Source organism: Streptomyces sp. NPDC044064 (genome assembly GCF_056434245.1).
Genome location: NZ_JBWKFN010000004.1, coordinates 54634 through 110518, shown reverse-complemented (window position 1 = coordinate 110518; position 55885 = coordinate 54634). Strand labels below are relative to the sequence as shown.

Below are 55885 nucleotides of genomic sequence, written 5' to 3'. Positions count from 1 at the left end.
GGATCGCACACACTAACGGCGTGGTCATCCATGCAGGGGCTGGTGGTGAGATATGCCACTCGCGTACAACCTTCTCCGGGGGTTGACGAAGTGCCGTTGTTTCTTTGGCGGTTCTCGTCGGTCTTCGCTTCCGGGAAGGTGCCGCCGGGTGATGTGTCCGAACGTCGCGCCGTCTTCGCTCAAGGTCCGCAGGATGTCCACATCGGGCGGGTCCGAGGCGGGTGAGAGGTGTCAGGGCTGGGACTGCTGCACGGCCGGCGGGCTCGGCGGTGCGTCCGTCGCCCGGGCCGGTCCCGCGTTCGCCGCTGTGATCAGTGCCGCGATCGCGAGCACGGCCGCCGCCACGCCCCGGGCGGCCGGGGTGCCCCGGCTCGGGCGGGGCCGGGAGAGGGGCAGTGCGGTGGGGTGCCCGTAGGGTGCGGATGTATGTCCGTGCACGGCGACCTCACAACAACAGCGGCCTGTTAAGCATGTTTAATTCGCCGTTTAACCTAGGGGTGCGGAACCCGAACGGCAAGAGGTACCAGGGGAGTTGGGGGGAGCAGGACATGCGGGAACGGGACGACCCCGAGGTCGTCGGCCGGCGCGTACAGCAACTGCGCACCGAACGTGGCCTGACCCAGCGTCAGCTGGCCGAACCGGCGTACACCCCCGCCTACATCTCCACCCTGGAGGCGGGCCGGGTCCGCGCCTCCGACGAGGCGCTCGGGCACATCGCGGACCGCCTCGGCGTCGCCTTCGAGGAGCTGGCCGTCGGCCGGCCCGCCCATCTCGCCACCGCCCTGCGGCTGCGGCTCACCGAGGCCCAGCGCACCCTCGCCGACGGCAAGGCGGAGGAGGCGGCCGGCCAGTACACCGCGCTGCTCGCCGAGGCGGACACGCACAGCCTGGTCGCCGAGCAGGCCACCGCACTCCTGGGGCTCGGCGAATGCGCCCTGGAGACGGGCGAACTGTCCCGGGCCCGCGACCACTTCGAGCGGGCCGAGCACCGCCTCGCGGAGGAGACCCTCCCCAGCCGCGTCCCGGCCGTCCGCGGCCGCGCGATCGCCCACTATCTCGCCGGTGAACTCCGCTACGCCGTCTACCTCCTGGAATCCACCCTCGACGAACTCAACCGCGGCGGCCTGCACGACCCCGAGGCCCTGCTGCTCCTGTACGCCAGCGCCATCGGCCCCTACATGGACATGGGCGCCCACGCCCGCGCCGCCCAGGCCGCCGAGTTCGCCCTGGCCCTGGCCCCGCAGGCCGCCGACCCCGCGCTGATCGCCCGGATGCACCGCTCGGTCGCCCGCACCCTGCTCGCCGAGGGCCGGGTCGCCGAGGCCGACGCCTCCCTCGCCAAGGCCGCCGAGCTGTACCGCCAGCTGCAGCTGCGCACCGAACTCGCCAACTGCCACTGGATGCGCGGCTACGTCTGCGCCCAGAACGGCGACCTGGACCGGGCCGAGGCCGAGCTGCGCCAGGCCCTCACCATGCTCGCCCAGACCCGGGCCGCCCTCTACCGCAGCCAGGCCGCCGTGGAACTCGCCGACGTCCTGCACCGGCGCGGCAAGTCGGCCGAGGCCGCCGACCTGCTCAACGACGTCCTCGGCGGCCTCTCCTCCGAACGCGGCGCCGTGCACGCCGCCGCCGCGCACCGCCTCCTCGGCATCATCGCCGAGGACGCCCGCGACACCGAGGCCGCCGAGGAGCACTACGTCCGCGCCCTCAGCCTCCTGGAGCGGGCCGGCGCGGCCGGCGACCTGGCCGACCTGTGCCGCCTGCTCGGCGACCTGCTGCGCCGTACCGGCCGCGTCGAGGCGGCCCTGGACGCCTACCGCACGGGCCTCGGCCACCGCACGGCGCCGGGCACCACGACCCTCGGCCCGGCGCCCGCGCAGCCGCCCCTGTGACCGCCTCCCTCACCCGCGCACAGGCGTCACCGCCTTGGACGTGAACACGTCCGACCGGACCCCGGTGACCAGGTCCCCGGCCGAGGACGGGAGGTGGGCCGGTCGCGCCCGGTGCCCCTTCGTCGCCGGATGCTCGGCGAACAGGGCGGTCGTGAGGGCGAGCCGGCCGGTGTACGCCGACTCCCACAGCGTCCGGGTGCCGGGTCCCGTGCCCGCACCGCCGGTGTACGTCACCGGCTCGCCCGGGACCGCGTACTTCGCCGCCGCCGCGGGCATGACCGAGCCCATGACCCGGTGCCGGTCCGGGTGGGCCGTGTACACGGTGTCGCCGCCCCGGGTGATCCGCTGCACCATGTACGGCGTCGCGTAGGTGCCGTCCGCCGCCGCGCTCGCGTACGCCGAGGCCACGGTCAGCGGTGTCGGTGCCGCAGTCCTCGTGAGCTTCGACAGCGGCGCGCCGAGCGGCAGGCCGCTGAACGGCCGCAGTGCCGTACCGGCCTCCACCGCGCCCGACAGGGCGTCGTTGAAGGGCTGGTGGGCGTAGTCCGTACCGCCGTACAGCACCCGGACCGCGCCGTCGCCGGGGACCGTGGCGATCACGGCCGCATGCAGCTTCGTGCCCTTCGGCAGCCCCGCGGACCGCTGGCGCACCCGCTCCGACACCGCGTACTGCGTGCTCAGGTCGAAGGTCGTACGGACCGTGTAGCCGCCGCGCGCCAGCTGGTCCTGCGTGATGCCGAGACGGCGGGCGGCCTCGGCGGCGGCCGCGTCGATCAGGTACTGGCGCTGGCCGTCCGTGTCGCCGGGCGGATAGAAGCGGAAGGCCGGGAAGGCGGCCGAGGAGCGCTGCGCGGCCGTGATGCTGCCCGAGGAGCGCATCGCGTCCAGCACCCAGCGCCAGCGCTTCTGCAGCGTCGTGGTGACCTTCGCGTCCGAGCCCGTCCGTTCGTAGAACGTCGGCCGGTTGATGATGGCCGCGAGCGCCGCGCCCTGCGACACCGTGAGGTCCTCGGCGTCCACGCCGAAGTAGTTCCGCGCCGCCGACTCGATGCCCGCAGCGCCCCGCCCGAAGTACACGGTGTTGAGGTAGCCCTCGAGGATCGAGTCCTTGGAGCGGGTGCGGTCCAGCTTGACGGAGATCAGCGCCTCACGGGCCTTGCGGGTCAGCGACTGCTCGGGGCTCAGCAGGGCGTTCTTCACGTACTGCTGGGTGATCGTCGAACCGCCCTGGCGCTCCCCGCCGGACAGCGTGGCCACGGCCGCGCGCACGATCGCGCTGGGCGAGACGCCCGAGTCCGTGCGGAAGGAGCGGTTCTCGGCGGCGATCACCGCGTCCTGGACGTGCCGCGGCACCTGCGCCAGGGACACGTCCTGCCGGTCCACCGGTCCGCGCCGGCCCAGGTACTCCCCCTCCGCGTCCAGGAAGACCGTGCTCTGGCTGACCGTCTCCGGGTGCGGTTCGGGGACGGACGTGAGCACGTACGCCACCCACACCGTGCCGACCAGCGCGAGGCACAGCGCGAGCAGCGTCCCGAGGATGCGCCGGGCCCAGCGGCCCCGGCGGCGGCGCAGATGCTTGAGGAGACGTTTCACCGGCCCACCCCGCCCCGCGCCAGGACCTTGCCTGCGGCGTCGTAGACCGTGACCCGGGTCCGCAGCAGCTCCTGCTTGTCGGCCGGGAGCCGGGGCGTGGCGTACCAGACGTCCCAGCCCGGATTCCCCGCGAGGGTGAGCACGGTCGCGGTGGTCCTGCCCGAGGGCATCCGCACCTCGACGCGGGCGGCCGGTCCGCCGCCGCGGTGCACGCCGGACAGCAGCAGCCCGCTCCGGCCGGTCACCTCCAGCCGGAGGGTGACGGTCGGGGGCGCCGCGGAGAGCCCCGAGACCGGCAGGGATTCACCCCCGCCCTGCGGCGACGACCAGCGCGCGCCGTCCTTCGTCAGCCACAACTCCTGGCCGGACAGCGGCCGTACGTGCTCACCGGCGGCCACCACGCGCACGGTTCCGGCGGCCACCGACCGTCCGGGAGCGGTCGGCTCGCCCCCGGAGACGCCCGTCAGCCGCCGGCCGGCGTAGCCGAGCGGGACCAGCACCAGCAGACAGCAGGCCAGCAGCACGGTGATCCGGCGCCTTCGGCGCCGCGCCCGGCCCTCCCGCTCGATGGCGGCGAGCGGGACGGGCGTGCGGGGCGCCGCGTCGCGGGCGGCGGCGAAGGCCTCGCCCAACTCGGCTTCCAGGGGCTGTTTTTGCCTGTGCCTCATACCGCCCCCAGGGCCTTCAGCCCCCGTCGTTCGTACGACTTCACCGCGCCCACCGACCAGCCGAGCATCTCGGCGATCTCCAGCCGTCCCAGGTCCTCGCCGAGCCGCAGGACCAGTACCACCCGCTGGCGCGCGGGCAGGGCGGCGAGGGCGCGGGTGAGCGGGCCCCGCGGCGCGGGTCCCGTGCGGTGCGGCCGGCGGCCGGGACGGCGGCCGAGGTGACGGCCGAGGTGACGGCCGAGATTGCGGCCGAGATGGTGGCGCACCAGCAGCCGTCGTACGTAGAAGTCGGTGTCGTTGCCCGGGATGCGCCGCCAGTGGGCGTACGCGTCGGACAGGGCGGTGCGTGTCAGGGCGTCGGCCTCGGCCGCGTCGCCGGTCAGCAGATGGGCCGTGCGCAGCAGACGCGGCCAGGCCACGGCGGCATAGCCGCCGAACTCGGTCCGGCGGCCGGAGCGACCGGCGCGATGACGGGTTCGGCGGTCGGCTCTGGTCGTCATCGGGTTCCCCCTGCGATGTGTTTCGATGTGCGGCGTACGGGACCTGTACGCACCGCGAAGCGGTCCGGGTTGCACGGCGGTACGGGGAAGTTGGGGCACGAGTGGCAGGGGAGGCATGACCGAGGACGAGTTCGACGCGTTCTACGCCGCCGCGTTCCCCCGGCTGACCGGCCAGCTCTACGCGTTCACCGGGGATCACGGCGAGGCGCAGGACGTCGTGCAGGAGGCGTTCGTACGGGCCTGGGACCGGCGGCGCGACTTCCTCGCGGACGGGGCGCCCGAGGCGTGGGTCAGGACCGTCGCGATGCGGCTCGCCGTCAGCCGGTGGCGGCGCGCCCGGCGCTGGCTCGAGCTGGTGCGGCGCACCCCGCCGCCGGAGTCCGTGCCCGGGCCCGACCCCGAGCGCGCCGCGCTCGTCTCCGCGCTGCGCACCCTGCCCGAGGCCCAGCGGATGGCCGTCGTCCTGCACCATCTGTGCGACCTGAGCGTGGAGCAAGTAGCCTCGGAAACCGGCGCCCCGGTGGGGACGGTCAAGGCCCGTCTGTCCCGTGGCCGCGCGGCACTGGCCCGGGTGCTGGCCCCGGGCGAGGGGGAGAGGGAGGGCGACCGTGTCCGATGACCGCGACCACGACACCGGCCGCCGACCCGAACTCTCCGGCGCGCTGCGTACGTTGGCCGAGGAGAACCAGTCCCCGCCGCCCGTCGCCGGTGCCGAGGTCCGCCGCCTGGCCGTACGGCGCGGCCGTCGCCGGCGCACGGCCGTCGTGGCCGGCGGAGTGGCCGCCGCGGCGGCCCTCGCCGTCACGGTGACCGTCGGCCTCGGACCCGGCCACGACTCCGGCTCCGGCCACGACTCCGGCCGCCGTACCGTTCCGGCCGCCAGTCCCCGGCTGCGGACCAGCCCGGTACCCACCCCGACTCCGGCCGTCGCCGCCGACGCCGTCGTCGACCTCACCGGGATGACGATGACGGTCGACGGGCGGATCATGCCCATCTCCTCCGGAGTTTCCGAACTGCCCACGCCCACCGGCAGGTTCACCGTCTTCGCCAAGTCCCTGAAACGGCCGATGGAAACGGGCAGCGGCGGTGGCAGCGGCAGCGGCACCTCGGTGCCGAGCGTGCCGTGGGTGATCGAACTGCGCTCCGTGGACCGGAAGACGACCACCGCCATCGCCCTCACCTACGACCTGAAGGCCCCCGGCACCTACGCGTCCACCGGCGGCTGGATCGGCCTGCCCGAGGCCGACGCGAAGTGGGTGTACACACGGCTGGACAAGGGTGCGGTGGTGCAGGTGACGGGGCGGACGCCGTCGCTGCGGCCCTCCGTGTCCACGCCGTCCTAGCGCGAGTGCGTGGGTCAGACCTGGGCCCGGCCCTGCTTGCGTACGTCCGCCAGACGGAGTGCGCCGATCTGCACGGCCAGCTGTGTCGCGTCGTTCCCCACGTTGCCCAGGCCGGCGTTGGTCAGGGCGAAGGCGTCCTCGCCGACGCGGACGGCGGCCACGTCCATCGTCAGGAAGACGTCCTGGTCCTCGGAGGTCGTGGTGGCGACGGTGACGCGCAGCCCCTGGCGTACGTCCCCGACCTCCGGCAGCGGGGCGTCCTGGACCTGGACGTCCTCGACCAGGCCGTTCTCCGTGGTGGCCGTGAAACGGGCGCACTGGACCGGCATCGTCTGCAGCCACCTCAGCGCGGTGTCGACGTCCGACGGGCGGCGGGCGGCGATCTGGTAGCGGAGCTGGGCCTGGGTGTCGTCGTCGTCGAGACCCACGGCGACCCGGGCGGGGGCGCCGAGGAGTTCGTCGGAGTAGAGCGCGTCGAGCAGGCGCTGGCACTCACCGGCCGTCGTGGCCGCCTTCAGCAGCCCGTCCCGCCAGGTGGCCGCCCCGCGCGTCGCGGACCAGGGGGCACCGAGATCGGTCTCCGTGATGAGCGCGGCCCGGGCCTGGCCGTCGGTGAGCGTGGATCCGTCGGCCCGGGCCGAGGGCTTCGCCGAGGGAGAGGGCTTGTCCACGGTGGGCAGGGGCTGGTGCGCGGACGGCGGGCGCTCCAGGCCCAGGGCCGCGCAGCCGGTGAGGGCGAGGAGGCCGGTGGCGAGGGCGGCGAGAGGGAGGGCGTGGGGGCGTATGGCGGCGGTCATCTGGGGTGCCTCCCTGGCGGGGCAGGTGGGGGTGGAGGTGCCTCCTCTCACGGCACCATCGCCGCGACCCGCTCACCAGCGCTCCGGGCCGTCCGGGTGAGGGCGGGAAAACCCGTCCGGGTGAGCGGCCGGGAAAGCCCGGGGAAAACCGGTGGCCCTGCGACCGGGACCGCCGTTACGGTCGCTCCATGAAGCGCGCCCAGCCGTGTCCGCAGAGCACGACGACGCCGGAGACCGTCCCGGCGCGCTGACACCTGACTCAGTCCGAAGCCCCGGGGCCAACGCCCCGGGGCTTCGGCATGCACCGGGGTGTTCGCCTCCCGCACCGAGGAGACCCCGATGACCGACCCGACCGGCGACCGCGTCCCCGACCACCGCCGCCTCGGCCGTGAACTCGGCCTGTTCGACACCGACCCGCTGATGGGCGCGGGCCTGCCCTACTGGCTCCCGGACGGGGCCGTCGTACGGCACACCCTGGAGGAGTACATCCGGGAGGCGGAACGCGCCGCCGGCTACCGGCACGTGTACTCGCCCGCGCTCGGCAAGCGCGAGCTGTACGAGACCTCCGGGCACTGGGACCACTACAGCGACGACATGTACCCGCCGATGGACCTGGGAGCGGAGGAGGTCGTCCTGCGCCCCAGCCTCTGCCCCCACCACGCCCTGGTCTACCGCTCCCGCTCGCACAGCTACCGCGAACTGCCCCTGCGCATCGCCGAGCTGGGCACCATGTACCGCGCCGAACGGTCCGGCGTCCTCGGCGGCCTGACCCGGGTGCGCGCCATCCAGCTCAACGACGCCCACATCTTCTGCACCCTGGAGCAGGCCGTCGACGAGGCCCGCGCCGCGCTGGAGCTGATCGCCCGCGCCTACGCCGATCTCGGCATCGAGGCCGTACGCCACCGGCTCTCGCTGCCCGGCGAGGGCGGCAAGTACGTCGCCGACCCGGAGCTGTGGCAGCGGGCCACCGCGCTGCTGAAGGAGGTGCTGGACGGGTCCGGCGTGGCGTACGAGGAGGCGGAGGGCGAGGCCGCCTTCTACGGCCCCAAGATCGACGTGCAGATCGCGGACCCGGCCGGCCGCGAGTCCACCCTGTCCACCGTCCAGATCGACTTCCACCAGCCGGCCCGCTTCGACCTGCACTACATCGGCGCCGACGGCGCGAAGCACCGGCCGGTGATGGTGCACCGCAGCGTCATCGGCAGCGTGGAGCGGGCCGTCGCCCACCTCATCGAGGCGCACGAAGGGGCGTTCCCGGCCTGGCTCGCGCCCGTACAGCTGGCCGTGCTGCCGGTCGCGCAGGAGCAGGTGGAGCGGGCGGCCGCGGCGGTCCGGGAGGCGGCCGCGCTGGGCCTGCGCGCGGAACTCGCCGACCCCGCACAAGGCACCCTCGGCGCCCGCATCCGCGCGGCCCGCCTGGTCCCGTACCAGGCGGTGATCGGCGACCGCGAGGCCGGCGCGGGCCTCGCGGCCCTCCGCCTGCGCGACGGCCGCCGCCCCGGCGCCCTCCCCGTGCCCGAGATCCTGCGCCGCGTCGCCGACCGCGTGGCGGCGAAGGGCACCGCACTCTGGTCTTGACCTAGTGTCGCTATGACGGAAGGAGTCCGACGTGACCGGTCAGCCCATTCCCGTGATCATCGACTGTGACACCGGCGTCGACGACGCCCTGGCCCTGCTGTTCGCCGTACGCCACCCGGGCCTGGATCTCAGGGCGGTGACCTGCGTGGCCGGGAACACCGACGTCGACGGGGTGGTCCACAACACCCTGACCGTGCTGGAGGAGGCGGGCGCCCCCGACATCCCGGTCGCGCGCGGTGCCGAGCGCCCGCTGATCGAGCCGGCCCGCTCGGCCCGGCATGTGCACGGTGTGGACGGCATGGGCGACCTCGGCCTGCCCGCGCCCAGACGAGGCCGCGCCGCCGTGGACGCCGTGACCCTCCTGTACCGCGAGATCCTGGGCTCCCCGACGCCGGTCACCCTGATCCCGACCGCACCGCTCACCAACATCGCGCTCCTGCTGCGCACCCATCCGGAGGTGACCCGGAACATCGAGCGGATCGTGTTCATGGGCGGCGCGGTCGCCACCGGGAACGCCACGCCGGTCGCCGAGTTCAACGTCTGGCACGACCCGGAGGCGGCGGCGGTCCTGCTCACCGCGGGGGTGCCGATCACCATGTACGGACTCGACGTGTTCACCCAGGTCGTCGTACCGGGCACGGACGTACGGCGGCTGCGGGAGAGCAGGGAGCCGGGCACCCGGCTGGCCGGTGAGCTGCTGGCCCACCGCCCGTCCGCACCCGACCCCGACGGCGACGACCCGGCCGGCGGGCTCGGTGACGCGGGCGCGGTGTGCGCGGTCGCGGACCCGGCCGGCATCACCACCCGGCTGCTGCCCGTCGAGGTCAGCCTGGCCCCCGGCCCGACCCGCGGTCAGACGATCGTCGACCGCCGCGCCCGTCCCGGCGAGTCCGAGATCCACGGCGGTGCACGCGAACAGGCGCTGGTGGACGTGGCGTTGGCGGTGGACGTGGAGCGGTACGTGAAGCTGTACCTGGAGACGGTGGCGCGCCGCTAGGGCAGGTCCGGCGGGGCGGACACCGGCCGGGCCGGCGGGACGTCCGGCCTCAGTCGGAGGCCGCCGGCACCCGGGCCGCCCACCGTTCCTCCACCCGCGCGTACCGCCAGTACGCCAGCGCCGCCGCCCACACCACCACGAACAGGCCCACGATGAGGTAGCCGACGCTGTCCAGGTCGATCCCGGCGATCCAGCCGGTGACGGCGTCGGTCAGGGCGAACTTGTCGTGCACGACGCCGACCAGCTCGATCGTGCCGATGAAGAGGGCGACGGCGATGGACAGGCCGGTGATGGTGAGGTTGTAGAAGACCTTGCGGACGGGGTTGGAGAACGCCCACTGGTAGGCGAAGTTCATGAACGTGCCGTCGAGGGTGTCGAACAGGCTCATCCCGGCGGCGAAGAGGAGGGGGAGGCAGAGGACCGCGTACCAGGGCAGGCCCGCCGCGGCTCCCGAGCCCGCCATGACCATCAGTGTGACCTCGGTGGCCGTGTCGAAGCCGAGCCCGAAGAGGAAGCCCAGCGGGTACATCTGCCCGGGGCGGCTGATCGACCTGGTGAGGCGGCCGAGGATGCGGTTCATGAAGCCCCGGGAATCCAGGTGCTGTTCGAGCTCCTTCTCGTCGTACGTCCCCGCCCGCATGGCCCTGAAGACCCTCAGGATGCCGGCCAGGGCGACCAGGTTGAGGGCGGCGATGAGGTAGAGGAAGGTGCCCGAGACGGTCGTGCCGAGGAAGCCGAGCACCTGGTGGGTGCGCGAGTGCTCGTTCATGACCTTGCCCGCGAGCCGGGTGCCGCCGGCGATCAGCGCGGCCAGCACCACCACGACGCTGGAGTGGCCCAGCGCGAACCAGAAGCCCACCGACACCGGCCGCCTGCCGTCGGCCATCAGCTTGCGGGTGGTGTTGTCGATCGCGGCGATGTGGTCGGCGTCGAAGGCATGCCGCATGCCGAGGGTGTAGGCGGTGATGCCGAGGCCGACGCCGAAGACGTCCCGGCCGACCTTGTAGTGCCCGGGAGCGACGAGCAGGAAGAGCACGCCGAACGCGACGACGTGCAGGGCGGCGACGACCGCCAGCAGCCCCGCCGTCCTGATCGTGTCCTCGCGTCGCCAGCGGAAAGCGGCATCGGGCATCCCGGCCATCGGGTTCACGCTCCAGCACCTCGTGGATCACTTCGTGAGATGCCGTGGCCGGTCTCCTGGCTTAGGGTCATGCGTTCGCCGTTCCTGCCTTCCCGGTCCTGCGACCAGTGGCCCGGCGGCTGCCGGACGGAACGGGAACTCCCCGATCACAGTGGCGAGGGCCGCGTCGACCTTGCATCGACTTCCCGAGCACCACGGCCCGTTCACCGTAGGCGGCGATCCTTTTGCCTGCAAAGCCGCACAGCTGTCCTGGTATTGAAGATCACACGGCCGGGCGGACGAACAGCCGAGGTTCCGTTTCCGGGCAATGTGGACAGAGTCCGTGTATGCCAGACCTCTCCTCCAGGAATCCCGACTGGTGGCGCCAGGCCGTCATCTACCAGGTCTATCCGCGCAGCTTCGCCGACGCCGACGGCGACGGCCTCGGTGACCTCAGGGGCGTCACCGAGCGTCTGGACCACCTCGCCACGCTCGGCGTGGACGCCCTGTGGCTCAGCCCCTTCTACCCCTCCGAACTCGCCGACGGCGGCTACGACGTCGCCGATCACCGGGACGTCGACCCGCGCCTCGGCACCCTCGACGACTTCGACGCGCTGACCGCCGAGGCCCACCGGCTCGGTCTGAAGGTCGTCGTGGACATCGTCCCGAACCACACCTCGCACCTGCACCCCTGGTTCCAGGAGGCTCTGCGGGCCGGATCCGGATCCGCGGCCCGCGAACGCTACGTCTTCCGCCCCGGCCGCGGCGATACCGGTGAACTCCCGCCCACCGACTGGCAGTCGGTGTTCGGTGGCAGCGCCTGGCGACGTGTCCCCGACGGCGACTGGTACCTGCATCTGTTCGCGCCCGAACAGCCCGACCTGAACTGGGAGAACGAGGAGGTCCGCGCCGACTTCCGCACCACCCTGCGCTTCTGGTCCGACCGGGGCGTCGACGGCTTCCGCGTCGACGTCGCCCACGGCCTGGCCAAGGACCTGACCGACCCGCTTCGGGACCTGGGCGGTCTGGGCGCCGCGGGCGAGGAGGCCCTGCAGCGGATGGAACCCGGCACCCACCCCTACTGGGACCGTGACGAGGTCCATGAGATCTACCGCGACTGGCGCAAGATCCTCGACACCTACAGCCCGCCGCGCACCGCGGTCGCCGAGGCCTGGGTCCCGGACGCGCGCCGCGCGCTGTACGCCCGCCCGGACGAACTCGGCCAGGCCTTCAACTTCGAGTATCTGCAGGCAGGGTGGGACGCGGACGAACTCCGTCAGGTCATCACCGGCTCACTGGCGACGGCCCGGGCCGCCGGTGCCTCCGCCACCTGGGTGCTCTCCAACCACGACGTCGTCCGCCACGCCTCGCGCCTCGTGCTCCCGCCGGGCACCGACGAGAACGCCTGGCTGCTGTCCGGCGGCGCGGCGCCGCCGGCCGAACGGGCGGCGGGCCTGCGCCGGGCCCGGGCCGCGACCCTGCTGATGCTGGCGCTGCCCGGATCGTCGTACGTCTACCAGGGCGAGGAACTAGGCCTGCCCGAGGTCGCCGAGCTGCCCGCCGAGGCGTTGCAGGACCCGGTCTGGGAGCAGACGGGCCATGCCCGCAAGGGCCGCGACGGCTGCCGGGTGCCGCTGCCGTGGACGACGACCGGACCCTCGTACGGCTTCGGGTCCGGGGTCGCCTGGCTGCCGCAGCCGGCGTCCTTCGCGGCATACGCCGTCGAGGCCCAGTCCGGTGCCGAGGGCTCCACCCTGGAGCTGTACCGCGCCGCACTCAGGCTGCGCCGCAAGCTGCTGGAGGGCGAGACGCTGACCTGGACGCCCGGTGCCCCTGCCGGGGTGCTGGACTTCGCCCGCACCGAGACCTGGCGCTGTGTCACCAACCTCACCGCGGAGCCGGTACGACTGCCCCCGGGCGAGGTGCTGCTCGTCAGCACCCCGCTCCCGGAGCCGGGCGTTCTCCCGCCGGACACCACGGCGTGGCTGGCCTAGCCCACGGTCGGGCTGGGGGCGGGTGAAGCCCCTCCGGAGCCGCCGCCGTTGCCGCCGGTGAGGCCGTCGATGTTCACCGGGGTGGAGGTGGCGTTCGGCGGCGGCGTGAGGACGACCTCCGGCTGGCCCGCCGGCGGGGGCGGCGGGGTCAGGTCCGTGCTGGGCAGCTTCGGCGGGGTGGTCTGCTGGAAGAGGGTCTGGTCGAAGTCGACCAGACCGGTCTTCTCCATCACCGTGATGTGGTCGAGCACGGTGTTGTTGGCCTGGTCGGCGAGGGCGCGCACCAGCGAGTTCTTGGTGGTGGACCGGATCTTCGCGATGGTGTTGAAGATCGAACCATGTGTCATCCGCAGGATGTTGGCGAAGTCGGTGTCGAACTTCTTGCCGCTGTCCGACTTCAGCGTGTTGACGAAGCCCTCCTGCTGGGGGCTCGCCACGTTGGGCAGCGTGATGTTCAGCATCGGCGCGATCTTGCGGCAGGAGGTGTCCAGCGCGGAGTGCCCGTCGATCAGGTGCTTGCTGGCCTCGAGGACGCCCTTGGTGGTGCCCTTCTGCAGCCCGATCTGCCCCACCGGGTACTCCCACAGACCGGCCGCGCGCACCTTCACCACGAAGTCCCGGTCGGACTCGGTGAGCGGACCCCACTGGGTGTTGGCGATGACACGGTCCGGAGAGCTCGAGACCGTGCTGACACCCAGCATGCTCGGGTAGGCGAGCGCACCGAGGGTCAGGGCCATTGCTCCGCCCACGAAGAGAGTTCCCGTCGCGTTCCGCGAGATGCGCACCGTGCCTCCTGCCTGGCCGTGGATCCGCCTGCAGGCGGTTCGGACGCACAGCAGTACGGATGCGGAGGTCATTTGTGTCGGTGGTTTCGGGTAAAGATTCGTCCCGGTCGTGCCTGAGGGGCCGAAGACCGCGGTTGGTGAAAGGTTGACCTTCCCGCCGGAGAGTTGACTCTTCCTCGGGAGAAGCCAGGGGAAACGCGGTCCTAGATTCGCCGCATGCCCCCACAGCCACCCCCGAGAACGCCCGCCGCACTGCCCGTGCTGCCCTACCGCAAGCCCACCAAGGGCCGCGACTACTGGGTCCTGGACGACGTCCTGCCGGACGTCGACGCGGTGCGCGAGCGGTGTCTGGCGAAGGACGACTGGGTCAAGGGCTACCCGTACACCTCGGAGACCTGGCCCGGACTGCGTGCGATGCCCGGCCTGGAGCCCGGTGAACTCGGCCGCATCGAGCGGCTGGTGAAGCAGGCGACCGGGGCCAGGGAGCTGTGGGTGCAGCAGGCGCCCGGCGGCGGCACCCTCAACCACAACTGCGTGCAGGTGGTCGGCGAGGGCGAGAGCGAACCGCGCCCGCACACCGACTCGCGTGCGCTGTGCCGGTACGCGGCCGTGCTGTACCTCAACCCGCAGGTGCCCAAGGACTGCGGCACCAGTTTCTTCCGCCAGTCCCTCTCCGGCGGCCGGCTCGGCGGCAACGTCGTCCAGGCCCCGCACAACAACCTCGTCGAGGCCCTCGGCACCCGGTTCGTCACCCCGGACGCCTTCGAGGAGGACGTCCGCGTCCCGCACCGGTACAACCGCCTCCTCCTCTACAACGCCAACCTGGTGCACAGCGCGACCGGTTACTTCGGCAAGGAGCTGGCACAGAAGCGGATGACGGCCGTCTTCTTCTGGATGGCCTGAGCCGTTCCGCCCCGGCCCGCCGGCTCACCCGTACGGAGCAACCCCCGTGGTCTCCGGGCCGGGTGGGCCGGATCGTCGTACCTACGACCGACTCGGGACGACGGCGGAGGTACGGCCATGACGCAGCACACTCGTCCGGCCCGGGCGGGGAGGACCGACTGGGCCGAGGGAGGGCTCGTCTTCGCGGGAGTGCTGCTCCTGGTGGAGGGCGTCCTCGCCGTCCTCCAGGGCATCTCCGCGATCGCGGCCGACGACGTGTACAGCCGCATCGGCGCGTACGTGTACAAGATCAATCTCACCGGCTGGGGCTGGATCCTCCTCGTCCTGGGTGTCGTGGCCGTCGTCACCGGCGCGGGCGTCCTCAGGCGCGCCGACTGGGCCCGGGCCGTCGGCATCGGCCTCGCCTCCCTGAGCGTGATCGCCCAGTTCCTGTTCCTGCCGTACGCGCCGATCTGGGCGCTCGTCATGATCGCCATCGACTTCTTCGTGATCTGGTCGCTCGCCGTCTACCAGCCGGGCCATCCGACCGACTGACCTTTGCTTGTGATGCGAGTCACAAGCAGGGACTGTCACGCGTGGCGGGGCTCGCCAGTCCCATGGTCGTCACCGGCACCGGACGAAGACGACGTGCCCGGTGACCCGACCCCGGGAGTGGACATGTCGAAGCAGCCGAAGACCGGACGACGGGCACAGGACGGCCACCGGGTCGTGGTGCTGGGCGCCGGCTACACCGGCATGCTGGCCGCGATCCGGCTGGCCCACCGCACGCGCCGCACCGGCGTCCGGGTGACCCTGGTCGACGCCTCGGCCCGCTTCACCGAGCGCCTGCGCATGCACCAGGCGGCGACCGGCCAGGAACTCGCCGAGCACCGCGTCCCCGACCTGCTGGCGGGCACGGGCATCACCTTCGTCCAGGGGTACGCGACGGCCCTGGACCCCGAGGCACGCACCGTGACGGTGGACGCCGGCGGCGAGGGTGACGCGGCCCCGGCCGCGGCCGTACTGCCGTACGACACCTTGGTCTACGCCCTCGGAAGCCGGGCCGACACCGGCGCGGTGCCCGGAGCCGCGGAGCACGCCTGCACCCTGGACGGGCACGGTCCGGCGGGCCGTCTGGCGGCGCGGCTGGCCGAGACGGCGCGGACGGCGGGCACGGTGACGGTGTGCGGCGGCGGGCTGACCGGGGTGGAGGCCGCGGCGGAGATCGCGGAGTCGTACCCGGACCTGTCGGTGACCCTGCTCTGCACACAGGAGCCGGGCGCGATGATGGGCGGGAAGGCACGGTCGTACCTGCGTGCCGCCCTGACCCGCCTGGGCGTCACGGTCCGCACCGGCGCACGGGTGGCCGAGGTGCGGCCGGACGCGGTGGCGCTGGCGTCGGGCGAGGTGCTCGAGTCGACGGTGTGCGTGTGGACGGCGGGCGTACGGGTCTCGCCGCTGGCGGCACGGGCGGGCGTGGCGGTGGACGAGCGGGGTCTGCTGCTCGTGGACGAGACCCTGCGCTCGGTCTCCCACCACGAGATCCACGCGATCGGTGACGCGGCGGCGATCCGGATGCCCTGGGGCCGGCTGCACGGCACCTGCCAGAGCGGGATGCCGACGGCGGCGTACACGGCGGACACGATCGCTCTCCTGCTGCGCGGCCGCCCGGCCCGCCCCTTCCGCTTCGGCTACGTCCACCAGCCGGTGAGCCTCGGCCGCAGGGACGCGGTCATCCAGTTCACGCACCCGGACGACACCCCGCGGCGGGCGTATCTGAGGGGCCGGGCGGCGGTCCGGTACAAGGAGCTGGTGAGCGGGAGCCCGCTGACCTTCTACCGGCTGAGCAGGCGCATGAACGTGACCGCGGCGGTGTCGAAGGCGGGCCGGGCGAGGAGGCAGACCGCCGCCGACGACACGAGCGGGGCCGTTCTGGCAGGTTGATTCCCATGGAGATCACGCAGGCGCAGCGCGGCGGGAGCCCGGACCCGTACCTCGAGAACAGGCGGCTGCTGTTCGCGACGGCGTACCGGATGCTGGGCAGTGTGGCGGACGCCGAGGACGTCCTGCAGGACGCCTGGCTCAACTGGAACGCGGCGGACCGCTCGGCGGTCCGCAATCCGCGCGCCTACCTGGTCCGCACGGTCACGAACCTCGCCCTGACCCGGCTGACCTCGGCCCGCGCGACCCGCGAGCAGTACGTGGGCCCCTGGCTCCCCGAGCCCCTGCTCACCTCTCCCGACGTCGCCGAGGAGACGGAGCTGGCCGACAGCGTGTCGACGGCCATGCTGGTGGTCCTGGAGACGCTGACCCCGGTGGAGCGGGCGGTGTTCGTCCTGCGCGAGGTCTTCGGCTACTCCCATGCGGAGATCGCCGGCATCCTGGACCGCCCGGAACCCACCGTCCGTCAGATCGCCCACCGCGCCCGCAACCACGTCCAGTCCCGCCGCCCGCGCCACGACACGGACCCGGACCGGCGGGCCCGGATCACCACCCGGTTCATCGAGGCGTGCGCGGGCGGCGACCTGAACGCGGTGATGGAACTCCTCGCCCCCGACGTCACCTGCTGGTCGGACGGCGGCGGCAAGGTCACCGCGGCCCGCCGCCCGCTGCACGGCCCCGACCACGTGGCGCGCTGGATCCTCGGCGTCCTGGCGAAGCCGCAGTCGGCTGGCGTCACCTTCCGACAGGCCCTCGTCAACGGCGAGTTGGGCATCCTGTTCACCGTGGGCGAGATGCCGGTGGCGGCCCTCACCTACGACCTGACCGAGGACCGCATCAGGAATCTGCGCCTGCAGGTGAACCCGGAGAAGCTGACGGGGCTGCGTCCACAGGGCGGGTGACTCCGGTGCCCTCGGCCCGGGAGGCGCCGGGCAGGCACTTGCCGACCGTGACGAAGAAGAGCACCAGGCCCGCCGTCAGCAGGACATGGCCGAGGCCCGCGATCCCGGCGATGGCGTCGGAGCCGGAGTGGCCGAGGACCGTCAGCGTGCCGTGCAGGGTCATCATGCCGACGGTCACCGCCAGGCCTGCGTTGTAGGTCCAGAAGAACCAGCCGAACAGCCGGTGGGAGGTCAGCGAGAACTGCTTCTCCAGCGCCAGGACGACGAGGAAGAACAGCATGCCGAGCGCCAGTACATGGGTGTGCACGACGGCGAGCTGGGTGTCCCCCTCGAAGTCCTTCGCCTTGGTCAGCTCGCGGTAGTACAGACCGCTGACCAGCCCGATGATCATGTAGATGTGGGCGGTGTTGAGGATCTTCCTCATGTGCGTCTTCCCCCGTGGATCCGCTTCGGTGTCGGCCCCCACCTTGCGCCGGGCCCGTTCGGGCATCAACGATGAACCTGATAACGAGTCATAGCCGTCGGCTAATGAGTCCGAAGGGGCACGAGTGGAGCTCCGCGACATCGAGATCTTCCTGACCCTCGCCGAGGAACTGCACTTCAGCCGCACGGCGCACCGCCTGCACGTCACCCAGGCCCGGGTCAGCCAGTCGATCAAGAAGCAGGAGCGGCAGATCGGCGGCCTCCTGTTCGAACGCACCAGCCGCGCGGTGCGGCTCACCCCGCTCGGCGAGCAGCTGCGGCGTGAACTCGGCGCCGGTTACCGGCAGATCATGGACGGTGTCGCCGCGGCCAAGGCCGCCGCCCGCGGGACGGACACCCTGACGGTCGGCACCGTCGGCCCCCACTCCTGGATGCTGTCCGCCGCCGTGGCCCACCTGCGGACCCGCTCCCCGGCGGTCCAGGTGCGCTTCCGCGAGATCCAGCCCCCCGCACCCCTGGACCTGCTCCGCTCCGGGGACGTCGACATAGCCGTACTCTGGCTGCCCGTCGAGGAACCGGACCTCACCGTGGGCCCGGTCATCCACACCTCACGGACCCTGCTCATGACGGGAGCCTCGCACCCGTACGCCCGGCGCGACGCCGTCCGCCTGGAGGACCTCGCCGACTGCGCGTTCGTGGCCAGCCGCGCCCTGCCGGCCTACATGGAAGAGGCCCTCAACCCCTTCCACACCCCCTCCGGTCGCCCCATCCCCCGTGGCCCGCAGGTCTCGACGTGGCAGGAGGCCCTCACCGCCGTGGCCAACGGCCAGGCCGTCGCCTCGGTGTCGGGCGACATCGCGGACTTCTACCCATGGCCCAACCTGGCCTTCATCCCCATCCTCGACGCCCCGCCGTCCCGATGGGCCCCGGTCTGGCGCACGGCCGCGGAGAGCCCGCTCATCCGCTCCTTCACGGCGGCGCTGTCCGACGCACCGCCGACGACCGGCGAGGACTGCCGGTGCGCGGTGCCGGTGCCGGACGCGGAGGCCTGAGGGGGTTTCTGCACGGGAAGTCCGACGACCCTTGCCGGCTCATGAGCGGAGGCGGACACCGTACCCATCGTGTTCGTCCGGCTGGTGCCGATCTGCGCTGTTTCATCCGCACGGGATGCGCGGGGGCGTGTCGGTGCGGGTCTCTCTGGGAGGCTGCGGGCAGCCGGTGGAAAGGGTGCCTCGATGGAGTGGAAGACCTATGGGGAGCGGCGGATCTACTCGAATCCGTGGGTGAATCTGTGCCTGGTGGACGTGCAGCAGCCTGACGGGCTGCGGTGGGAGTACCACGTCGTGCGGCTGCGGCACCTCGCGGTGGGGGCCGTCGTCAACGACCGGCGCGAGATCCTCATGATGTGGCGGCACCGGTTCATCACGGACTCGTGGGCCTGGGAACTCCCCATGGGGCTGATCGAGGAGGGGGAGACGCCGGAGCAGGCGGCGGCGCGTGAGGTGCTGGAGGAGACCGGCTGGCGTCCCGGGCCGCTGAAGCCGCTGATCTACGCCGAGCCGGCCAACGGGATCACCGACTCGCAGCATCATGTGTTCCGTGCGGACGGGGCCGCGTACGTCGGGCCGCCGACCGAGCAGAACGAGTCGGACCGGATCGAGTGGGTGCCGCTCGCCGAGGTGCGGGGGATGATCGACCGGCGCGAGATCGTCAGCAGCGGGTCGCTCGTGGGGCTGCTGTACGTACTCATGGACGAGGGCATTCGCTGATCGCCTCGTGCCTGGCGTGTCCCTGGCAGCTCTGCGTGGCCGTGCGTCAGGATGATGCGGTGAACGAACAGATAGTCGAGTCCGCCGCGCCCTCCCGCTCCCTCGGTCTGAGGCCCGTCGTGGTGTCCGGGCGGCTGACTGCCGGGGCCCTGCTGCTCGCGGGGCTCGCATGGGTCGTGCGGGCCGTGTGGGAGGTGCGGCTGGCCATGGCCGGGGAGCCTGCCGCGGGGCCGCCGGACCAGGGGGACGGGGTGCACCGGGCGCTCAACGGGCTGGAGGACTCGTACCACCTCGTCACCAGCATCGGGGGCGGCGCCGCCTTCCTCTGCGCGCTCCTCTTTCTCTCCTGGATGTGGCGGGTGCGGGACAACGCGCGCGTGCTCACGGGGCAGACGCCGAAGTACGCAGGCATCTGGGTCTACCTGGGGTGGCTCGTGCCCGTCGTCAGCCTGTGGTTCCCGCGCGGCATCGTCGCCGACGCCTTTCGGACCACCGCTCCGGGACGCAAGCTGCCCGTCTCCGTGAACGTGTGGTGGGCGCTCTGGGTGATCGGGATGCTCGGCGGGGTGGGCATCATGTACCGCGACTCCACCGACAAGCTCATCGCCCGCGCGTACACCGAGGTGTGGCCGCTGCTCGTGTCCGACGCCGCGGTCATCGGTGCCGCCGTGGCGGGCGCGTTCGCCGTGCGGGCCGTCACCGCCGTACAGGTGGAGCGGATTCGCCAGGGGCAGCCGGGTGTGGCGGCGGCGTCCGCCGCCGGCGCCGCCGAGGGCTGAGACCCGTCACCGTCCTGCCCGGGCGTGGGTGGTGGTGTGCCGTCGTACGGGCAAGGATCTACCCATGAGCACCATTGCCGTCGTCGGCGCCGGGCCCGGGCTGGGTGCCGCCGTCGCGCGCCGGTTCGGGCGGGAGGGGTACGACGTCGCCCTCGTCGCCAGGGACCGGGAGCGACTGCAGGTCCTGGTGGGCGAGCTTGCCGACGAGGGTGTCGCCGCGCGTGGGTTTCCCGCCGATGTGCGTCGGCCGGAGCAGCTGGTGGCGGCCCTGAAGGATGCCGCGGCCGTGCTCGGGACCGTCGAGGTGTTGCAGTACAGCCCGGTCCCGCACCGGGACTTCATGCGGCCCGTGCTGGAGACCCGGCACCGGGACCTGCTCGGGCCGATCGAGTTCTCGGTGTACGGGCCGGTGGCCGCCGTGCAGCAGGTGCTGCCCGGTATGCGGGCGCTGGGGCGGGGGACCATCCTGTTCGTGAACGGCGGGACGGCCGCCGTGCCGCATCCCGAGCGGGCGGGCACTTCGATCGCGTTCGCCGCGGAGAGCGCGTACGGGCATCTGCTGCACGACCGGCTCGCCCGTGAGGGGATCCATGTCGCCCAGCTGGTGATCCCCGGGGCCATCACGCCCGGGCATGTGCGCAAGGACCCGGCCGTGCTCGCGGAGACCCTGTGGGGCATGCACCGGGAGCGGCACGGCTTCCGGCACTACGCCGACGACCTCGACAGCTGACCCGGCGGCCCGGAGATCGCGTCGCCCTGCGTGAAGAGCGTTTGTGGGCCAAGATGGTCGTATCGGGCCGTATCGCTCTCTTCAAGGGGGCCTCAATGGCTGTCGAAATCCCCCCGCTCATCAAGCCCTCCCAGTTCAGGCGCCGGGGTGGCCTGCTGGGCGAGTGCATGGCGGAGTTCCTCGGGACCTTCGTCCTCATCTCCTTCGGCTGCGGCGTGGTCGCGATGGCGGTGGCCGGACTCCCCGGTTCCGGCCGTGCGGCGACGCCCACGACGATCTTCCTCGCGGCCGGTGACTGGCTGCTGATCGCGTTCGGCTGGGCGTTCGCCGTCTGCTTCGGTGTCTACGTCGCCGGTGGTGTCAGCGGTGCCCACCTGAATCCGGCGGTGACGCTGGCGATGGCCATCCGCCGCGGGTTCGCCTGGACCAAGGTCCTGCCGTTCATGTTGTCGCAGGTGGTCGGCGCATTCGCGGGCGCGGCGCTGGTCTACCTCGTGTACCACGACGCGATCAGCGCCTATGACCACGCCGCGACGGGGCCGAAGGTGAACGGGCGTACCAATGCCACGTTCTCCATCTTCGCGACCTTCCCGGCCGCGTACTTCCACGGCGGCATCTGGGGGCCGTTGATCGACCAGATCGTCGGTACGGCCTTCCTGCTCATGCTGATCGCCGCCCTCATCGACCTGCGCAACCAGGCCGTGAAGGCCAACCTCGGCCCGCTGCTGGTGGGCTTCGTGGTCGCCGCGATCGGCATGTCCTACGGCGCCAACGCGGGGTACGCCATCAACCCGGCCCGTGACTTCGGGCCGCGGCTGCTCACCTATGCGGCAGGGTGGCAGAGTTATGCCTTCCCGGGCAGCGTGTCCGGCGTGTACAGCGGCTACTGGTGGATCCCGATCGTCGGGCCGTTCGTCGGCGGGATCATCGGGATCCTGATCTACGACCTGTTCATCGGCGACGTCCTGCTCGTGCGCTCCGAACTGGGCGAGCTGCCCGAGCCGGGCCGGACCCGGGGGACGGAGGAGGTCGACGAGGAGTAGCTAGTCCTCTCCGGGCTCCGACCGGCCCCCCTCGGACCCCGCTGCCGCCCTGCGGGCCGCCGACGCGATCTCCTCCAGAGCCGTCAGGTGGCCCGTCAGTGCGCGCCGGCCGGTGAACGTGAGGGCAGCCCAGGTGCGCGGGCGCTTGCCCAGGTAGCCCTTGCGGATGCTGACGTAGCCCGTCTTCTCCAGGGCGGAGAGCGTCTTGCTCAGCGTCGAGTCGGACACCTGGCAGTAGTCCCGCAGGACGGCGAACTCCGCCTCCCCGCACGCGGAGAGGTAGGCGGCGAGGGCCAGCCGGGTGGGGTGGTGGAGTTCCCGGTCCAGGGCGGGGGGCTGAGGCGTTCCGGTCATGCCGTGCCCACCCCGGTGGCCCGCAGCAGGTGCTCCAGACCGCCCGCGAGACCGAAGGCCACCAGCCAGCCCGTCGTGCCGTACGGGATCGCGGCCAGCAGGCTCACGGCGATGGGGGCGAGGGGGAGCAGCCAGGTCCGCCAGGCGTACCGGCCGGGCTCGCGGCGCCGGTCGAACCAGTGGGTGACTCCGCCGTGGTGCGCGCCGATCCAGACCAGGGCGAAGAACGCGGCCAGGCTCAGCAGCCCGCCGGTCAGCAGCCACGCAGCCCACCCCGGCCGGCTGCCGGCGAGGCCCAGTGCGATGAAGCCGGCCGCGAAGGTCAGGGCCTGGCCGACGGCGTAACCGCGGGGCCTGGTCCGCCGGTCGCCGGCCGTGCGTGCCGCGGCCTGGGCGGCTCGTGCGGCGGTCAGCGCGTCCTGTGCCTGTCGTGCGTCGATGGGGTCCCCCGTGCTGGCCATGTGTGTACCTCCGGTGCGGGTGGGGCAGTTGGTCGGACCGCCCACTGATCACCTTCAGCATGGACAGTACTTTCCAATAATGCAAGTACTTTCCAGGAGCTGGTCAGTTGCCTCACCGGAGGCCTCACCAGCCCGTCAGCAGCAGGTGGTTGAGAAGCAGTGCGAGCACCGCCTGCGCGGTGAGCCAGGCCCGGGGGTGGGGCAGATACGCGCACGCCGGCAGCAGCCACATCGCGAACGGCAGCCAGATGCGCTCGGTCTCCGCCTTGCTCATCCCGGACAGGTCGGCGACGAGGAGGGCGAGGAGGGCGGTGCAGACGAGGACCGCCAGGCGGACGGCGGCGGGGTCGGTGCGGCGGGTGAGGGCCGTGGCCGTGCGGCGCAGGCCCGCCGCCGTCGCCAGACCCGTGATCAGCACCGTGCAGGCCAGGTTGGCCCACACCCAGTAGCCGTAGGGACGCTTGCCGCCGACGCCCTGGTAGTAGCGGGTCACCAACAGGTGGTACGCCGTCCACCAGTCGAAGCCCGCGAGCGTGAACGCCGGCGGTACGACGGCGAGTCCGGCGAGAAGGGCCAGAAGGAGCCCCGGGCGCTCGCGCACGCCGTCCCGGCCCAGCAGCAGGACCGCCGCCGCTACGAGGGCGAACAGCGTGAGGCCGTACGACAGGTAGCAGGTCAGGCCGAGGAGCAGGCCGGAGGCCGCCGCCCGGAGCAGGGAGCGGCGGGTGACCGCGAGGGCGAGCAGGGCCACGGACCAGGCGGCGACCGCGGCGAAGTACGCGTCGGCGGAGGTGCCCAGCCAGACCGCCGCCGGGGCCAGCACCAGGAAGGGGGCCGCCCGCCGGGCCAGGGTCTCGTCCGCCAGGGCGCGGACGGCGACCAGGACCGCCACGCAGGCCGTCGAGCCGAGGGTCACGCACCACATCCCGGCCCAGCCGCCGCCCCGCAGCCCGATCCGGTCGAGGAGGACGAAGGTGAGCGTCGCACCCGGCGGGTGACCGGCGACATGGGCAGGCCAGGGGGCCGGGGTGCCGCTGACGATGTGATGGGTGAAGTCCCGCAGGGCGGCCGGGATGTCGTGGAAGCGGCCGATGACCCGGAGGTACTCCTCACGGGTGGTGAGGCGGGCCGCGATGCCCCGGTGCCAGCCGTCGACGAGGGCGAGGGAGAGGATCCAGGCCATGGCCGACGCCCACGCCGTCACCAGCAGGGCACGCCACGGCAGCCGGGCGGCCAGGGACGGGCCGTAGGCCACGCCGGCCGCAGCGAGGAGGACGGCGGCCGGTGTGCCGGGGCCCACGTGCGGGTCCCACTCGGCCAGTACGGGCGGCCAGTGCACGAACAGGACGCGGTAGGTGTCCTGGAGGTGGCGGCCGACCAGGACGGCCACCGTCACGAGCAGGGCGGCGGCCCCGGCGGCGTACAGATCACGGCGGAGGGAGCGGGTCACGTCGGCACGTTAGGCCGCACGGCCCCGTACGGGTCGTCGTACAGGCCGGACGTCAGCGTTTCGTCATGGGTCGTGCCCTCTTTCCCGGGCGTTTCGCGGCTTACGGTCGGGGCATGCCCGACCTTCCCCGGCTTCCCACCTCCCCCGGTTTCTGGCGCAGCCCCCTACGCGGCCGCTGGTTCACCTCCATGCTCGGACTCGTGCTGCTCGCCGGCATCACCGTGCTGTTCGTGACCGGCCTGGTGTCGTACGCGGCCTACAACCCGAACCTGCACCCGGTGAACGACACGACCCCCGACAAGGGGATCCTCGGCTTCTACCTCTTTGCGTGGCCGACCGGACCGGTGTGGCTGTACCGGTTCACCCAGGGCCTCCACGTCACCCTCGGCATCACCCTGGTCCCGGTCCTGCTGGCCAAGCTGTGGTCGGTGGTGCCGAAGCTGTTCACGCTGCCGCCGGCCCGCTCCGTGGCGCACGCGCTGGAGCGGATCTCGCTGCTGCTGCTGGTCGGCGGCGGGCTGTTCGAGTTCACGACCGGTGTGCTCAACATCCAGCTGGACTACGTCTTCCCCGGCTCCTTCTATCCGCTGCACTTCTACGGGGCGTGGGTGTTCTTCGCCGCGTTCGTGGCGCACGCGGTGCTGAAGACGCCGGCCGCGGTGCGGACCGTACGGCGGCGGCTGCGCGAGGGGGACGAGAGCAGCGAGAGCAACGAGAGGGACGAGAGCGACGAGAAGGACGCGGACGATCTGGCCGCGCCGGACCCCGATCCGCCCACCGTGTCCCGGCGCGGGGCGCTGTGGCTGGTCGGCGGCGGCTCGCTGCTGCTGTTCCTGACCACGGTCGGGCAGAGCCTGGGCGGACCCTTCCGGCGTACGGCCCTGCTCGCGCCGCACGGCGGGGCCGACCCGGGCGGTGGTCCGAACGGCTTCCAGATCAACAAGACGGCCGCGTACGCGGGCATCGACGCGGCGGAGACCAGCGAGGAGGCGTGGCGGCTCGTCGTCACCGGCCGCACCGGGACCGTGCGCCTCAGCCGCGCCCAGCTGCTCCGACTGCCCCTGCACAGCTCGTCGCTGCCGATCGCCTGCGTGGAGGGCTGGTCCACCGCCGACCAGTGGTGGCGCGGGGTGCGGCTGCGGGACCTCGCGGCGCTCGTCGGCTACGAGGGCGACCCGCCGGACGTGTTCGTGGAGTCCCTGCAGCGGCACGGCGCCTTCCGCCGCGCGGCCCTGCGCGCCAACCAGGTGGCCGACCCGCGCTCCCTGCTCGCCCTGTACGTCAACGGCGAGGAACTGTCCCCCGACCACGGTCACCCGGCGCGCGTGATCGTGCCCGCCGCACCGGGCGTGCTCAACACCAAGTGGGTGGCCCGGCTGACCTTCGGAGACCTTTGATGCGCCGCCTGCCCGTGATCCGCCGCCTGCCCGTGGGCAGTCCGCTGCAGATCCTGCTGCTCTGCTGCTCGTTCGCGCTCGCCGTGTACGCCGGTGTACGGCTGCTCGCCGGTGACTGGTTCGGGGTGGCGCTGTGGGTCGTGGGGGCGGCCCTGCTGCACGACCTCGTTCTGCTGCCGCTGTACTCGGTGGCGGACCGGGCGGTCGTGCACGGTCTCGACGCGGTCGGACGGCGCGCATGGGTGATGTACGTGCGGGTGCCGGCCGCGTTGTCGGGGCTGCTGCTGCTCGTGTGGTTCCCGCTGATCTCCAACCGGGTGGCCGTGCGTTACCGCCTGGCCACCGGTCAGTCCGCGGACGTCTTCCTCGGCCGCTGGCTGCTGATCACCGCCCTGCTCTTCGGCGGCTCGGCGCTGCTGCTCGCGGTGCGGGTGCGCAGGGCGACGAAGCGGCGGTCGCCGGCCGTCCACTGAGCCTCCGCCCGCCACTCGGCGGCCCGGTCCGCGAGTCGCAGCAGGGCCGGGGTGCCGATCCGCGCCCACGGGAACGGGTCGCCCGTGCGGGCCCGCCCGTGGGCGACGTCGACGACCTGCACCCGGGTGCGCTCGTCCACGTCCAGCGGGACCGTCTCGGCGATCAACAGACCGCCGGGAGCGAGGAGTTGGCTCATCCGGTGCAGCAGGGCGCGCGGGTCGCCGCCGATGCCGACGTTGCCGTCCATGAGCAGGACGGTGCCCCAGCGGCCCTCGCCGGGCAGCGGGTCGAACACCGAGCGGCGCAGGGCCTGGCCGCCGACCGTGATGGTGCGGGTGACGGCCGCCTCGCTGACGTCGACGCCGAGGACGGTACGGCCCCGGGCGGCCAACTCGGCCACCAGCCGGCCCGGGCCGCAGCCGACGTCCAGGACGGCGCCCTCGCAGCGGTCCAGCACCGCCGAGTCCACCGCGTCCGCGTCGGCGCACCAGCGTTCCACCTCCAGCGGCAGCAGCCAGCCGTCGGTGCGGCGCAGGTACAGCGGGCCCCGGCCGGTGCGCAGGGCGGTGGCGTACGGGTCGGAGAGGGCCCAGGCGGGGCCCCGCGGGGCGTCGGCCGAAACCGCCTCGGCTTCGCCGTCGGCGATCGTGTTCCCACCCGCACCACCTGTGACGCTTTCGTCGCCGGGTGCGGGTGCGGGTGCGGGTGCGGGTGCGGCTGCGGCTCGGCTGCGTGGAGCCGTCGTCGGGCCGGATGCGGGGGTCATCGGGCACCGGCCGCCGTGCAGTCCGCCAGCCGGGCGGCGAAGGCGCCGTGCGGGGCGAGGGTGGCGACCGCGCGGGCGTCGGCGGCGGTGTCGACGTCCCGCAGCCGGGGCAGGTCCCGTACCCGCAGCCCGGCAGCGACCAGCCGCTCCCGCTGCACGACCCCGGTCTCCGGCGCGGACATCGGTACCCCCCGCAGCAGCGCGGGCTCCGGGCGGGCCAGGCCCAGCGCCCAGAACCCGCCGTCCTCGGCCGGTCCGAAGTACGCGTCGCAGTCCGCGAAGTCCACGGTGAGCAGCTGCGGGGTGACCTGCGGGGTGTCCATGCCGATCAGCAGGGCGGGGCCGGCGCAGCGGGCGAAGGCGTCGGCGAGGCGGGCGTCGAGTCCGCCGGCGCACTGGGGGACGACGTCGAAGCCGGGGGGCAGCCAGGGGCCCGGCCGGCCGTCGAGCACGAGGACTCTGCGGGTGGCCGGGGCCGCGGCCACGGCCCGCAGCGTGTCGGCGAGCGAGGCCTCGGCGAGGGCGGCGGCCTGCTCGGGGGAGAAGGGCGGGGTCAGGCGCGTCTTGACCCTGCCCGGGCAGGGCTCCTTGGCGATGACTAGGAGGGTGGTCATGTGGGCCTTCCTTGACTGGTGACCTGAGTGGGGGCTGGACAGGGTTGTTTCGCTCGCCCGCAGCCAGGCACGGACAACGAGCCGCTAGACACGGGCGACAGGCGGCTCGTGCAGGACCTTGCTCATGTCCTGGACCGCCTGCCACGTGCCCCGCCAGGTCCCCGTGACCTTCGAGGCGCCGCTGCGCGGGAGATACGGGACGTCGTGTTCGGTGATGTGCCAGCCCGCGTCGGCGGCACGGACCACCATCTGCAGCGGATAGCCGCTGCGGCGGTCGGTCAGACCCAGGTCGAGAAGCCGCTCGCGGCGGGCCGCGCGCAGGGGCCCGAGGTCGTGCAGGCGCAGGCCGGTGCGGCGGCGCAGGAGGTGGGAGAGGGCGAGGTTGCCGGCGCGGGCGTGGGCCGGCCAGGCGCCCCGGGCCTGCGGGCGGCGCCGGCCGAGCACCAGGTCGGCCGCGCCGGCCCGGACCTCGCGGACGAACGGGACCAGCTGCCCGGGATCGAGGGAGGCGTCGCAGTCGCAGAAGCACACCACGTCGGCGGTGGCGGCCAGCAGCCCGGCGTGGCAGGCGGCGCCGAAGCCGCGCCGCTCCTCGCGCACGACGGTCGCCCCGAGGCCACGGGCCAGGTCGGCGGAGCCGTCGGTGGAGCCGTTGTCGACGACGAGGGCGCGCCAGCCGGCCGGGACGCGCGCGAGGACCCAGGGCAGCGCTTCGGCCTCGTTCAGGCAGGGCAGCACGACGTCCACGTCGGAAGGGGGAGGGGAGGTGCTCGTCACGGCGTTCACCCTACGAAGCCGAACCGGGGCAAAGGGGGCATCAGCTCCTTACGAAACGCGGACGTCGGAGCCGCGGCCGAGCCTCCGGGGCGGCCGGGTGCCAGGGTGGAGACATGCAGCAGCCGTACGCATCACAGGACGCCGGACCGCGACCCGGTTCCCCGGGCCGGATCCTCGTCGTGGACGACGATCCGACCGTCGCCGAGGTCGTCGCGGGGTACCTGGACCGGGCCGGATACACCGTGGACCGTGCCGCCGACGGCCCGGCCGCCCTCGCCCGGGCCGCGGTGCACCAGCCGGACCTGGTGGTGCTCGATCTGATGCTGCCCGGGATGGACGGCCTGGAGGTGTGCCGGCGGCTGCGCGAGCACGGTCCGGTGCCGGTCGTCATGCTCACCGCGCGCGGTGACGAGGACGACCGCATCCTCGGCCTGGAGGTCGGCGCCGACGACTACGTGACCAAGCCGTTCAGCCCGCGGGAGCTGGTGCTGCGGGTGGAGTCGGTGCTGCGCCGTGCCCGGCCCGCCGTGCCGCGCGGCCCGCTGGGCGCGGCCGGTCTGACCGTGGACCCGGCCGGCCGCCGCGCCACCAAGAACGGCACCGATCTGGCCCTCACCCTCCGGGAGTTCGACCTGCTCGCGTTCTTCCTGCGGCATCCGGGACGGGCGTTCGGCCGGGAGGAGCTGATGCGGGAGGTGTGGGGCTGGGACTTCGGTGACCTGTCGACCGTCACGGTCCATGTCCGCCGCCTGCGCGGCAAGGTCGAGGACGACCCCGCCCGCCCCCGCCTCATCCGCACGGTGTGGGGCGTGGGGTACCGCTTCGACCCCACCGGAACCGGAACGGAGGGCGACTGACATGCGCGACACCCTGCTCATCGCCCTCTACGCCTTCCTCGGCGCCGCCGCCAGCGGCCTCGTCGGAGCGGCCGTGCTGCGGCTGATCCGACGGCGTTCCCTCACCACCTCCCTCGCCGTGGTGGCGGCCGTCGGCGTGGTCGCCATGCTCGCCGGGACGATGGCCGTGGCCCAGGCGATGTTCCTGTCCTCGCACGACCTGCGGGTCGTCACCACGGTCGTGGCCATGGCGGCCGCGGTCTCCCTGGTCACCGCGCTGCTGCTGGGCCGCTGGGTCGTCGCCCGCAGCCGTGAACTCGCCGACGCCGCACGGAACTTCGGTGACGGCGGCGCCTTCGCCGCGCCCGAGGCCCCCGCCACCGCCGAACTCGACGCGCTCAGCCGTGAGCTGGCCGCCACCAGCGCCCGGCTCGCCGCGTCCCGGGAACGCGAGCGGGCTCTGGAGACCTCCCGGCGGGAGCTCGTCGCGTGGATCTCGCACGATCTGCGTACCCCGCTCGCCGGGCTGCGTGCCATGTCGGAGGCCCTGGAGGACGGGGTCGCGGCCGACCCCGACCGCTACCTGAAGCAGATACGCACCGAGGTGGAACGCCTCAACGACATGGTGGGCGACCTCTTCGAACTCTCCCGTATCCACGCCGGCACGCTGCCCCTGAGCCCGGCCCGGATCTCGCTGTACGACCTGGTCGGCGACGCCCTCGCGGGGGTCGGACCGCTCGCCCGCGAGCACGGCGTACGGCTCGTGGGCGACCGGGTGGAACCGCTGCCGGTGGAGGTCGACGGCAAGGAGATGAGCCGGGTCCTCGCCAACCTGCTGGTGAACGCCATCCGCCGCACCCCCGCCGACGGCACGGTCGCCATCGCCGCCGAGCGCGTCCCCGACGGTGTGGTGCTGTCGGTGACGGACGGCTGCGGCGGCATCCCCGAGGAGGATCTGCCGCGCGTCTTCGACACCGGCTGGCGCGGCACGGACGCGCGCACGCCGCCGGCGGGAGCGGGGCTCGGCCTGGCGATCGTCCGGGGGATCGTCGAGGCCCACCGGGGCAGCACGACCGTCCGCAACATCCCGGGCGGCTGCCGTTTCGAGGTGACCCTGCCGGCGGCGAAGGCGTAGCCGTACTCCTAGCCCGCGAACTCGCCCCCGAAGTCCGTGTACTTACGGGCCGGCAGGCCCAGTGCGGTCGGGCCGAAGGTGGTGGACGCGGTCGTCGAGTAGAGCGTGGACGAGGCACCCGGCAGGAACCAGACCGCGCCCTCGGGGTCGTTCTCGCCGACGGCGGCGGCCGTCAGGTCGGCGTGGCCGTCGTGGTTCACGTCGGAGGCGAGGAGGGTGCGGCCGAAGTCGTCGCCCGCCTCCAGGGTGCCCGGCACACCGGGGCTGTCCTGGGTGAGGAACACCGGGCGGTTCGTGGAGAGGCCGGAGGCCGAGCCGCGGAGCAGGGTGATCGCGCCGGCGTGCGAGCGGTAGTCGGAGTCGTCCCCGAAGGTCTCGCCCGGCGCGCCGACCGCCAGGTCCCCGTAGCCGTCCTTGTCGAAGTCGCCGATCGCCAGCGCCTGGCCGAAGCGGTCGGTCTCCTCGGAGGAGTCCGGGACGCCCGGGGTGTTCTGGGTGATCGAGACCCGGTGGGTGGCGCTCGGGCCGGACGAGGTGCCGTAGATGACGTGGATCTTGCCGCCGGTGGAGGCCGAGGGCTCGTCGGCCGGGTCCTCGGGGTTGCCGAGGACGATGTCGCCGAAGCCGTCCTTGTTCAGGTCGCCGATGGCGGCCGTCCCGGCGGTGCGCAGGCTCGCCGCCTTGCTGATGCCGTCGGCGGTGCCCTTGTAGTAGACGGCCGTGGCGAGATGGTCGCCGTTCGGCTTCTGCCCGGTGACCACCAGGTCGGCCTTGGAGTCGCCGCTCACCCGGCCGGCGGTGAGGGCCGGCCTGTCGATGCCGGGGGAGTAGGAGGAGACCCGGCCGGTCGAGCCGGCCTTGGTGAACGGGCCCCGGATCAGGCGGACCCGCCAGCTGCCGGGGTTCTCCGTGTCGCTCTGCGCGGAGATCGCCAGGTCGGGCCTGCCGTCGCCGGTGAAGTCGGCCGCCGCGATGCTCATCCCGAAGTAACTGCCGTACAGCGTCTGCGGGTTCTTCACCGTCGTGGCGCCGGACAGGCCGCTCCTGGAGCCCCAGACGATGACGACCGTGCCCGCTTCCTGGGCGCTGCCCGCGTTCTCGTGCTGTGCTCCGACGACGAGATCGCTGTAGCCGTCGCGGTTGAGGTCGGCGGTGGCGAGCTGCTCGCCGAACTGGTCGCCCTTCTCCGCGTCGCCGGGAATGCCGGCGGTGTTCTGGCTGATCAGCTGGTGCTTGGCCGGGTTCAGCCCGCTCGCCGTGCCGTAGACGACGGCGACCTGGCCGGCGTCGGACTTGCCGCCGACCGTGGCGGACGAGGCGGCGACGGCCACGTCCCGGTAGCCGTCGCCGTTGAAGTCGCCCTGGAGCCCGGAAGGGGCGGCCGAGGCGGAGGTGGACAGGGCCACCGGGGTCAGCCCCGCGACGAGCAGGGCGGCGAGCGCGGTGCTGCCGCGCAGAGGGTGTCTCACGTCTGTGTCTCCGAGGAAGAGCGGGTCAGTCGGGCAGGCTCGCGCCGAACGAGGAACGGTTGCCGAGGCCCAGGGACTGAGGAGTGAACAGGGTCGAGCCGGTTCCGGTGGGGCCGGAAGCCGTGCCCGGCAGAAGGTGGAGGCGGCCGATCTCCCAGGCGGAGGCGACCAGTTCGGCCCGGCCGTCGCGGTTGAAGTCGCGCAGTAGGACCGAGGCGCCGAGCCAGCCGTCGTTCCCGTCGGCCGGGTCGCCCTCGACGCCCGGGGTACCGGTGTCGTACTGGCGGGCGTTCTTGCCGGTGAGGCCGCCCCTGCCGCCGCGCAGGACGGTGACCGCGCCGCCGCGGAACATGTTGTCGCCGATGACCTCGCCAGGCACGCCCACCGCGAGGTCCGGGTAGCCGTCGCCGTTCGTGTCCGCGGCCGACACGTCGTAACCGAAGTAGTCGACCGACTCGCGCGTGCCAGGGACACCGGCCGTGTCCTGTGTGAACGAGGTGCCCGTGGTGCTCGGGCCCTGGGAAGTGCCCTTGTACACCCGGACGGTACCGCCCTTGCCCATGCGGGCGAGACCGACGGCGAGGTCGCCGTAGCCGTCCTTGTCGAAGTCGGCGACCGTGGCGCTCGCGTCCACCAGACCGGAGTCGCCCAGCAGGCCGATCTTCCGCGTCGGCTTGGTGGGGCCGCCCGAGCCGCCGCGGTAGAACCAGGCGCGGTTGGTCCAGGTGTCCGAGTCGTAGCCGAGGACGGCGAAGTCGGCCGTGCCGTCCTTGGTGACCTTGCCGGAGACCACCAGGTCCGGCTTGATGTCCTCGCCGTCGATCGGGTCGAGGTTGGTCGCCGTGCCGCGCGAGCCGGACTTCGTGAACGGACCGCGCAGGACGTAGATGTAGTCGTCGGTGATCGCGACGACGTCCTGCTTGCCGTCGGCGGTGAAGTCGCCGACGGCGACGTCCTTGGCGAAGCCGCAGTCCTTGCAGCTCGGGCTCCTGAACGAAGTCCCCTCGGTCAGGCCGGACTTGGAGCCCCAGAGGATGGTGAAGCCGCCGTGGTAGGCGCCGTCGTCCTCGCCGGGGGCGGTGACGACGAGGTCGCCGTAGCCGTCCTTGTTCATGTCCGCCGGGGTGACCTTCGCACCGAAGAAGTCGTTCGTCTCCGCGGTGCCCGCGATGTAGGGGGTGTTCTGCGTGATCACCGAGCGCTTGGCGGGGTCGGGGCCGTGAGCGGTGCCCCAGACGACCACGACCGCGCCCGCCTCCTTCTTGCCGGCGACGGTGGCCGTGCGGTCGCCGAGGGCGAGGTCGCGGTATCCGTCGCCGTTGAAGTCGTCCGCGTACTTCGCCGTGGCCGCGGACGCCGGCGTGGCCGGCACCACCGGGGCCAGGCCGGCGGCGAGCAGCGCGGCGGTCAGCAGGACGGTGCGCTTGCGCAAGGTGTCTCCCACGGTCGGGGCGGATCCCGGGCGCCCGATGGCGCGATAGGGAGACAGTCGGAGAAAGGCAAGGGTTGTACGGGAGTTCGGTTAATTCCCGGGGTCTTGGGGGCGGGTGATGCACGTGCTGCCGACCGGGTGGTGACCCGGACCGACCGTGGCCCGATGTCCGCTCACCGGGCCCCGGCGAACTCCCGCATCCCCTCCTCGAAGGTCACCTCCGGCTTCCAGCCCAGGTCCGCCCGCAGGCGGGACGAGTCCGCCGTGATGTGCCGTACGTCGCCCAGCCGGTACTCGCCGGTGATCACCGGTCCGGGGCCGTGGCAGGCGGCGGACAGGGCGTGGGCGAGGTCGCCGACCGTGCGCGGGTCGCCGCTGCCGGTGTTGTACGCCGTGAGCGTTCCGGGGCGCGGCTCGGCCTCCAGTGCGGTGACGTTGGCGGTGGCCACGTCCCGGACGTGCACGAAGTCCCGGCGCTGGCGGCCGTCCTCGAACACGCGCGGGGGCTCACCGCGTTCCAGGGCCGAGCGGAAGAAGGAGGCGACCCCGGCGTACGGGGTGTTCCGCGGCATGCGGGGGCCGTAGACGTTGTGGTAGCGCAGGGAGACCGCAGTGCCGTCCGTGCAGCGGGCCCAGGCGGCGGACAGGTGCTCCTGGGCGAGCTTGGTGGCCGCGTACACGTTGCGCGGGTCGGCCGGGGCGTCCTCGGTGACCAGGCCGGGGGACAGCGCGGTGCCGCAGCGGGGGCAGCGCGGGTCGAAGCGGCCGGCGGCCAGGTCGGCGGCGGCCCGGGGGCCGGGACGTACGACACCGTGCACGGGGCAGTCGTGGCGGCCCTCCCCGTAGACCACCATCGACCCGGCCAGCACCAGCCGCCCGACGCCCGCCTCGGCCATCGCGGCGAGCAGCACGGCGGTGCCCAGGTCGTTGCGGGAGACGTACTCGGCGGCGTCCGCGACGCCGTTGCCGAGGCCCACCATGGCCGCCTGGTGGCAGACCGCGTCCACGCCGGACAGGGCCGCGGCGACGGCCGAGGGGTTGCGCACGTCGGCGCCGGGAGCGTCCCGGACGTCGTACACGACCGGCTCGTGCCCGCGCGCCCGCAGCGCGTCGACGACATGGGACCCGATGAACCCGGCACCGCCGGTGACCAGTACACGCATACGGCCACGCTAGGTCCGCGACCCGCCCGCGGCCGGTGCGACGGGCGGTACGTCACCCCTCCGTAAGGACTGCTCAGAGCGGCTTCGTGGGCCAGTCCAGCAGGCGGGCGCCGATCACCGCCGTCTGCAGCGGGTAGCGGTGGGCCGGGTCGGCCGGGTCGGCGCCGGTCAGCTTGTGGATGCGCTCCAGGCGGTAGGTCAGGGCGCGCACGCTGAGCGAGAGCCGGCGGGCGGCCTCGGCGGCCACACAGCCGGAGTCGAAGTACGCGGCGAGGGTGTCCAGCAGCGGCTGCGGCCCGCCGCGGGCGGCGGTGAGCGGGCCGAGGGCGTGCGAGACCAGGTCGGCCATCGCCTGCCGGTCGCGGGCGAGCACCGGGTACACGAGCAGGTCGGCGGCGCGCAGCAGCGGCTGGTCCAGGTCGAGCCGCCCGGCCATCTCCAGTGTGGTGAGGGCCTCTTCGTACGACTGCACGACCCCGCCGGGGCCGTGCTGCGCGCGGCCGACCGCGACCCGGCAGCCCTCGGCCGCCGCGTACACCTGCTTGGCGAAGTAGGTGAGGACGTCGTCCTCGTCCCCGGACGCGATGCACAGCAGCCGGCCGTTCTTGGTGGTGAGCAGGATGCTGCGGGCGTCGAAGCGGGCCAGGACGGCCCGCTCCACCTGCCGGGCCACCGGATCGCCCTCGACGTACGGCCCCGGGCCCTCGGCGACGGCGACCGCGTGCGCCCGGGACATCCGCAGGCCGAACCGCTCGGCGCGCTCGGCGAGGCGGCCCAGGTCGCTGCGGCCGTAGAGCAGGTCGTCGATGAACTCCCGGCGGGCGGCCTCCTCGCGGCGCACGGCGAGCCGCTGGGCGCGTTCGTAGCCCTCGGCGAAGGCGTCGACCGCCTGCTGCACGGCGGACAGCGTGCTGTCGGCCGAGCCGGGCGTGCCGGGCCAGGCGGCGCGGGCGGCGGCCAGGTGGGCGACGACCAGGGCGCGCAGTCCGTGGCCGGACTCGGCGGCCTCCTCGCCCAGGGTGCGGCGCGCGGCCAGCTCCTCCCGGGTCAGCCGGCGGCCGGTGGCCGCGACCTCGGCCAGCATGCCTGCGTAGCCGTCCAAGTAGTGCTCGGGTATTGCCTGTTCGGTCACGCCGTCCCCGTCCCCATCCCCGTGATCTTGATGCGTCGGTGACGGTTTCCTGGCGTCTCTCCGGCATCGAGACATTATGGAACGCTGCCGGAAACCGGCAATGCGCGGGCTCGCGCCCCTCGTGCACCATCACCCCACGGGGGAGCACTACGGATGGTTCAGGTGCCGGACATCGAACAGGTGTCCGGCACCGGAGCCGGGCTCTTCCGTCTTCATCGTCTGACGCACAAGGACGTATGCCATGGAAGCGCTCGGCGTGCTGGTCGCCGTCTGTCTCGTCGTCGTACTGCTCGCGCTGTTCTCCTTCTCCCGGCTGTACCGCAAGGTGGACCAGGGCCGGGCGCTGATCGTGTCCAGGACGCGCAAGGTGGACGTGACGTTCACCGGGCAGGTCGTGCTGCCGGTGCTGCACAAGGCCGAGATCATGGACATCTCGGTGAAGACGATCGAGATCAGCCGCTCCGGCCGGGACGGGCTGATCTGCCGGGACAACATCCGCGCCGACATCCGCATCTCGTTCTTCGTCAAGGTCAACAAGACCGAGGCGGACGTCATCAAGGTCGCCCAGAACGTCGGCACCGAGCGCGCCAGCCACCAGGACACGCTGCAGGAGCTGTTCCACGCGAAGTTCTCCGAGGCGCTGAAGACCGTCGGCAAGCAGATGGACTTCACCGACCTGTACACCAAACGCGAGGAACTGCGCTACCACATCATCGAGTTGATCGGCGTCGACCTCAACGGCTACCACCTGGAGGACGCGGCGATCGACTACCTGGAGCAGACGCCGCTCACCCAGCTCGACCCGGCCAACGTCCTCGACGCCCAGGGCATCCGGAAGATCACCGAGCTGACGGCGGTCGAGCACGTGCGCACCAACGAGGCGCAGCGCAACGAGCAGAAGGAGATCACCCGGCAGAACGTCGACGCCCGCGAGGCCATCCTGGAGCTGGAGCGGCGGCAGGCGGACGCGGAGATCAAGCAGAAGCGGGAGATCGAGACGTCCCGGGCCCGCGAGGAGGCCGAGACCGCGAGGGTCATGGAGGAGGAGCGGCTGCGTGCGCAGGGCGCCTTCCTGCGCACCGAGGAACAGCTGGGCGTGCAGCGGGAGAACCAGGCCCGCGAGGTCGCGGTCGCCGCGAAGAACCGCGAGCGGGTCATCGCCGTCGAGAACGAGCGCATCGAGAAGGACCGGATGCTGGAGGTCATCGGCCGGGAACGGGAGACCCAGCTGACCCGGATCGCCGCCGAGAAGGAGGTCGAGGCGGAGAAGCGGGAGATCGCCGAGGTCATCCGGGAGCGGGTCGCGGTGGACCGTACGGTCGCCGAGCAGGAGGAGTCCATCAAGAAGCTGCGCGCGGTCGAGCAGGCCGAGCGCGACCGGCAGGCCCTCGTCATCGCCGCCGAGGCCGAGGCGCAGGAGAAGCTGGTCAAGGACATCAAGGCCGCCGAGGCCGCCGAGCAGGCCGCGACCCACCGCGCCGCCGAGGAACTCACCCTCGCCGAAGCCAGGTTGAAGACCGCCGACCTCGACGCCCGGGCCAAGCTGCGGCTCGCCGAGGGCGTCCAGGCCGAGGCCGCCGCCGAGGGGCTGGCCGCCGTGCAGGTCCGCGACAAGGAGGCCGAGGTCATCGAGAAGTCCGGCCGGGCCGAGGCGCAGGCCACCGAGGCGCGGCTGCGCGCGGAGGCCGAGGGCACGCAGGCCAAGGCGCTCGCCGAGGCCGAGGGTGCGCGGGCGGCGGCGGAGGCCACCGGGGCGCGGCTGAAGGCCGAGGCGGAGGGCGCCCGGGCGAAGGCCCTGGCGGAGGCCACCGGCATCGGCGAGAAGCTGAAGGCCGAGGCGGCCGGCCTCACCGAGAAGGCCGCCGCGATGGCAGCCCTGGACGAGGCCTCGCGCGGGCACGAGGAGTACCGGCTGCGGCTGCAGGCGGAGAAGGAGATCCGGCTGGCCGGCCTGGAGACACAGCGCCAGGTGGCCGAGGCCCAGGCCACGGTCCTCGCGACCGGCCTGGAGAACGCCGACATCGACATCGTCGGCGGGGACTCCGTCTTCTTCGACCGGCTGGTGTCGGCGGTCTCGCTCGGCAAGGGCGTCGACGGCTTCGTCGACAACTCCCGTACGGCGCAGGCGCTGGCGAAGCCCTGGCTGGACGGCTCGGGCAGCTTCACCGACGACCTGGGCCGGATCCTCGGCTCCGTCGGTACGGCGGACCTGCAGAACCTGACGGTGTCGGCGCTGCTGATGAAGCTGATGAGGTCCGGCGGCCCCGAGGCGGGACAGCTGCGGCAACTGCTGGACCGGGCCGGTGAGCTGGGCCTCGCGGACACCCCGCTGACCGCGCTGAACGGTGCCGCCAGGAACTGACGGTCCGGTGCCGGGCCGCCGTACGGGGGTCGGCGGCCCGGCAGCCGCGCTCGTCCACTCGCAGCCTCCGCCCCGCAGCCTCTGACCCACAGCCTCCGCCCCGCAGCCTCCGCAGCGAGGCCCTTGAAGGGAAGCGCCGTCCATGGCAACCGCCCCGGAGACGGGCTCGTACGACACCGTCGACGCCGGCACCTACGAGGTGCTGCGCGACCGCCTGGCCGCCCAGGCCGCCGACCTCGCCCGGCGGGCCGAGGCCCTCAACGCGCGCCGCGCCGAGGAGTTCGGCTCGGCAGGGCTCGGCCTCACGGCCACCGGGCGGCTGCGCACCGGGCACGCGTGCGTGCCCTGCGACGTCGTCGCCGTCGGGGACGTGCTGCTGTTCGGCAGCACCGGCCGGACGGCCGACGGTACGGCGGCCTCGGACGTCCTCGCCCTGTACGACCGGGACCTGAACCGGCTGCCCGAGGACGCCGTGCCCGGACTGCTCGACGACCCCGCGTTCGTACGGGAGTTCACGGCCCTGCACCGGTACTACCGGCAGGCCCGGCTGCTGCGGCTGCGCCGCCTGGACGACCGGCTGCTGGCCGTGTTCCGCACCGGTGAGAAGGCCGAGGACGTCCGTGCCCTGCGCTGGAACCTGACCGCCGACGGCGGGGCCCGGTTCCTGGACGCGCGCGGCGACCGCGACGACGTGGTCCCGCCCGCCCACGACTTCGCGTGGACCGGGACCACCCGCGAGGACCATGTTCTCGGGGGCGGCGGCCGGGACCCGTACGTGGCGGTGCCGGGCGGGGCCGGCGTGGCGACGGTCGGCGGCCGGCTCACCGTGCGCGGCCCGGAGGGCGAGGAGCTGTACGCCGAGCCGGTCGAGGAGCCGCTGCAGGCCCTCGCCGACGCCGGGGTCGCGCACGCGCGGGTGGGCGCACTGGTCCTGCTGCGGGTGCGGCCGTACAAGGAGGACACCGACCGGTACCTGGTCTTCGACACGCTGACCCGCTCGGTGGTCCGGCTGGACGGCATCGGACAGGCGTGCCGCCGGCTGCCCGAGGACCGGGGCATCGTCTTCCCGGGCGGCTACTGCCTGGCCTCGGGCACCCGCAAGACGTACGAACTCGACGCGAAGGGGCTGGAGTTCGAACGGGAGGTGCGCTCACCGAACGGCGAGGACGTGCTGTACGCGTTCCGCTCCCGGGCCGAGGGCCGCACACTCCTGCTGTCGTACAACACCCTGCGCAAGGAGGTCGCCACCCCGCTGCCCTGCCGGGGCTGGGCCCTGTTCGAGGACGGCACCCTGGCCGTGCTGCGCGCCGACGGCGACGAGCCCGCACACACGCACCCCGTGCAGTGGTGGACCTCGCCGTACGTCTCCGACACCCACGCGGCCGCCCTGCGCACCGGCACGGGTGTTTCCCCGAGCTCTCAACTTCGTTCGAGCAGGGGAGACCCCATCGCCCGGGTCGGCAACGCGGACCTCGTGCGCGGGCTCGCCGACTGCCTTTCCGTCGCCCGGCTCGTCGCCGAGGGCATCGGGACGGGCGAGGGCTACCGGGCGCTGGCCGCCGCCTGCGTGCGCGCCGCCGACACCCACCACTGGCTGGGCGAACCCGAACTGGGCGATCTGCATACGCCGTTGGCTGCCGTGCGGGAGACCGCCGAGCAGGTGCTCGCCGAGTTCGAGACCGTACGGGCCCTGTCCCGGCAGGCCCATGAGGCGTTGGAGGAGGCTGCGGCCCGTATCGCCGCCGTGGTGCGCCGGCTGCGCGGGGAGGCCCCACGCGACGCCGCCTCCTGGGTGCGCGGGCTCACCGAACTCCGGCACGCGCACGGCCATCTGCTGACCCTGAAGGAGCTGCGGTACGCCGACACCGCGCGGGTGGACGAGCTGGCCGCCGAGGCGGCGGCCGACCTCGCGGCCTTCGGGCGGCGCGCGGTGTCCTTCCTGGCCCGCGCGGACGCCCTCGAGTCCCAGCAGGCGGAGGTGGAGCAGCTGGTGGCGGACGCGGCCGCGGCGCCGACCGTCGCCGCGGCCGCTCCCGTCACCGCCCGGCTGGACGGGCTGGCCGACGGGCTGCGCACGGTCACCGAGGTCGTCACCGGTCTGGACATCGCCGACGCCACCGTCCGCACCGCCATCCTGGAGCGGATCGCCGAGGTGCTGGGCGGTGTCAACCGTGCCCGCGCCACGCTCGACGCCCGCCGCCGCAGCCTCCTCGACCACGAGGGCCGCGCCGAGTTCGCCGCCGAGACGGCCCTGCTGGCCCAGGCGGTCACCGCCGCGCTCGCCGCCGCCGGCACCCCCGAGGCGTGCGACGACCAACTCGCGCTGCTGCTCGGCCGGCTGGAGGACCTGGACGCCCGGTTCGCCGAGTTCGACGACTTCCTCGGCGAACTCGCCGACAGGCGCACGGAGATCTACGAGGCCTTCGCCTCCCGCAAGCAGTCCCTCGCCGACGCCCGCGCCCACCGCGCCGAGCAACTCGCCGCCTCCGCCGCCCGGGTGCTGGAGACCGTCGGCCGGCGCGCGGCCACGCTCCCCGACACCGACGCGGTCACCACCTACTTCGCCTCCGACCCGATGGTCGCCAAGGTCCGCCGGACCGCCGACGAGCTGCGGGCCCTCGGCGACGGCGTGCGCGCCGAGGAGCTGGACGGCCGGCTCAAGGCCGCCCGCCAGGAGGCGGCCCGCGCCCTGCGCGATCGCACCGACCTGTACGCCGACGACGGCCGCACCCTGCTCCTCGGCGCCCACCGCTTCGCCGTCAACACCCAGCCCCTCGACCTCACCCTGGTCCCGCACGGCGACGGCCTCGCCTTCGCGGTCACCGGCACCGACTACCGCCGCCCGGTGCCCGACCCCGGCTTCGCGGACACCCGCCCGTTCTGGGGCCGCCACCTGCCGTCCGAGTCGCCCGAGGTCTACCGCGCCGAACACCTCGCCGCCCGGCTGCTGGCCGGGCACGGCCCGGCCGCCCTCGCCGCGGCCGACCTGCCCGTACTGGTGCGGGAGGCGGCGCAGGCGTCGTACGACGAGGGCTACGAGCGCGGCGTCCACGACCACGACACCACCACGATCCTCACCGCCCTGCTGCCCCTGTACGACGCCGCGGGCACCCTGCGCCACGAGCCCGCCGCCCGGGCCGCGGCCCAGCTGTTCTGGGCCCACGGCACGACGCCCGGCATGCGAGAGGCCTGGTCCCGACGGGCGATGTCACTGGCCCGGGCCCGGGACGCGTTCGGCCCGTCGGACGCCCTCACCGAGCTGGTGGGGGAGCTGGCGGAGGCGATCGGGCGGTGGAGCGGGGGTGAGGCGAGTGCCCCGGGGGCGTCCGGACGACCGGGCGAGGGGCCGTCCGCGCGACTCGCGGAGGGGTCGTCGACGTGGCCGGGCGAGGGGCTGTCGGCGCAATCGCCCGAGGGGGTGCCGGCGCGACCGGCCGGGGGGCTGTCGGCGCGGTCGAACAACGGGCCGTCCGTGCGACCGGGCCACGGGCTGTCTGCGCGACCGGCCGTCGACCCGTCCGGGTCAGCGGCAGTCGTGCCGACCGCGTCAGTGGCCGGCGGGCCGCTGGGGCGTGCCGTCGCCGGGCCGCTCGCCGGTGCCGCCGCCGCGTACCTCTTCGACGAGCTGACGTCCGGCTCCGGCGGCTTCGTCCTGGGCGCGGGTGCGCGCACCCTGCTGGAGAAGTTCCGCCACACGGTGGGCGGTTCGGACTACGCCCGGGACCTGGAGGCCCTGGCCGGCCTCGGCGCCCGGCGGCAGGTGGCCGAGGCGTGGCTGACGTCGTACGCGGCCGCCACCGGCGCCGAGGCGGGCACCGGCGAGCTGGCCGAGGCGGTCGCCGCCGAGCTGTGCCCGGACCTGCCCCGCTACGACGGTGACGCCCCGCTGACCGCGACCGCGGAGGGCCTGCTGGGCGCCCACCCGCGGGTGACGGGCGGCCGGCTGCCGCTGCGTCTGGACGAGTTCCTGGCCAGGACGGCGCGGTTCGCCGAGCTGGAGGTACCCGCCTTCCGCGCCTACCAGCGCCGCCGTACGGCCCTGGTGGACGCCGAACGCGATCGCCTGCGCCTGGCCGACCACCGCCCGCGGGTGATGTCCGCCTTCGTCCGCAACCGCCTCGTCGACGAGGTGTACCTCCCGCTGGTCGGCGACAGCCTGGCCCGGCAGCTCGGCACCACCGGCGGGTCGAAGCGCACCGACACCGGCGGGCTGCTCCTGCTGATCTCCCCGCCCGGCTACGGCAAGACGACGCTCATGGAGTACGTCGCCGACCGCCTCGGCCTGATGCTGGTCAAGGTCAACGGCCCGGCGCTCGGCCACGGCGTCACCTCGTTCGACCCGGCCGACGCCCCGAACGCCACCGCCCGCCGCGAGATCGAGAAGATCAACTTCGCGCTGGCGGCCGGCAACAATACGCTCCTGTACCTGGACGACATCCAGCACACCTCCCCCGAGCTGCTGCAGCAGTTCATCCCGCTGTGCGACGCGACCCGCCGGGTCGACGGGGTGTGGGAGGGCGAGCCGCGCAGCTACGACCTGCGCGGCAAGCGCTTCGCCGTCTGCATGGCCGGCAACCCCTACACCGAGTCCGGGGACCGCTTCCGCGTGCCCGACATGCTCGCCAACCGGGCCGACGTGTGGAACCTCGGCGACGTCCTCACCGGCAAGGACGACGTCTTCGCGCTCAGCTTCGTCGAGAACGCCCTCACCGCCCACCCGCTCCTCGCCCCGCTGGCCGGCCGCGACCGCACGGACCTCGACCTGCTGGTCCGCCTTGCCTCGGCCGACCCCACGGCTCGCGCGGACCGCCTCACCCACCCCGTCCCGCCCGCCGAACTCGACCGTGTCCTCGCGGTCCTGCGCCACCTGCTCGCCGCCCGCGACACGGTCCTCACGGTCAACGCGGCCTACATCGCCTCCGCCGCCCGGTCCGCGGCGTCCCGCACCGAACCGCCGTTCCGCCTCCAGGGTTCCTACCGCGACCTGAACCGCATCGCCCAGCGCCTGAGCCCGGTCATGAACGACACCGAACTCGCCGCCGTGATCACCGACCACTACACCGCCGAGGCCCAGACCCTTACCACCGGCGCCGAGGCCAACCTGCTGAAGCTCGCCGAACTGCGCGGCACCCTCGGCCCCGGACAGGCCGCCCGCTGGGCCGAGGTGAAGACCGCCGACGTCCGCGCGCGCACCCTCGGCGGCCCGGGGGACGACCCCCTGACCCGCGCGGTGGCCGCCCTCGGCCTGCTGGCCGACCGGGTCGCGGCGGTCGAGAACGCCATCACCCGGGCGACCGGAGCACGGGACGGCTCCTGACGCCGGTGCTGCCGCTCGCACCCGGTCGCTCTGCCCTCGTCAGCCGAGCCCGACCAGTTCGGCGATCGTCCCGCCGAGCACCCGGTCGCGCACCTCTCCCGGACCGGTGACCCGCTCCACCACGGCCCGGGCGAGGACCGGGTCGCCGTACGGCGCGTCCGATCCGGACGAGGCGGCGGTGCGTCCCTGCCCCGGCGTCCTCACCACCCTCCGCACCCAACTGGACGTCCTCGACCGGCGTGCCGCCGATCTGGACACCGCGCGCCGCCTTCTGCGCCGGACGATCGCCGCCACCGAGAACGCGGCGGGCCAGGACCCGGTGCAGGGCGCCGAAGTCCCGGACTTCGCGGGCCCGGGGCGTTGGCCGCTGTGATGTCCGGGCCCGAACGTGCGCTTGCTGTACCAGGGGGGTACCCGTGTGACGGCTGTGACCCCTGTCATGGAAGCCAGGACAAGGGGATGAGCGTGGCTCCGCGTATCGCACGTCATCGGCGTTCAGTGCAGCGTCGCGTACTCGCAGGGATGTCCGTCGCCGCGGCGGCCGGGCTCGCGGTCACCGCGACGGTGGGCATGAACGCCGAGGCGGCCTGGACGTCGTCGTGGAACGTCTCGGCGGCCGGCTGGTCCGCCGCCGACTCGCCCCAGGTGTCGGTCGACCGCCAGGGGGACGCCCTGCTGGCCTGGACCGCCGGTGACATGTCGACGACGTACTCCTACCAGCGGGTCCAGACCCGGGTGCGGTACGCGAGCGGCACCAAGGGGGCGATCCGCACCCTGTCGCCGGACGGTGCCGCGGTGTCCTGGCCGGAGACCGCCTCCGACGACACCGGGGACTCGGCGGTGGTCTGGCAGCAGGACAGCGAGGTCGTGGGCCGGCGGGTGGCGGCCTCCGGCAGCCTCGTCGGACCGCTCCGGAAGCTCTCCACCTCGTCGCCCGCGACCACCCCGGTCGTCGCGGTGACGCCGGGCGGCACCGCCCTCGCGGCCTGGACGGAGAGCCGCGACGGCAGCTGGTACACGGTCGCCCGGCGGCTTGGGCTCGACGGAACGGCCGGCGCGCCTCTCACCCTCGGCTCGGGTTCGGCCGAGAAGCCCGCCGTCGGGGTCGACCGCAGCGGCCGGTTCGTCGTGGCCTGGGCGCGGTCCTCGGACGTGGTGGCCAAACGGATCACCTCGTCCTCCGTCTCGGCCACGAAGGTGCTCACGACACCGATCGCGTCGTACGGCGGTTTCGGCATGGTGCGGGTCGGTGTTGACCGGGACGGCGACGCGGTCGTCAGCTACCACTCCGGCGGTGGCGCCGTCGCGCAGGTCTGGGCCTCGCGCTGGAGCCGCACCGGGACCCTGGCGGCCCCGCTGCGCATCTCGGCCGCCGCGGACAACGTGGGCTTCCACCACGCCCTCGCCACGGACCTCGACGGCGACTCGATGATCGTGTGGACCCGCTACACCGACGGCAGGCTGGAGCTGCTCGGCCGCCGGCTGTCCGCGGGCGGCACCCGGGGCGCCGTCACCACCCTCGGCCCCGGCGACCGCCCCGACCTGGCCCTCGACGACGACGGCGACGGCATGCTGGTCTTCCACACGGTCGTGCCGAAGTCGACGCCCCCGTACAGCTACACCAGGACCAGCGCCCGCACGGTCAGCCGCTCCGGCACGTTCGGCCCTGCGAAGACGCTCACCTCGGACGGCCGCGTCCCCCAGGTCGGCACCGCCCCCGGCGCCCGGTTCACGGTGGTCTGGCAGCAGGAGAGCTTCCCGTACCCGATCAGGTCCGTCACCGGTTCCTGACCCCCCGACAGGTGCCGAACGGCGGACCGGACGCAATCCCCCGAGCGGAGCCGGCCGTATAGACGGCAGAGGGATCGATCCTGACGAAACACTGCGAAACGAACATCTGGAGTCGTGATGACCTCCAATGCCACCGAAGTCGCTCTGAGGGGGCTGGGAGCGTGTTGTGCCGTAGGGAACACGGTGCTGCACATTCTGCTCGTCCCGGATCACCTCGAGGAGATGTTCTACATCGGCGTCCTCTTCGCCGTGGGCAGTGCCGTCATGGTGGTCGTGGCCGTGGCGCTCGTCATGGTGCGGCGCCCCATGACCGCTTGGGCGACCGGGGCGCTCGTGAGCCTCGGCATGATCGTCGGTTTCCTGCTGTCGCGCACCGTCGGTCTGCCGAACGGCTACTACGAATCCGGTTGGGAGGCGCCCTACGGCCCGCTCTCTCTGCTCGTGGAGGGAGTCTTCGTCCTTGCCTTCCTCACCTGGCTGGGAGTCAGGTCGCAGGAGGACGCGGCGCCCGAACGGCCGTACCGGGCGCCCCGCGAACGGACCGCACCGGGCAGCGGCACGTCGAAAAGCTGGTGAGAACTCGGTTCTGACGGTTGCCCGGTCGCTAGCGGTCCACCGTGCAGGCCGGCGCGTCCGGCAGGTGCTCCATGGCCCACGCGCCCAGTTCCCTGAGGGCGGGCTCCAGCGCGGCGCCCGCCTCGGTCAGCCGGTAGGAGACCCGCAGCGGGGGTCCCTCGTCGACCTTGCGGACCACGAGTCCCGCCCCGCCGAGTTCGGCGAGCCGGTCGGAGAGCATGCGTTCGCTGATGCCGGGGATGGCCCGGCGCAGGTCGGCGAAGTGCGTCTGACGTCCCTGGAGGACGGACAGGATCGGGCCGTTCCAGCGCTTTCCGAGCACCTGGAAGACGCGGGTGATGCCGTCGTCCACCCGCCTGCACTGTGCCGCGTCATGCGTCTGCTCCGCCGCCATGGGGCCAGGGTACTACCCGGCCGTTGGGGGATGAAAAAAAGTAAGTACCTGTGTTAGACATAGCTGCGTATGAAACCTCAGGCCTGCTGCCGCGGGCCCGTTCCTTTGGAGACCCCCCATGGCCACGCTGCTTCACATCGACTCCTCCGTCTTCCCGGGCGAGGCATCCTCCTCCCGTGCGGTGACCGACGCCTTCCGCAGGACCTGGGAGGAGCAGCACCCGGGCGGCACGGTGGTCTACCGGGACCTGGCCGCGAACCCCGTCCCGCACATCGACGCCCACGCCCACGTCGCCGGCTTCGTCGACCCCGCCGACCGCACTCCCGAGCAGGCGGCCGCCTTCGCCGCCCGCGTGAAGCTGATCGAGGAGCTGGAGCAGGCGGACGCGGTGCTGATCGGCGCGCCGATGTACAACTACTCGATCCCCTCGACCCTCAAGGCCTGGCTGGACAACGTGATCCTGTTCGGCCGCACCGCGGGCGAGGCCCCCTCCGCCAAGGGCACGCCCGTCACCGTCGTGGCCAGCCGCGGCGGCTCCTACGCGCCGGGCACCCCGCGCGAGCCGTACGAGTACGTCCAGAACTACCTGACGGCGGTCCTCGGCGACGCGCTCGGGCTCGAGCTCGACTTCATCGTCCCGGAGCTGACCATGGCCCCGCAGAACCCGGCGATGTCCGAGCTGATCCCGCTCTTCGAGGCCTCCCGCGAGCGCGCCCTCCAGGACGCGGCCGTCAAGGCGAAGGCCCTGGCGGAGCGCTTCGCCGCATAGGCGCGGCGCGGCCTCCCTGCCCCTGCCCGCCGGGGAAGGGGCAGGCTCCTCGGCCCCTGTCTGCCGCTCGTCCGTTCGGACCGCCGCGGTCGCCGCCCGGCGCGGCCCCTCCCAGAGTGGGTGGGGCGGCCCGACCGGAAGAGGTGTGGGCGGACAGGAGTGAGGAGTGAGCCAGGTATGAGTCCCAGGAAGGCAGCGAAGACGGCGGCGGAGAGGTTTCCCACCGCCGAGGACGCCCTGGAGATCGCCTCGGAGTGGGCGCCCGCCCAGCTCATCGACAGCGAGGAGATCGGCCTGCGGCTGAACCGGATGATGGCGGACGGGCACGTCCAGCCGGGTATGGCGCCGCCCGGCCCGGCCGTGGCCGCCTTCGCCGCCCAGCTCGCCGCGGCCGGTCTCGGCGACGCCGCGTGGCACGTGCCCGCCGGGACCGCGGCGCCGATGCCCGCACCGGTGGAGGCGGAGCAGCTGCGCTCCCTGGTGACCAGGCTCGTACGGGCCTCGCAGCGGGTGCGCAAGGACCACCGGCAGCTGAGCAGCGCCGAGCGGGACCGGTACAACGAGGTGCTGCGCGGGCTCGCGACCACGCCGGCGTACAAGCAGCTCGTGGCCGACCACCAGGACATGAGCCACCGGCACCACACCATGCAGGGGATGGGACCGGTCGCCACCCAGCGCTTCCTGCCCTGGCACCGCGCGTACTGCCTCAAGTTCGAGGACCTGCTCCGCTCGGTCGATCCCGCGCTCACGATTCCCTACTGGGACTACGCCAACGACCACGCCCGCCCCGACTGGGTGTGGAAGCCCGCCGGCGTCGTGCGGCCGACTCCCGCCGGCAGCGGTCTGCCGACCCAGGCGACCATCGACGGACTCCTGACCCGCCCCACGTTCACGGCCTTCACGTTCGGCAGGGTGATGGCGGGCGTCCGGCCCAACGGCCTGGAAGTTGCCGCCCACAACAACGTGCACAACTGGTGCGGCGGCACGCTCAGCAAGCCCATGGCCTCGTCGAACGACCCGATCTTCTTCCTGCTGCACGCCAACGTGGACCGCATCTGGGACCAGTGGCAGCTGACGCACACCGGCGGCCCCAACGTGACCGGCGCGGACGCGGGGCTCGACCCCTGGTGGACCCAGGCCGCCGGCGGCCTCACCACCGACTCCGTCAAGGACATCACCGTGCTCGGTTACTCCTACCAGTAGCCGCCCGCCGCCGGGGTCACGACCCGCTCGCGCACCTCCCCGCGGCACCACCGGAGCTTTCAACCCCCGCTGGAACAGCGGGGGTTGGGAGGCGCGTCGGCGGAGCAGCGTATGGGGATGGAATGGATCAGCCTCGCGAGTACGGCACTTGGTGCGCTGGTCGGCCTGGCGGCGACGTTCGTCCTGGACCGGGAGCGCTGGAGACGGGAGAGCGACCAGCGCAGGAGAGACGACCGGCGTGCGGTGTACACGTCGTTTCTCGCCGCCACGGCGGAAGCGAGCGAGACCCTCATCGGCATCGCCCGCGGCCATGACACCGACGCGTCGGCGTCGGCCCGCGCGGGGACCGTCCTGCGGGACAGCAGGGTGCTGTCCCGGCGGCTGGAACTCTCCCTCATCGCGGAGCCGGCCGTCATGGAACAGGCGAACGTCCTCGTGGACCGGCTGCGCGACTACCGCCACGCCGTCGGTCAGGGCCTGGCCGACCGCACGGAGACCGTGGACCGGGCGCGCGTCGCCTTCAACGAGCAGCGGGACCGGCTCATCGAGGTGATGCGCAGGACGCTGACCTGAAGCCCGCCCTCTCCCTTGGGGAGAACTCGCCCCTTCCTCGCGGCGCTGACGAGGACCGGCACGGTGAAGGTCACCGGCGCCGCCCCGGTCCGGCGGGACTTCGTCGGCTCGGACGGCTTCGGCGAACTACCAGTACGAGGTGCTGACCTCACCGGGAGACAACAGCGGTGACGGCAAGGCCGGCCTCGTGGCCCGCGACAGCTCCGGCACCGTGTGGCGCGCCAACGGCAACGGCAAGGGCTCCTTCGGCAGCCGCACGCAGATCGCGACCGGCCGGCAGAGCTACCAGGGTCTGTTCCGGCGCGGACTGCGGCGCAAGCCCGGCGGGCCCGGACGACGTGTTCGTCCGGCCCCGTCCGCCGTCACTTGTGCTTCCCGCCGCCCTTGTCGCCGCCCGAGGCGCCCGAGGCGCCCGAGGCGCCCGAGGCGCCCGAGCTGCCCGTGCCGCCGGTGGTGTTGCCCGCCGTGCTGCCGGACGTGTCCCTGCCGGACGCCTCGGCTCTTCCCGCCGAGCCGTTGCCGGGTCTGCCCGGGTCCGCCGGACCGTTCCGCGCGGCCGCCGCCCGTGCCAGCTGCTCGGAGCAGTACGCGGTGACCTCGTCCTTCCCGCCGGCGGCCGCGACGAGCCGCTGCCAGGCCCGCGCGTCGAGCGCCTTGCCGCGGTCCTTGACCTGCTCGTAGGCCTTGCAGTGGGCTTCGGTGTCCTTGCCGGGGCCGGACTTGTCCGCCCGTCGGTGCCTGCCGGAGGGGGACGCCGACGAGGCCTCGCCGCCCGGCCGGTCCGTGACCGCCGACGGGTGCGCGGTCTCCCGGCCGGCCCCGGCTCCGTCCGCGGACGAGCCGGCCGAACCGATGGCCGCGACCGCGACACCACCCAGGGTGAGACTGGCGAACACCACGCCGAACGTCACCTTCGCGGAGCGCCCGGCATGCCGCTCCGCGGCCGGCCGCCAGTCGTCCCGGCGCCGGGTGCGCGCCCTGCGCGCGGCCGTGCCGTGGGCGGCCCGGAAGGCGGCCACGGCCCGCTGCTCGGCCTCGGGGTCGAGATCGCCCGCGCGGAGGGCGACGGCCAGCATCGTCTCCAGCGCTGCGGAGTCCCGCAGGTCCTGCGGACCCGACGAGGCGCTGTCAGGGTGCACATGCCGACGGCCCCGGAACGCGCCGCCGCTCATCCGTTCACCCATGTCCGCTTCCGTTCCTGTCCGACGGGTTCGATTCGTTCTCGGCGCCGACGCCCAACTGGCGGGCGAGGCGTTTCAGGCCCCGGTGGGCGGCGGTCCGCACCGCTCCCGGCCGCTTGCCCAGGACGCGTGCGGCGGCGGGGCCGTCCAGGCCGACCACGACCCGCAGGAGCACGGCCTCGGCCTGGTCCCCCGGCAGCGAGCGGACCAGTTCCAGGGCCCGCTCGGTGGAGAGGGACTCCAGGGCCAGGTCGGGGGTGCTGTGCGGGGCGGGCAGGTCCAGTACGTCCTGCTCGGTCCCGCCCGCCCGGGGCCGCACGCGCAGGCGGCGCAGATGGTCCAGTGCCCGGTGCCGGGCGATGGTCGCCGTCCAGCCGCGGAACCCGGCCCCGTCCCCCTTGAAACGCCCGAGGTCACGGGTGATCTCCAGCCAGGCGTCGGACGCCACGTCCTCCGCGTCGTCGCCGACGAGCCCGCGCAGATAGCCGAGCAGGTTCGGCTGCACGATCCGGTAGACGACCGCGAAAGCGTTTTCGTCACCGTCCTGGGCCCGGGCGACTGCCGCTCCCAGTTCCGCGTCGTACGTCTGCACGCGCCGGGGGTGCCGTACCTGGCCCACAGATGTCCTCGTTCGCACGGGGTTCATGGCATTCGTCCTCCGCCGTGCTCCGGTCGCGTCGACGGCCCCCCATAGTGACCAGCGTCAGTTCTCACAGAAGTGTCACAACGCACCAGGCGCGTCTTCACGTCACCTGCGTCCCGGCCGGGTGACGTTTCGCGCCGCACCTGCGCTGCATGGCGTGGGTACCGGGTCCGCGCGAGCGGCCCGGGGCGATCGCCCGGCCGTGGGCCGGCACACGATCCGCCGGTCCCCGGACCCCTCTCCGTGGCGCTGCTGACTCCCCCCGGTCGCGGCACGGAGAGGGACGGGGCGCCGGAACCTCGACCACTGCGCGAGGTTCCGGCCGCCCCTGCACATGCCTCGGTGGTGAGGCGGCTGTCGGCCGAGGTGTAACACTTTCGGCCGAGTCCGCTCTGTCCATGTGGAAGACCGCGTCGGTCGGCCAGGACAGGGGACACGACTCGTGCAGCGGACGAACGGCAGCGGCGGAGGGTACGGCGAGGATCCGTACGGCGGCGTCGGGTACGTGTATGCCCACGGCCACGCCTACGGCGGCAGCGCCCCTCCTCATGGTGACGTCCTCACCGTGCCGACTCCCGAGCCGGTGCGGCCCGAGCCCGACTGGTCCGACCCGCGCTGGGCCGAGCCCGTGCGGCCCCCCGTGCGGCCCCCCGTGCGGTCCGAGCCGGCGCGGCCCGTCTTCGTCGATTCCTCGGGGCGACGCCAGCGCCGCGTGCGCCGCGCCGCCCGGCTGCTGGTGATTCCTGCCGGCGGCTACGTCGCCCTGTTGATCGGCACGATGCTGGGCGGCCCGAGCATCAGCGCCCCGTTCGTCCCGCAGCCGGGCTCCGCGCACACGGCCGCGCCCAGCGCGACGGCACCCGGCTCCCCGTCCGGCACTGGCCGTGCCGAGGGAAGCGCGGGCCCCGCAGCGGCGCGGCGGAACTCCGGCTCCGCCGCGCGGAAGACCTCCGGGCCCACGGCGCAGCAGACCTCCGGTCGCACCGACCGGCCGACAGCGTCGACCGCCCCTGCAGCCACGTCCCGGCCCACCACGGTCACCTCCCCGGCCCCGACCACCACCGCCGCTCCCGCCCACACCTCCAAGGGCCGTGCCATCGGCTCGTCCCACAACCCCGTCAAGTGATCCAAGGCCCCGACGTGACCGATCGCCGACGCCGTAAGGCTCCTCCCCGCCGCCTCGGCCGTACCCGTCAGATCACCCCCCGCACTCACTGGCTGCTGCTGAGCGTGCTCGCGGTGACCCTGTCGACCGCCCTCCTGCTGCAGGGCTACACCCACCACATGTTCGGCATCACGTCGGACGCCGTGTCCGGCCCCCGGGGCCGCAGCGACACGGTGCCCACCCAGGTGGTCCACGGCGGCCCCGTGATCGCGGACGCCGCCACCTCTGCGCACACCGCCAAGGTGCAGGCCCGCACCATCGCGCTCACCTTCGACGACGGCCCCGACCCCGTCTGGACGCCGCGCATCCTGGACGTGCTGCGCCGCAACCATGTGCACGCGACGTTCTTCGTCGTCGGAACCCAGGTCGTGGCCCACCCGGAGCTGGTCCGCCGGATCGTCGCCGACGGCCACCAGATCGGCATCCACACCTTCACCCATCCCGACCTGGCCCGCCTCGCCCCATGGCAGCGCTCCCTGGAACTGCGCGAGACACAGCTGGCGGTGGCCGGCGCCGCCGGGGTCACCACCGCGCTGCTGAGGCCGCCGTACTCCTCGAAGAACGACGCGCTGGACGACGCCGACTGGTCCGTCCTCCGGCAGGCCGACGCGGCGGGCTATGTCACGGTGCTCTCCACCCAGGACGCCGAGGACTGGCAGCGTCCCGGCGCGGACCGCGTCCTCGCGAACGCGACACCGCACGGGCACGCCGGGCAGATCCTGCTGATGCACGACGGCGGCGGTGACCGGTCGCAGACCGTCGCCGCGCTCGGCGCCCTGATCCCACGGCTCAAGACCCACGGTTTCCGGTTCGCGACGGTCGGCGCCGCGGTCGGCATGGCCGGACCCGTCCAGCCCGCCGGGCTCGGCGACCGCCTGCAGGGGATGGCCTTCATCAAGGTGCTGCAGGCCGGCGACTGGGCCGTATGGCTGCTGGGCGTGCTGATGTACGCGGCCGGAGCGATCAGCGTGCTGCGCGCGGCGGTCGTGCTGGTCGCGGCCCACCGGCACCGGCGGCTGCGGACGAGAGGCCGGAACCGGGCCTGGGGGCCGCCGGTGACCGAGCCGGTCAGCGTCATCGTCCCCGCGTACAACGAGAGCGCCGGGATCGAGGCGGCCGTCCGCTCGCTCCTCGCCTCCGGCCATCCGGTCGAGATCGTCGTGGTGGACGACGGCTCGACCGACGGCACCGCCGACCTGGTGGAGTCGCTCCGCCTGCCGGTGCGGGTGATCCGCCAGGAGAACGCGGGCAAGCCCGCCGCCCTCAACACCGGACTCGCCGCCGCCACCTACGACCTGGTGGTCATGGTCGACGGCGACACGGTCTTCGAACCCGACACCGTCCGCACGATCGTGCAGCCCTTCGCCGACCCCCGCGTGGGTGCCGTCTCGGGCAACGCCAAGGTCATCAACCGCGGCGGCCTGCTGGGCCGCTGGCAGCACATCGAGTACGTGGTCGGCTTCAACCTCGACCGCCGCCTGTTCGACCTCGCCGAATGCATGCCGACCGTGCCCGGGGCGGTCGGCGCGTTCCGTCGCCGGGCACTGCTGGACCTCGGCGGGGTCAGTGACGTCACCCTCGCCGAGGACACCGACCTCACCATGGCGCTGTGCCGCGCCGGCTGGCGCGTGGTGTACGAGGAGAACGCGCGGGCCTGGACCGAGGCCCCCGCGTCGCTGCACGCCCTGTGGCGTCAGCGGTACCGCTGGTGCTACGGCACCCTGCAGGCGATGTGGAAGCACCGAGGCGCGCTCGTGCAGCGCGGCGCGGCCGGAAAACTCGGCCGCCGGGGCCTGGTCTACCTGCTGCTCCTCCAGGTACTGCTGCCGCTGCTCGCACCCGTCGTGGACATCTTCGCCGTGTACGGGCTGCTCTTCCTCGATCCTGTCCGGATCGCCGGGTTGTGGCTGGCCTTCCTCCTGCTGCAACTCCTGATGGGCCTGTACGCGTTCCGCCTGGACGGAGAACGGGCCGGCCCGCTGTGGAGCCTGCCGCTGCAGCAGTTCGTCTACCGGCAGCTGATGTACCTGGTGGTGATCCAGTCCGTTTTCACCGCCATGTCGGGCTCCCGGCTGAGGTGGCAGCGCATGGAGCGCTACGGCAGCCTGCAGGCCCCGGTGGCGGCGAAGGTGCCCGGCAGCGACCTCCCTCCGCAGGACCCCGGATTTTCACAGCGGCCGCAGCCCGGACCGTACGAGACGACGCAGTCGTACTGAGAGAAAGAGTGAGCACAGCCCATGAGCGGACACCGGCGCCGACCGCCGCAGCGCTTCGACGGCGGCACGCGTGGCAGGGGTGACCGCGCCAGGAGAAGGCCGCCACAGAAGAAACGTTGGATCGACTACCCGCGCCGGGGCAGGACGGGCCCGCGCCGCTGGCTGCCGTCGGTGCTCCAGCTGCTGTCGCTCTTCACGCTCGTCCTCGGCGGCACGGCAGCGGTCGTCGGCTACGCCTACGCCACGGTCACCATCCCCGACCCCAACCCCAGGACACTGCTGCAGAACAACGTCTACTACTGGTCCGACGGCACCGTCCTGGCCACCGACGGCAGCGTCAACCGGCAGAATGTCACCCTCTCCCAGGTCCCCGCGGACGTGCGGTGGGACTTCATCGCGGCGGAGAACTCGTCCTTCTACACCGACCCGGGCATCGACCCGCAGGGCATCGCCCGCGCGGTCCTCCACATGGCCGAGGGCGACTCCGTCCAGTCCGGTTCGACGATCACCCAGCAGTTCGTCAAGAACACGTACCTGGACCAGTCGCAGACCGTCTCCCGCAAGTTCAAGGAACTGCTGATCTCGTCCAAGATCGGCGCCAGCATGACGAAGCAGCAGATCCTCCAGGGATACCTGAACACCTGCTACTTCGGCCGCCAGGCCAACGGCGTCCAGGCCGCCGCCCGCATGTACTACGACCTCCCGGTGGAGAAGCTCGACGTGAGCCAGGGGGCCTTTCTCACCGCGGCGGTCAACGAGCCGAGCCTCTTCCAGTACGCGGACTCCGACCCCACGGCCAGGGCGAAGGCCGAGGCCCGCTGGTCCTGGGTGCTCGACCGGATGGTGCAGACGGGCAGACTGACGTCGCAGCAGCGGGCCCGGTACACCGCGGCGGACTTCCCGACGCCCAGGAAGTGGGCCCCCGGTTCCGGACTGACCGGCCAGACCGGCTACCTGGTCCAACTGGCCCGGTCGTACGTCCAGGCGCACGACCCGGCCGTCACCGACGACAGCCTGAGCCGGGGCGGTTACCAGATCCGCACCACCTTCGACCGGAAGAAGACGGCGGAGCTGTCCCGGGCCGTCGCGAACGTGCGGGGGGAACGTCTCGACCCCGCCCACCGGTCGGTCGACCGGGACGTGCAGGTCGGGGCCGCCTCGGTGGACCCCGGGACCGGCAGGATCCTGGCCGTCTACGGCGGTCCCGGCTTCGACCGGGCCCACTACTCGGACAACGCCGACACCTCCGGCGTCCCGGTGGGCTCGACGTTCAAACCGGTCGTCCTCGCCGCCGCGCTCCGGCACGGAGCCGTCATGCGACCCGGCGGGCCCGCCCAGGCGGTCACCCCGGCCAGCAAGTTCAACGGTGACGACGGCATCAGGATCAAGGACCAGCAGGGCAGCTACGTCACCGACGACAAGGACCCCAGCGGCCTCCTCCACCAGCACAACGACACCACGCACCGCTGGGGCTACATCTCGCTGCGCACCGCCATGGAGCAGTCGGTCAACACGCCGTACGTGCAACTGGGTGAGGACGTCGGCTACGACAACGTCGCGAAGACGGCCGAGGCCCTCGGCCTGCGCTCCGGCAGCCTCGCCGCCCCCAGCGCCGGTTTCTACATCGGCACCTCGACACCGAGCGCCATCCGGATGGCGGGCGCCTACGCGACCTTCGCCGCCTCCGGTACGCAGACCACCCCGTACTCCGTGACCAGAGTGACCCACAACGGCAGGGCGCTGCCCGGCTTCACCGCCCCGGCCCCCGTACGGGCCCTGCCGTCGGCCGTCGCCGACCATGTGACCGACGTGCTCCGGGGCGTCATCGCCCGGGGCACCGGAACCAAGGCCCAGGCCCTCGGCAGGACGGCCGCCGGCAAGACGGGAACCACCGACGACTACCGATCGGCCTGGTTCGTCGGCTACACCCCTCAACTCGCCACCTCCGTGGTCCTCTTCCGAGAGGACCCGAAACATCCCCAGCTGCAGTCCCTGGTCGGGGTCGGCGGCCTCCAGAAGGTGTTCGGCGGCGACATCCCCACCGAGATCTGGACCCAGTACATGCGCGGCGCCCTCACCGGCCTCCCCGACGCGCCCTTCCCCACCCCCACACCCCTGGGGCACGGCGCCGACGAGCCGGGCGCTCCCTCACCCACTCCCTCCGCACACCCGGACAAGCGGGGCGGCAAGGAAGGCAGGAAGACGCCCCCCACCGTCGCTCCCAGGCCGAGCGCCCCGGAACCCCGCCCCAAATGTCACCGGCGCTGGTGCCGTTGATCCTTGCCCGGCGGGCGTTTGCAGACGTCTGACTGAGCGTCAACTCCACGGCGGGTCTTGCCGGTTCCCGTGCGAGCCTCTAGGTTAAGCGCGCTCTTAAGTCTACTTAACTGCGTACTTAAGCGAGGTCTCCGTGCAGCACCGCGCAAGACCACGTACCTGCAGGGCCGTTGCCGTCGCGGCCGTCCTGGCCGCCGCGGTGGCGTCGGCCGTCGGAGCGCA

General features: G+C 73.1%; 52 protein-coding genes and 1 riboswitch (1 of these 53 cut by a window edge). Of the genes, 30 read left to right on the top strand and 22 right to left on the bottom strand.

All coding sequences use genetic code 11. The features are described from left to right. Nucleotides 1-231: 231 nt before the first annotated feature. Nucleotides 232-438 carry a hypothetical protein gene (locus AC07DS_RS08190; protein WP_479143675.1) on the bottom strand — a complete coding sequence of 69 codons (207 nt, stop codon included), beginning with the start codon at nucleotides 436-438 and terminating at the stop codon, nucleotides 232-234. Nucleotides 439-548: 110 nt separating this feature from the next. Between AC07DS_RS08190 and AC07DS_RS08185 the strand changes: the two genes are divergently transcribed. Continuing rightward, nucleotides 549-1892 (top strand): helix-turn-helix domain-containing protein, encoded by a 1344-nt coding sequence (locus tag AC07DS_RS08185; protein ID WP_479143674.1) that lies wholly within the window; start codon nucleotides 549-551, stop codon nucleotides 1890-1892. Between the two features lie 9 nt (nucleotides 1893-1901). Here the strand turns inward: AC07DS_RS08185 and AC07DS_RS08180 are convergent, their stop codons facing one another. From AC07DS_RS08180 to AC07DS_RS08170, 3 genes are read right to left on the bottom strand one after another with little or no spacing between them, the layout of a single operon-like run. Next, on the bottom strand, nucleotides 1902-3485 hold the full coding sequence (locus tag AC07DS_RS08180; RefSeq protein ID WP_479143673.1) for a transglycosylase domain-containing protein: 1584 nt from the start codon (nucleotides 3483-3485) through the stop codon (nucleotides 1902-1904). Further along, nucleotides 3482-4153 (bottom strand): hypothetical protein, encoded by a 672-nt coding sequence (locus AC07DS_RS08175; protein WP_479143672.1) that lies wholly within the window; start codon nucleotides 4151-4153, stop codon nucleotides 3482-3484. Before AC07DS_RS08175 ends, AC07DS_RS08180 begins: the two co-directional genes overlap by 4 nt. Beyond that, a complete protein-coding gene (locus tag AC07DS_RS08170; RefSeq protein ID WP_479143671.1) occupies nucleotides 4150-4653 on the bottom strand; it encodes a sigma factor-like helix-turn-helix DNA-binding protein in 504 nt (167 codons plus the stop codon). The genes AC07DS_RS08175 and AC07DS_RS08170 overlap by 4 nt, the downstream gene beginning before the upstream one ends. 115 nt (nucleotides 4654-4768) lie before the next feature. Between AC07DS_RS08170 and AC07DS_RS08165 the strand changes: the two genes are divergently transcribed. Continuing rightward, nucleotides 4769-5272 (top strand): SigE family RNA polymerase sigma factor, encoded by a 504-nt coding sequence (locus AC07DS_RS08165; protein ID WP_145879200.1) that lies wholly within the window; start codon nucleotides 4769-4771, stop codon nucleotides 5270-5272. Continuing rightward, nucleotides 5262-5996, top strand: a complete 735-nt coding sequence (locus tag AC07DS_RS08160; protein WP_479143670.1) for a L,D-transpeptidase — start codon at nucleotides 5262-5264, stop codon at nucleotides 5994-5996. The genes AC07DS_RS08165 and AC07DS_RS08160 overlap by 11 nt, the downstream gene beginning before the upstream one ends. A 14-nt stretch (nucleotides 5997-6010) precedes the next feature. On the opposite strand, the gene AC07DS_RS08155 is transcribed toward AC07DS_RS08160, so the two are convergent. Then, nucleotides 6011-6793 (bottom strand): hypothetical protein, encoded by a 783-nt coding sequence (locus AC07DS_RS08155; protein WP_479143669.1) that lies wholly within the window; start codon nucleotides 6791-6793, stop codon nucleotides 6011-6013. Nucleotides 6794-7132: 339 nt separating this feature from the next. Between AC07DS_RS08155 and thrS the strand changes: the two genes are divergently transcribed. Both thrS and AC07DS_RS08145 read left to right on the top strand, forming a co-directional pair. After that, nucleotides 7133-8371 (top strand): threonine--tRNA ligase, encoded by a 1239-nt coding sequence (thrS, locus tag AC07DS_RS08150; RefSeq protein ID WP_479143668.1) that lies wholly within the window; start codon nucleotides 7133-7135, stop codon nucleotides 8369-8371. A gap of 31 nt (nucleotides 8372-8402) precedes the next feature. Further along, nucleotides 8403-9368: a nucleoside hydrolase gene (locus AC07DS_RS08145; RefSeq protein ID WP_479143667.1), complete on the top strand. Its 966-nt coding sequence runs from the start codon at nucleotides 8403-8405 to the stop codon at nucleotides 9366-9368. Between the two features lie 49 nt (nucleotides 9369-9417). On the opposite strand, the gene nicT is transcribed toward AC07DS_RS08145, so the two are convergent. Beyond that, nucleotides 9418-10509, bottom strand: a complete 1092-nt coding sequence (nicT, locus tag AC07DS_RS08140; protein ID WP_479143928.1) for a Nickel transporter NicT — start codon at nucleotides 10507-10509, stop codon at nucleotides 9418-9420. Nucleotides 10510-10538: 29 nt separating this feature from the next. After that, a riboswitch (cobalamin riboswitch) is annotated at nucleotides 10539-10721 on the bottom strand. Between the two features lie 114 nt (nucleotides 10722-10835). Between nicT and AC07DS_RS08135 the strand changes: the two genes are divergently transcribed. After that, the gene (locus AC07DS_RS08135) at nucleotides 10836-12482 is read left to right on the top strand and encodes a glycoside hydrolase family 13 protein (RefSeq protein WP_479143666.1); all 1647 of its coding nucleotides are present in this window, start codon (nucleotides 10836-10838) and stop codon (nucleotides 12480-12482) included. Here the strand turns inward: AC07DS_RS08135 and AC07DS_RS08130 are convergent. After that, nucleotides 12479-13231 carry a DUF4142 domain-containing protein gene (locus AC07DS_RS08130; protein WP_479143927.1) on the bottom strand — a complete coding sequence of 251 codons (753 nt, stop codon included), beginning with the start codon at nucleotides 13229-13231 and terminating at the stop codon, nucleotides 12479-12481. The genes AC07DS_RS08135 and AC07DS_RS08130 overlap by 4 nt on opposite strands. 252 nt (nucleotides 13232-13483) lie before the next feature. Between AC07DS_RS08130 and AC07DS_RS08125 the strand changes: the two genes are divergently transcribed. The 4 genes from AC07DS_RS08125 to AC07DS_RS08110 all read left to right on the top strand — a co-directional run bounded on the left by AC07DS_RS08125 (nucleotide 13484) and on the right by AC07DS_RS08110 (nucleotide 16992). Then, nucleotides 13484-14170 carry a DUF6445 family protein gene (locus tag AC07DS_RS08125; RefSeq protein WP_479143665.1) on the top strand — a complete coding sequence of 229 codons (687 nt, stop codon included), beginning with the start codon at nucleotides 13484-13486 and terminating at the stop codon, nucleotides 14168-14170. Between the two features lie 117 nt (nucleotides 14171-14287). After that, the gene (locus tag AC07DS_RS08120) at nucleotides 14288-14704 is read left to right on the top strand and encodes a DUF7144 family membrane protein (protein ID WP_479143664.1); all 417 of its coding nucleotides are present in this window, start codon (nucleotides 14288-14290) and stop codon (nucleotides 14702-14704) included. Nucleotides 14705-14827: 123 nt separating this feature from the next. Then, entirely contained in the window at nucleotides 14828-16093 is a 1266-nt protein-coding gene (locus AC07DS_RS08115; RefSeq protein ID WP_479143663.1) for an NAD(P)/FAD-dependent oxidoreductase, read from the top strand. A 5-nt stretch (nucleotides 16094-16098) separates the two neighbouring features. Continuing rightward, nucleotides 16099-16992 carry an RNA polymerase sigma-70 factor gene (locus AC07DS_RS08110; protein ID WP_479143662.1) on the top strand — a complete coding sequence of 298 codons (894 nt, stop codon included), beginning with the start codon at nucleotides 16099-16101 and terminating at the stop codon, nucleotides 16990-16992. Here AC07DS_RS08110 and AC07DS_RS08105 read toward each other — a convergent pair. Further along, on the bottom strand, nucleotides 16928-17416 hold the full coding sequence (locus AC07DS_RS08105; protein ID WP_479143661.1) for a DUF2871 domain-containing protein: 489 nt from the start codon (nucleotides 17414-17416) through the stop codon (nucleotides 16928-16930). The two genes, AC07DS_RS08110 and AC07DS_RS08105, sit on opposite strands and share 65 nt — an antisense overlap. Before the next feature lie 124 nt (nucleotides 17417-17540). Here AC07DS_RS08105 and AC07DS_RS08100 point away from each other — a divergent pair, with 124 nt between their 5' ends. From AC07DS_RS08100 to AC07DS_RS08080, 5 genes are all read left to right on the top strand, one after another. Further along, nucleotides 17541-18467 (top strand): LysR family transcriptional regulator, encoded by a 927-nt coding sequence (locus AC07DS_RS08100; RefSeq protein WP_479143660.1) that lies wholly within the window; start codon nucleotides 17541-17543, stop codon nucleotides 18465-18467. Between the two features lie 183 nt (nucleotides 18468-18650). Continuing rightward, nucleotides 18651-19184, top strand: coding sequence for an NUDIX hydrolase (locus tag AC07DS_RS08095; RefSeq protein WP_479143659.1), 534 nt, complete (start codon nucleotides 18651-18653; stop codon nucleotides 19182-19184). Between the two features lie 59 nt (nucleotides 19185-19243). Further along, nucleotides 19244-19963: a DUF4328 domain-containing protein gene (locus AC07DS_RS08090; RefSeq protein ID WP_479143658.1), complete on the top strand. Its 720-nt coding sequence runs from the start codon at nucleotides 19244-19246 to the stop codon at nucleotides 19961-19963. A gap of 64 nt (nucleotides 19964-20027) precedes the next feature. Beyond that, nucleotides 20028-20693 (top strand): SDR family NAD(P)-dependent oxidoreductase, encoded by a 666-nt coding sequence (locus AC07DS_RS08085; protein WP_479143657.1) that lies wholly within the window; start codon nucleotides 20028-20030, stop codon nucleotides 20691-20693. A 95-nt stretch (nucleotides 20694-20788) separates the two neighbouring features. Continuing rightward, nucleotides 20789-21736: an MIP/aquaporin family protein gene (locus AC07DS_RS08080; protein WP_479143656.1), complete on the top strand. Its 948-nt coding sequence runs from the start codon at nucleotides 20789-20791 to the stop codon at nucleotides 21734-21736. On the opposite strand, the gene AC07DS_RS08075 is transcribed toward AC07DS_RS08080, so the two are convergent. From AC07DS_RS08075 to AC07DS_RS08065, 3 genes are all read right to left on the bottom strand, one after another. Further along, nucleotides 21737-22090, bottom strand: a complete 354-nt coding sequence (locus AC07DS_RS08075) for a transcriptional regulator (RefSeq protein WP_479143655.1) — start codon at nucleotides 22088-22090, stop codon at nucleotides 21737-21739. Beyond that, entirely contained in the window at nucleotides 22087-22551 is a 465-nt protein-coding gene (locus AC07DS_RS08070; RefSeq protein WP_479143654.1) for a hypothetical protein, read from the bottom strand. Before AC07DS_RS08070 ends, AC07DS_RS08075 begins: the two co-directional genes overlap by 4 nt. 124 nt (nucleotides 22552-22675) lie before the next feature. Next, nucleotides 22676-24001 (bottom strand): hypothetical protein, encoded by a 1326-nt coding sequence (locus AC07DS_RS08065; RefSeq protein WP_479143653.1) that lies wholly within the window; start codon nucleotides 23999-24001, stop codon nucleotides 22676-22678. A 113-nt stretch (nucleotides 24002-24114) separates the two neighbouring features. On the opposite strand from AC07DS_RS08065, the gene AC07DS_RS08060 reads away from it, so the two are divergent. Then, on the top strand, nucleotides 24115-25398 hold the full coding sequence (locus AC07DS_RS08060; protein ID WP_479143652.1) for a molybdopterin-dependent oxidoreductase: 1284 nt from the start codon (nucleotides 24115-24117) through the stop codon (nucleotides 25396-25398). A gap of 346 nt (nucleotides 25399-25744) precedes the next feature. Here the strand turns inward: AC07DS_RS08060 and AC07DS_RS08055 are convergent, their stop codons facing one another. The 3 genes from AC07DS_RS08055 to AC07DS_RS08045 form a co-directional block, all read right to left on the bottom strand. Continuing rightward, nucleotides 25745-26638, bottom strand: a complete 894-nt coding sequence (locus AC07DS_RS08055) for a class I SAM-dependent methyltransferase (protein WP_479143651.1) — start codon at nucleotides 26636-26638, stop codon at nucleotides 25745-25747. Next, entirely contained in the window at nucleotides 26635-27252 is a 618-nt protein-coding gene (locus AC07DS_RS08050) for a TIGR04282 family arsenosugar biosynthesis glycosyltransferase (protein WP_479143650.1), read from the bottom strand. Before AC07DS_RS08050 ends, AC07DS_RS08055 begins: the two co-directional genes overlap by 4 nt. An 84-nt stretch (nucleotides 27253-27336) precedes the next feature. Beyond that, complete coding sequence (locus AC07DS_RS08045) at nucleotides 27337-28038, bottom strand: glycosyltransferase family 2 protein (protein ID WP_479143649.1); 702 nt, start codon at nucleotides 28036-28038, stop codon at nucleotides 27337-27339. Nucleotides 28039-28142: 104 nt separating this feature from the next. On the opposite strand from AC07DS_RS08045, the gene AC07DS_RS08040 reads away from it, so the two are divergent. Together AC07DS_RS08040 and AC07DS_RS08035 are read left to right on the top strand one after the other, a co-directional pair. Next, the gene (locus tag AC07DS_RS08040) at nucleotides 28143-28886 is read left to right on the top strand and encodes a response regulator transcription factor (protein WP_479143648.1); all 744 of its coding nucleotides are present in this window, start codon (nucleotides 28143-28145) and stop codon (nucleotides 28884-28886) included. Between the two features lies 1 nt (nucleotide 28887). Next, on the top strand, nucleotides 28888-30000 hold the full coding sequence (locus tag AC07DS_RS08035) for a sensor histidine kinase (RefSeq protein ID WP_479143647.1): 1113 nt from the start codon (nucleotides 28888-28890) through the stop codon (nucleotides 29998-30000). Nucleotides 30001-30008: 8 nt separating this feature from the next. Here the strand turns inward: AC07DS_RS08035 and AC07DS_RS08030 are convergent, their stop codons facing one another. The 4 genes from AC07DS_RS08030 to AC07DS_RS08015 form a co-directional block, all read right to left on the bottom strand. Next, on the bottom strand, nucleotides 30009-31469 hold the full coding sequence (locus AC07DS_RS08030; protein WP_479143646.1) for an FG-GAP and VCBS repeat-containing protein: 1461 nt from the start codon (nucleotides 31467-31469) through the stop codon (nucleotides 30009-30011). Between the two features lie 25 nt (nucleotides 31470-31494). Beyond that, nucleotides 31495-32901, bottom strand: coding sequence for an FG-GAP and VCBS repeat-containing protein (locus tag AC07DS_RS08025; protein ID WP_479143645.1), 1407 nt, complete (start codon nucleotides 32899-32901; stop codon nucleotides 31495-31497). Nucleotides 32902-33074: 173 nt separating this feature from the next. Then, nucleotides 33075-34064: an NAD-dependent epimerase/dehydratase family protein gene (locus tag AC07DS_RS08020; RefSeq protein WP_479143644.1), complete on the bottom strand. Its 990-nt coding sequence runs from the start codon at nucleotides 34062-34064 to the stop codon at nucleotides 33075-33077. Nucleotides 34065-34137: 73 nt separating this feature from the next. After that, nucleotides 34138-35196, bottom strand: a complete 1059-nt coding sequence (locus tag AC07DS_RS08015; protein WP_479143643.1) for a PucR family transcriptional regulator — start codon at nucleotides 35194-35196, stop codon at nucleotides 34138-34140. A gap of 241 nt (nucleotides 35197-35437) precedes the next feature. Between AC07DS_RS08015 and AC07DS_RS08010 the strand changes: the two genes are divergently transcribed. Further along, entirely contained in the window at nucleotides 35438-37558 is a 2121-nt protein-coding gene (locus AC07DS_RS08010) for a flotillin family protein (RefSeq protein WP_479143642.1), read from the top strand. 142 nt (nucleotides 37559-37700) lie between these two features. After that, entirely contained in the window at nucleotides 37701-42875 is a 5175-nt protein-coding gene (locus AC07DS_RS08005; RefSeq protein ID WP_479143641.1) for a DNA repair ATPase, read from the top strand. Nucleotides 42876-42914: 39 nt separating this feature from the next. On the opposite strand, the gene AC07DS_RS08000 is transcribed toward AC07DS_RS08005, so the two are convergent. Continuing rightward, nucleotides 42915-43079, bottom strand: coding sequence for a hypothetical protein (locus AC07DS_RS08000; RefSeq protein WP_479143640.1), 165 nt, complete (start codon nucleotides 43077-43079; stop codon nucleotides 42915-42917). On the opposite strand from AC07DS_RS08000, the gene AC07DS_RS07995 reads away from it, so the two are divergent. The 3 genes from AC07DS_RS07995 (at nucleotide 43054) to AC07DS_RS07985 (ending at nucleotide 45242) form a co-directional block, all read left to right on the top strand. Continuing rightward, nucleotides 43054-43248 carry a hypothetical protein gene (locus tag AC07DS_RS07995; protein WP_479143639.1) on the top strand — a complete coding sequence of 65 codons (195 nt, stop codon included), beginning with the start codon at nucleotides 43054-43056 and terminating at the stop codon, nucleotides 43246-43248. The genes AC07DS_RS08000 and AC07DS_RS07995 overlap by 26 nt on opposite strands. Before the next feature lie 149 nt (nucleotides 43249-43397). Continuing rightward, a complete protein-coding gene (locus AC07DS_RS07990) occupies nucleotides 43398-44666 on the top strand; it encodes a hypothetical protein (RefSeq protein ID WP_479143638.1) in 1269 nt (422 codons plus the stop codon). A gap of 183 nt (nucleotides 44667-44849) precedes the next feature. After that, nucleotides 44850-45242, top strand: a complete 393-nt coding sequence (locus AC07DS_RS07985) for a hypothetical protein (RefSeq protein WP_479143637.1) — start codon at nucleotides 44850-44852, stop codon at nucleotides 45240-45242. A 28-nt stretch (nucleotides 45243-45270) separates the two neighbouring features. On the opposite strand, the gene AC07DS_RS07980 is transcribed toward AC07DS_RS07985, so the two are convergent. Further along, the gene (locus AC07DS_RS07980) at nucleotides 45271-45636 is read right to left on the bottom strand and encodes a winged helix-turn-helix transcriptional regulator (RefSeq protein WP_479143636.1); all 366 of its coding nucleotides are present in this window, start codon (nucleotides 45634-45636) and stop codon (nucleotides 45271-45273) included. Nucleotides 45637-45754: 118 nt separating this feature from the next. Here AC07DS_RS07980 and AC07DS_RS07975 point away from each other — a divergent pair, with 118 nt between their 5' ends. The 3 genes from AC07DS_RS07975 to AC07DS_RS07965 all read left to right on the top strand — a co-directional run bounded on the left by AC07DS_RS07975 (nucleotide 45755) and on the right by AC07DS_RS07965 (nucleotide 48181). Then, nucleotides 45755-46405, top strand: a complete 651-nt coding sequence (locus AC07DS_RS07975) for an FMN-dependent NADH-azoreductase (RefSeq protein ID WP_479143635.1) — start codon at nucleotides 45755-45757, stop codon at nucleotides 46403-46405. Nucleotides 46406-46582: 177 nt separating this feature from the next. Further along, complete coding sequence (locus tag AC07DS_RS07970; protein WP_479143634.1) at nucleotides 46583-47608, top strand: tyrosinase family protein; 1026 nt, start codon at nucleotides 46583-46585, stop codon at nucleotides 47606-47608. Between the two features lie 117 nt (nucleotides 47609-47725). Further along, entirely contained in the window at nucleotides 47726-48181 is a 456-nt protein-coding gene (locus AC07DS_RS07965; RefSeq protein ID WP_479143633.1) for a hypothetical protein, read from the top strand. 362 nt (nucleotides 48182-48543) lie between these two features. On the opposite strand, the gene AC07DS_RS07960 is transcribed toward AC07DS_RS07965, so the two are convergent. Together AC07DS_RS07960 and AC07DS_RS07955 are read right to left on the bottom strand one after the other, a co-directional pair. After that, nucleotides 48544-49365, bottom strand: coding sequence for a hypothetical protein (locus AC07DS_RS07960; protein WP_479143632.1), 822 nt, complete (start codon nucleotides 49363-49365; stop codon nucleotides 48544-48546). Continuing rightward, nucleotides 49358-49981 (bottom strand): RNA polymerase sigma factor, encoded by a 624-nt coding sequence (locus tag AC07DS_RS07955; protein WP_468815137.1) that lies wholly within the window; start codon nucleotides 49979-49981, stop codon nucleotides 49358-49360. The genes AC07DS_RS07960 and AC07DS_RS07955 overlap by 8 nt, the downstream gene beginning before the upstream one ends. Nucleotides 49982-50447: 466 nt before the next feature. Here AC07DS_RS07955 and AC07DS_RS07950 point away from each other — a divergent pair, with 466 nt between their 5' ends. The 4 genes from AC07DS_RS07950 to AC07DS_RS07935 all read left to right on the top strand — a co-directional run. Beyond that, entirely contained in the window at nucleotides 50448-51131 is a 684-nt protein-coding gene (locus tag AC07DS_RS07950) for a hypothetical protein (protein WP_479143631.1), read from the top strand. 14 nt (nucleotides 51132-51145) lie between these two features. Continuing rightward, nucleotides 51146-53386 carry a bifunctional polysaccharide deacetylase/glycosyltransferase family 2 protein gene (locus AC07DS_RS07945; RefSeq protein ID WP_479143630.1) on the top strand — a complete coding sequence of 747 codons (2241 nt, stop codon included), beginning with the start codon at nucleotides 51146-51148 and terminating at the stop codon, nucleotides 53384-53386. A 21-nt stretch (nucleotides 53387-53407) separates the two neighbouring features. Then, the gene (locus AC07DS_RS07940) at nucleotides 53408-55663 is read left to right on the top strand and encodes a transglycosylase domain-containing protein (RefSeq protein WP_479143629.1); all 2256 of its coding nucleotides are present in this window, start codon (nucleotides 53408-53410) and stop codon (nucleotides 55661-55663) included. Nucleotides 55664-55796: 133 nt separating this feature from the next. Then, a protein-coding gene (locus AC07DS_RS07935; protein ID WP_479143628.1) for a M64 family metallopeptidase crosses the window boundary here: on the top strand, nucleotides 55797-55885 show its start. Its footprint extends 1237 nt past the window's final position; only the first 89 of its 1326 coding nucleotides appear in the window; the start codon lies at nucleotides 55797-55799; its stop codon lies beyond the right edge, outside the window.

Bases quoted from the DNA above. Each gene is read 5' to 3' on its own strand.
- AC07DS_RS08060 (WP_479143652.1), top strand. From the start codon at position 24,115: ATGCCCGACCTTCCCCGGCTTCCCACCTCCCCCGGTTTCTGGCGCAGC.
- AC07DS_RS07940 (WP_479143629.1), top strand. From the start codon at position 53,408: ATGAGCGGACACCGGCGCCGACCGCCGCAGCGCTTCGACGGCGGCACG.
- AC07DS_RS08085 (WP_479143657.1), top strand. From the start codon at position 20,028: ATGAGCACCATTGCCGTCGTCGGCGCCGGGCCCGGGCTGGGTGCCGCC.
- AC07DS_RS08120 (WP_479143664.1), top strand. From the start codon at position 14,288: ATGACGCAGCACACTCGTCCGGCCCGGGCGGGGAGGACCGACTGGGCC.
- AC07DS_RS08035 (WP_479143647.1), top strand. From the start codon at position 28,888: ATGCGCGACACCCTGCTCATCGCCCTCTACGCCTTCCTCGGCGCCGCC.
- nicT (WP_479143928.1), bottom strand. From the start codon at position 10,509: ATGGCCGGGATGCCCGATGCCGCTTTCCGCTGGCGACGCGAGGACACG.
- AC07DS_RS08170 (WP_479143671.1), bottom strand. From the start codon at position 4,653: ATGACGACCAGAGCCGACCGCCGAACCCGTCATCGCGCCGGTCGCTCC.
- AC07DS_RS07970 (WP_479143634.1), top strand. From the start codon at position 46,583: ATGAGTCCCAGGAAGGCAGCGAAGACGGCGGCGGAGAGGTTTCCCACC.
- AC07DS_RS08110 (WP_479143662.1), top strand. From the start codon at position 16,099: ATGGAGATCACGCAGGCGCAGCGCGGCGGGAGCCCGGACCCGTACCTC.
- AC07DS_RS08070 (WP_479143654.1), bottom strand. From the start codon at position 22,551: ATGGCCAGCACGGGGGACCCCATCGACGCACGACAGGCACAGGACGCG.
- AC07DS_RS08075 (WP_479143655.1), bottom strand. From the start codon at position 22,090: ATGACCGGAACGCCTCAGCCCCCCGCCCTGGACCGGGAACTCCACCAC.
- AC07DS_RS07980 (WP_479143636.1), bottom strand. From the start codon at position 45,636: ATGGCGGCGGAGCAGACGCATGACGCGGCACAGTGCAGGCGGGTGGAC.
- AC07DS_RS08115 (WP_479143663.1), top strand. From the start codon at position 14,828: ATGTCGAAGCAGCCGAAGACCGGACGACGGGCACAGGACGGCCACCGG.
- AC07DS_RS08175 (WP_479143672.1), bottom strand. From the start codon at position 4,153: ATGAGGCACAGGCAAAAACAGCCCCTGGAAGCCGAGTTGGGCGAGGCC.
- AC07DS_RS08155 (WP_479143669.1), bottom strand. From the start codon at position 6,793: ATGACCGCCGCCATACGCCCCCACGCCCTCCCTCTCGCCGCCCTCGCC.
- AC07DS_RS07960 (WP_479143632.1), bottom strand. From the start codon at position 49,365: ATGGGTGAACGGATGAGCGGCGGCGCGTTCCGGGGCCGTCGGCATGTG.
- AC07DS_RS08005 (WP_479143641.1), top strand. From the start codon at position 37,701: ATGGCAACCGCCCCGGAGACGGGCTCGTACGACACCGTCGACGCCGGC.
- AC07DS_RS08105 (WP_479143661.1), bottom strand. From the start codon at position 17,416: ATGAGGAAGATCCTCAACACCGCCCACATCTACATGATCATCGGGCTG.
- AC07DS_RS08185 (WP_479143674.1), top strand. From the start codon at position 549: ATGCGGGAACGGGACGACCCCGAGGTCGTCGGCCGGCGCGTACAGCAA.
- AC07DS_RS08165 (WP_145879200.1), top strand. From the start codon at position 4,769: ATGACCGAGGACGAGTTCGACGCGTTCTACGCCGCCGCGTTCCCCCGG.
- AC07DS_RS08020 (WP_479143644.1), bottom strand. From the start codon at position 34,064: ATGCGTGTACTGGTCACCGGCGGTGCCGGGTTCATCGGGTCCCATGTC.
- AC07DS_RS08135 (WP_479143666.1), top strand. From the start codon at position 10,836: ATGCCAGACCTCTCCTCCAGGAATCCCGACTGGTGGCGCCAGGCCGTC.
- AC07DS_RS07975 (WP_479143635.1), top strand. From the start codon at position 45,755: ATGGCCACGCTGCTTCACATCGACTCCTCCGTCTTCCCGGGCGAGGCA.
- AC07DS_RS08095 (WP_479143659.1), top strand. From the start codon at position 18,651: ATGGAGTGGAAGACCTATGGGGAGCGGCGGATCTACTCGAATCCGTGG.
- AC07DS_RS08080 (WP_479143656.1), top strand. From the start codon at position 20,789: ATGGCTGTCGAAATCCCCCCGCTCATCAAGCCCTCCCAGTTCAGGCGC.
- AC07DS_RS07990 (WP_479143638.1), top strand. From the start codon at position 43,398: ATGTCCGTCGCCGCGGCGGCCGGGCTCGCGGTCACCGCGACGGTGGGC.
- thrS (WP_479143668.1), top strand. From the start codon at position 7,133: ATGACCGACCCGACCGGCGACCGCGTCCCCGACCACCGCCGCCTCGGC.
- AC07DS_RS08050 (WP_479143650.1), bottom strand. From the start codon at position 27,252: ATGACCACCCTCCTAGTCATCGCCAAGGAGCCCTGCCCGGGCAGGGTC.
- AC07DS_RS08010 (WP_479143642.1), top strand. From the start codon at position 35,438: ATGGAAGCGCTCGGCGTGCTGGTCGCCGTCTGTCTCGTCGTCGTACTG.
- AC07DS_RS08040 (WP_479143648.1), top strand. From the start codon at position 28,143: ATGCAGCAGCCGTACGCATCACAGGACGCCGGACCGCGACCCGGTTCC.
- AC07DS_RS08125 (WP_479143665.1), top strand. From the start codon at position 13,484: ATGCCCCCACAGCCACCCCCGAGAACGCCCGCCGCACTGCCCGTGCTG.
- AC07DS_RS08055 (WP_479143651.1), bottom strand. From the start codon at position 26,638: ATGACCCCCGCATCCGGCCCGACGACGGCTCCACGCAGCCGAGCCGCA.
- AC07DS_RS07965 (WP_479143633.1), top strand. From the start codon at position 47,726: ATGGAATGGATCAGCCTCGCGAGTACGGCACTTGGTGCGCTGGTCGGC.